This is a genomic window from Halalkalibacter oceani, assembly GCF_040544555.1.
GTDB classification, from domain to species: domain Bacteria; phylum Bacillota; class Bacilli; order Bacillales; family Bacillaceae_D; genus Halalkalibacter; species Halalkalibacter oceani.
On record NZ_JBEPKD010000016.1, the window covers coordinates 1 to 57,671 of the forward strand.

55 protein-coding genes, 2 tRNA genes and 3 other annotated features (1 of these 60 running past the window's edge) are annotated in these 57,671 nt (G+C 48.3%); of the genes, 49 read left to right on the forward strand and 8 right to left on the reverse strand.

Annotation, left to right across the window (positions count from 1 at the left end; translation table 11 throughout):
* Positions 1-64 precede the first annotated feature (64 nt).
* Both ABMB67_RS15830 and ABMB67_RS15835 read left to right on the forward strand, forming a co-directional pair.
* Positions 65-135: transfer RNA gene (locus ABMB67_RS15830), tRNA-Gly, on the forward strand.
* 4 nt (positions 136-139) lie between these two features.
* Positions 140-216, forward strand: a tRNA-Arg gene (locus ABMB67_RS15835).
* A gap of 187 nt (positions 217-403) precedes the next feature.
* Here the strand turns inward: ABMB67_RS15835 and ABMB67_RS15840 are convergent.
* On the reverse strand, positions 404-808 hold the full coding sequence (locus ABMB67_RS15840) for a hypothetical protein (protein WP_354572666.1): 405 nt from the start codon (positions 806-808) through the stop codon (positions 404-406).
* A gap of 382 nt (positions 809-1,190) precedes the next feature.
* On the opposite strand from ABMB67_RS15840, the gene ilvE reads away from it, so the two are divergent.
* From ilvE to yihA, 14 genes are all read left to right on the forward strand, one after another.
* Positions 1,191-2,087 (forward strand): branched-chain-amino-acid transaminase, encoded by an 897-nt coding sequence (ilvE, locus tag ABMB67_RS15845; protein ID WP_251223940.1) that lies wholly within the window; start codon positions 1,191-1,193, stop codon positions 2,085-2,087.
* A gap of 39 nt (positions 2,088-2,126) precedes the next feature.
* On the forward strand, positions 2,127-3,794 hold the full coding sequence (gene ilvD / locus ABMB67_RS15850; protein WP_251223829.1) for a dihydroxy-acid dehydratase: 1,668 nt from the start codon (positions 2,127-2,129) through the stop codon (positions 3,792-3,794).
* A gap of 4 nt (positions 3,795-3,798) precedes the next feature.
* Positions 3,799-4,056, forward strand: a binding site (T-box leader).
* Positions 4,057-4,145: 89 nt separating this feature from the next.
* Complete coding sequence (ilvB, locus tag ABMB67_RS15855; protein ID WP_354572667.1) at positions 4,146-5,870, forward strand: acetolactate synthase large subunit; 1,725 nt, start codon at positions 4,146-4,148, stop codon at positions 5,868-5,870.
* The gene (gene ilvN, locus ABMB67_RS15860) at positions 5,867-6,388 is read left to right on the forward strand and encodes an acetolactate synthase small subunit (protein WP_251192447.1); all 522 of its coding nucleotides are present in this window, start codon (positions 5,867-5,869) and stop codon (positions 6,386-6,388) included. The genes ilvB and ilvN overlap by 4 nt, the downstream gene beginning before the upstream one ends.
* A 57-nt stretch (positions 6,389-6,445) precedes the next feature.
* The gene (ilvC, locus tag ABMB67_RS15865) at positions 6,446-7,462 is read left to right on the forward strand and encodes a ketol-acid reductoisomerase (RefSeq protein ID WP_251223831.1); all 1,017 of its coding nucleotides are present in this window, start codon (positions 6,446-6,448) and stop codon (positions 7,460-7,462) included.
* 379 nt (positions 7,463-7,841) lie between these two features.
* Complete coding sequence (gene leuB / locus ABMB67_RS15870; protein WP_354572668.1) at positions 7,842-8,930, forward strand: 3-isopropylmalate dehydrogenase; 1,089 nt, start codon at positions 7,842-7,844, stop codon at positions 8,928-8,930.
* A 78-nt stretch (positions 8,931-9,008) separates the two neighbouring features.
* A complete protein-coding gene (gene leuC, locus ABMB67_RS15875; RefSeq protein ID WP_354572702.1) occupies positions 9,009-10,427 on the forward strand; it encodes a 3-isopropylmalate dehydratase large subunit in 1,419 nt (472 codons plus the stop codon).
* An 18-nt stretch (positions 10,428-10,445) separates the two neighbouring features.
* Entirely contained in the window at positions 10,446-11,027 is a 582-nt protein-coding gene (leuD, locus tag ABMB67_RS15880) for a 3-isopropylmalate dehydratase small subunit (protein WP_251223834.1), read from the forward strand.
* Positions 11,028-11,256: 229 nt separating this feature from the next.
* The gene (locus ABMB67_RS15885; protein WP_354572669.1) at positions 11,257-12,309 is read left to right on the forward strand and encodes a tetratricopeptide repeat protein; all 1,053 of its coding nucleotides are present in this window, start codon (positions 11,257-11,259) and stop codon (positions 12,307-12,309) included.
* Positions 12,310-12,429: 120 nt separating this feature from the next.
* A complete protein-coding gene (gene tig / locus ABMB67_RS15890; RefSeq protein WP_354572670.1) occupies positions 12,430-13,722 on the forward strand; it encodes a trigger factor in 1,293 nt (430 codons plus the stop codon).
* Between the two features lie 540 nt (positions 13,723-14,262).
* Complete coding sequence (gene clpX / locus ABMB67_RS15895) at positions 14,263-15,537, forward strand: ATP-dependent protease ATP-binding subunit ClpX (protein ID WP_251223837.1); 1,275 nt, start codon at positions 14,263-14,265, stop codon at positions 15,535-15,537.
* Positions 15,538-16,032: 495 nt separating this feature from the next.
* The gene (gene lonB / locus ABMB67_RS15900; protein WP_251223838.1) at positions 16,033-17,703 is read left to right on the forward strand and encodes an ATP-dependent protease LonB; all 1,671 of its coding nucleotides are present in this window, start codon (positions 16,033-16,035) and stop codon (positions 17,701-17,703) included.
* A 141-nt stretch (positions 17,704-17,844) separates the two neighbouring features.
* Positions 17,845-20,172: an endopeptidase La gene (gene lon / locus ABMB67_RS15905; RefSeq protein ID WP_354572671.1), complete on the forward strand. Its 2,328-nt coding sequence runs from the start codon at positions 17,845-17,847 to the stop codon at positions 20,170-20,172.
* Positions 20,169-20,756: a ribosome biogenesis GTP-binding protein YihA/YsxC gene (gene yihA, locus ABMB67_RS15910; protein ID WP_251223840.1), complete on the forward strand. Its 588-nt coding sequence runs from the start codon at positions 20,169-20,171 to the stop codon at positions 20,754-20,756. Before lon ends, yihA begins: the two co-directional genes overlap by 4 nt.
* 128 nt (positions 20,757-20,884) lie before the next feature.
* On the opposite strand, the gene ABMB67_RS15915 is transcribed toward yihA, so the two are convergent.
* Positions 20,885-21,358, reverse strand: a complete 474-nt coding sequence (locus ABMB67_RS15915) for a LiaI-LiaF-like domain-containing protein (protein WP_354572672.1) — start codon at positions 21,356-21,358, stop codon at positions 20,885-20,887.
* 305 nt (positions 21,359-21,663) lie between these two features.
* On the opposite strand from ABMB67_RS15915, the gene hemA reads away from it, so the two are divergent.
* The 9 genes from hemA (at position 21,664) to ysxE (ending at position 31,483) form a co-directional block, all read left to right on the forward strand.
* On the forward strand, positions 21,664-23,040 hold the full coding sequence (hemA, locus tag ABMB67_RS15920) for a glutamyl-tRNA reductase (RefSeq protein WP_251223842.1): 1,377 nt from the start codon (positions 21,664-21,666) through the stop codon (positions 23,038-23,040).
* Between the two features lie 17 nt (positions 23,041-23,057).
* Positions 23,058-23,873: a cytochrome C assembly family protein gene (locus ABMB67_RS15925; protein ID WP_251223843.1), complete on the forward strand. Its 816-nt coding sequence runs from the start codon at positions 23,058-23,060 to the stop codon at positions 23,871-23,873.
* Between the two features lie 189 nt (positions 23,874-24,062).
* On the forward strand, positions 24,063-24,998 hold the full coding sequence (gene hemC, locus ABMB67_RS15930; protein ID WP_354572673.1) for a hydroxymethylbilane synthase: 936 nt from the start codon (positions 24,063-24,065) through the stop codon (positions 24,996-24,998).
* Positions 24,995-25,789, forward strand: coding sequence for a uroporphyrinogen-III synthase (locus ABMB67_RS15935; RefSeq protein ID WP_354572674.1), 795 nt, complete (start codon positions 24,995-24,997; stop codon positions 25,787-25,789). Before hemC ends, ABMB67_RS15935 begins: the two co-directional genes overlap by 4 nt.
* Entirely contained in the window at positions 25,782-26,762 is a 981-nt protein-coding gene (gene hemB, locus ABMB67_RS15940; RefSeq protein ID WP_251223846.1) for a porphobilinogen synthase, read from the forward strand. The genes ABMB67_RS15935 and hemB overlap by 8 nt, the downstream gene beginning before the upstream one ends.
* Positions 26,763-26,777: 15 nt before the next feature.
* Positions 26,778-28,064 carry a glutamate-1-semialdehyde 2,1-aminomutase gene (gene hemL / locus ABMB67_RS15945; RefSeq protein WP_354572675.1) on the forward strand — a complete coding sequence of 429 codons (1,287 nt, stop codon included), beginning with the start codon at positions 26,778-26,780 and terminating at the stop codon, positions 28,062-28,064.
* A 231-nt stretch (positions 28,065-28,295) separates the two neighbouring features.
* Positions 28,296-29,552: a stage VI sporulation protein D gene (gene spoVID, locus ABMB67_RS15950; RefSeq protein ID WP_354572676.1), complete on the forward strand. Its 1,257-nt coding sequence runs from the start codon at positions 28,296-28,298 to the stop codon at positions 29,550-29,552.
* A gap of 15 nt (positions 29,553-29,567) precedes the next feature.
* Complete coding sequence (locus ABMB67_RS15955; RefSeq protein WP_354572677.1) at positions 29,568-30,473, forward strand: hypothetical protein; 906 nt, start codon at positions 29,568-29,570, stop codon at positions 30,471-30,473.
* A complete protein-coding gene (gene ysxE, locus ABMB67_RS15960; protein ID WP_354572678.1) occupies positions 30,470-31,483 on the forward strand; it encodes a spore coat protein YsxE in 1,014 nt (337 codons plus the stop codon). Before ABMB67_RS15955 ends, ysxE begins: the two co-directional genes overlap by 4 nt.
* A gap of 107 nt (positions 31,484-31,590) precedes the next feature.
* Here the strand turns inward: ysxE and ABMB67_RS15965 are convergent, their stop codons facing one another.
* Positions 31,591-31,791 carry a YszA family small membrane protein gene (locus ABMB67_RS15965; RefSeq protein WP_251223851.1) on the reverse strand — a complete coding sequence of 67 codons (201 nt, stop codon included), beginning with the start codon at positions 31,789-31,791 and terminating at the stop codon, positions 31,591-31,593.
* 133 nt (positions 31,792-31,924) lie between these two features.
* On the opposite strand from ABMB67_RS15965, the gene ABMB67_RS15970 reads away from it, so the two are divergent.
* The 13 genes from ABMB67_RS15970 (at position 31,925) to minD (ending at position 46,506) form a co-directional block, all read left to right on the forward strand.
* The gene (locus tag ABMB67_RS15970) at positions 31,925-33,025 is read left to right on the forward strand and encodes a molybdopterin-dependent oxidoreductase (protein ID WP_354572679.1); all 1,101 of its coding nucleotides are present in this window, start codon (positions 31,925-31,927) and stop codon (positions 33,023-33,025) included.
* Positions 33,012-33,728, forward strand: coding sequence for a hypothetical protein (locus tag ABMB67_RS15975; protein ID WP_251223853.1), 717 nt, complete (start codon positions 33,012-33,014; stop codon positions 33,726-33,728). Before ABMB67_RS15970 ends, ABMB67_RS15975 begins: the two co-directional genes overlap by 14 nt.
* A 157-nt stretch (positions 33,729-33,885) precedes the next feature.
* Positions 33,886-34,125, forward strand: a binding site (T-box leader).
* Between the two features lie 60 nt (positions 34,126-34,185).
* Entirely contained in the window at positions 34,186-36,828 is a 2,643-nt protein-coding gene (locus ABMB67_RS15980) for a valine--tRNA ligase (RefSeq protein WP_354572680.1), read from the forward strand.
* A gap of 143 nt (positions 36,829-36,971) precedes the next feature.
* Positions 36,972-38,294, forward strand: a complete 1,323-nt coding sequence (locus tag ABMB67_RS15985; RefSeq protein ID WP_354572681.1) for a bifunctional folylpolyglutamate synthase/dihydrofolate synthase — start codon at positions 36,972-36,974, stop codon at positions 38,292-38,294.
* A 315-nt stretch (positions 38,295-38,609) separates the two neighbouring features.
* Positions 38,610-39,377, forward strand: coding sequence for a prepilin peptidase (locus tag ABMB67_RS15990; RefSeq protein WP_251223856.1), 768 nt, complete (start codon positions 38,610-38,612; stop codon positions 39,375-39,377).
* A 187-nt stretch (positions 39,378-39,564) separates the two neighbouring features.
* Positions 39,565-40,578 (forward strand): hypothetical protein, encoded by a 1,014-nt coding sequence (locus ABMB67_RS15995; protein WP_251223857.1) that lies wholly within the window; start codon positions 39,565-39,567, stop codon positions 40,576-40,578.
* Between the two features lie 229 nt (positions 40,579-40,807).
* Positions 40,808-41,386: a Maf family protein gene (locus ABMB67_RS16000; RefSeq protein WP_251223858.1), complete on the forward strand. Its 579-nt coding sequence runs from the start codon at positions 40,808-40,810 to the stop codon at positions 41,384-41,386.
* A gap of 133 nt (positions 41,387-41,519) precedes the next feature.
* Positions 41,520-42,212, forward strand: a complete 693-nt coding sequence (gene radC, locus ABMB67_RS16005; protein WP_251223859.1) for a RadC family protein — start codon at positions 41,520-41,522, stop codon at positions 42,210-42,212.
* Positions 42,213-42,400: 188 nt separating this feature from the next.
* Positions 42,401-43,438: a rod shape-determining protein gene (locus tag ABMB67_RS16010; RefSeq protein WP_251223860.1), complete on the forward strand. Its 1,038-nt coding sequence runs from the start codon at positions 42,401-42,403 to the stop codon at positions 43,436-43,438.
* A gap of 12 nt (positions 43,439-43,450) precedes the next feature.
* Positions 43,451-44,326 carry a rod shape-determining protein MreC gene (gene mreC, locus ABMB67_RS16015; protein ID WP_251223861.1) on the forward strand — a complete coding sequence of 292 codons (876 nt, stop codon included), beginning with the start codon at positions 43,451-43,453 and terminating at the stop codon, positions 44,324-44,326.
* Positions 44,323-44,841: a rod shape-determining protein MreD gene (gene mreD, locus ABMB67_RS16020; protein ID WP_354572682.1), complete on the forward strand. Its 519-nt coding sequence runs from the start codon at positions 44,323-44,325 to the stop codon at positions 44,839-44,841. The genes mreC and mreD overlap by 4 nt, the downstream gene beginning before the upstream one ends.
* 154 nt (positions 44,842-44,995) lie before the next feature.
* Positions 44,996-45,685, forward strand: coding sequence for a septum site-determining protein MinC (gene minC / locus ABMB67_RS16025; RefSeq protein WP_251223863.1), 690 nt, complete (start codon positions 44,996-44,998; stop codon positions 45,683-45,685).
* A gap of 26 nt (positions 45,686-45,711) precedes the next feature.
* Entirely contained in the window at positions 45,712-46,506 is a 795-nt protein-coding gene (gene minD / locus ABMB67_RS16030) for a septum site-determining protein MinD (RefSeq protein WP_251192483.1), read from the forward strand.
* Positions 46,507-46,588: 82 nt separating this feature from the next.
* Here the strand turns inward: minD and ABMB67_RS16035 are convergent, their stop codons facing one another.
* Positions 46,589-46,954 (reverse strand): DNA-binding transcriptional response regulator, encoded by a 366-nt coding sequence (locus ABMB67_RS16035; RefSeq protein ID WP_251223864.1) that lies wholly within the window; start codon positions 46,952-46,954, stop codon positions 46,589-46,591.
* 230 nt (positions 46,955-47,184) lie between these two features.
* On the opposite strand from ABMB67_RS16035, the gene ABMB67_RS16040 reads away from it, so the two are divergent.
* Positions 47,185-47,703 (forward strand): MogA/MoaB family molybdenum cofactor biosynthesis protein, encoded by a 519-nt coding sequence (locus ABMB67_RS16040; RefSeq protein WP_251223865.1) that lies wholly within the window; start codon positions 47,185-47,187, stop codon positions 47,701-47,703.
* A 97-nt stretch (positions 47,704-47,800) separates the two neighbouring features.
* On the opposite strand, the gene ABMB67_RS16045 is transcribed toward ABMB67_RS16040, so the two are convergent.
* Positions 47,801-48,724 (reverse strand): aldo/keto reductase, encoded by a 924-nt coding sequence (locus tag ABMB67_RS16045; protein ID WP_354572683.1) that lies wholly within the window; start codon positions 48,722-48,724, stop codon positions 47,801-47,803.
* Between the two features lie 206 nt (positions 48,725-48,930).
* On the opposite strand from ABMB67_RS16045, the gene ABMB67_RS16050 reads away from it, so the two are divergent.
* The 10 genes from ABMB67_RS16050 to ABMB67_RS16095 all read left to right on the forward strand — a co-directional run bounded on the left by ABMB67_RS16050 (position 48,931) and on the right by ABMB67_RS16095 (position 55,848).
* Positions 48,931-49,719: a M23 family metallopeptidase gene (locus tag ABMB67_RS16050; protein ID WP_251223867.1), complete on the forward strand. Its 789-nt coding sequence runs from the start codon at positions 48,931-48,933 to the stop codon at positions 49,717-49,719.
* Entirely contained in the window at positions 49,688-50,587 is a 900-nt protein-coding gene (locus tag ABMB67_RS16055; RefSeq protein WP_354572684.1) for a M50 family metallopeptidase, read from the forward strand. Before ABMB67_RS16050 ends, ABMB67_RS16055 begins: the two co-directional genes overlap by 32 nt.
* A gap of 82 nt (positions 50,588-50,669) precedes the next feature.
* Complete coding sequence (locus ABMB67_RS16060; RefSeq protein WP_251223869.1) at positions 50,670-52,175, forward strand: Rne/Rng family ribonuclease; 1,506 nt, start codon at positions 50,670-50,672, stop codon at positions 52,173-52,175.
* Between the two features lie 66 nt (positions 52,176-52,241).
* Positions 52,242-52,314 (forward strand) — a sequence feature (ribosomal protein L21 leader region).
* A gap of 12 nt (positions 52,315-52,326) precedes the next feature.
* Positions 52,327-52,635 carry a 50S ribosomal protein L21 gene (gene rplU, locus ABMB67_RS16065; RefSeq protein ID WP_251192490.1) on the forward strand — a complete coding sequence of 103 codons (309 nt, stop codon included), beginning with the start codon at positions 52,327-52,329 and terminating at the stop codon, positions 52,633-52,635.
* Positions 52,636-52,642: 7 nt separating this feature from the next.
* A complete protein-coding gene (locus ABMB67_RS16070) occupies positions 52,643-52,984 on the forward strand; it encodes a ribosomal-processing cysteine protease Prp (protein WP_251223870.1) in 342 nt (113 codons plus the stop codon).
* Positions 52,985-52,989: 5 nt separating this feature from the next.
* Positions 52,990-53,268, forward strand: a complete 279-nt coding sequence (gene rpmA, locus ABMB67_RS16075; protein ID WP_251192492.1) for a 50S ribosomal protein L27 — start codon at positions 52,990-52,992, stop codon at positions 53,266-53,268.
* Positions 53,269-53,397: 129 nt separating this feature from the next.
* Complete coding sequence (locus ABMB67_RS16080) at positions 53,398-54,195, forward strand: AraC family transcriptional regulator (RefSeq protein ID WP_354572685.1); 798 nt, start codon at positions 53,398-53,400, stop codon at positions 54,193-54,195.
* A 62-nt stretch (positions 54,196-54,257) separates the two neighbouring features.
* Entirely contained in the window at positions 54,258-54,617 is a 360-nt protein-coding gene (locus ABMB67_RS16085) for a nuclear transport factor 2 family protein (RefSeq protein ID WP_354572686.1), read from the forward strand.
* A gap of 2 nt (positions 54,618-54,619) precedes the next feature.
* Positions 54,620-55,252, forward strand: a complete 633-nt coding sequence (locus ABMB67_RS16090; protein ID WP_354572687.1) for a dihydrofolate reductase family protein — start codon at positions 54,620-54,622, stop codon at positions 55,250-55,252.
* Positions 55,249-55,848, forward strand: coding sequence for a dihydrofolate reductase family protein (locus ABMB67_RS16095; RefSeq protein WP_251223874.1), 600 nt, complete (start codon positions 55,249-55,251; stop codon positions 55,846-55,848). The genes ABMB67_RS16090 and ABMB67_RS16095 overlap by 4 nt, the downstream gene beginning before the upstream one ends.
* 75 nt (positions 55,849-55,923) lie before the next feature.
* On the opposite strand, the gene ABMB67_RS16100 is transcribed toward ABMB67_RS16095, so the two are convergent.
* The 3 genes from ABMB67_RS16100 to ABMB67_RS16110 form a co-directional block, all read right to left on the reverse strand.
* Positions 55,924-56,724: an SDR family NAD(P)-dependent oxidoreductase gene (locus ABMB67_RS16100; RefSeq protein WP_354572688.1), complete on the reverse strand. Its 801-nt coding sequence runs from the start codon at positions 56,722-56,724 to the stop codon at positions 55,924-55,926.
* A gap of 239 nt (positions 56,725-56,963) precedes the next feature.
* Positions 56,964-57,350 (reverse strand): hypothetical protein, encoded by a 387-nt coding sequence (locus ABMB67_RS16105; RefSeq protein WP_251223876.1) that lies wholly within the window; start codon positions 57,348-57,350, stop codon positions 56,964-56,966.
* Between the two features lie 29 nt (positions 57,351-57,379).
* Positions 57,380-57,671, reverse strand: the 3' portion of a protein-coding gene (locus tag ABMB67_RS16110) for a PsbP-related protein (protein ID WP_354572689.1). 347 nt of this gene lie beyond the right edge of the window; 292 of the gene's 639 nt are visible here — the last part of the coding sequence; its start codon lies beyond the right edge, outside the window; it ends in the stop codon at positions 57,380-57,382.

Genomic DNA, 57,671 nt, shown 5'->3' on the forward strand with positions numbered 1-57,671 from the left:
AAGCGAGAAGAGGAAGAGGCATGCCAGTTGCGTGCTGAAAATAAGAGGATAATATTAAAAACGTGCGGGTGTAGTTTAGTGGTAAAACCTCAGCCTTCCAAGCTGATGTCGTGGGTTCGATTCCCATCACCCGCTTTTGGTCCCAGTAGCTCAGCTGGATAGAGCAACGGCCTTCTAAGCCGTCGGTCGGGAGTTCGAATCTCTCCTGGGACGCCATTTGACTATTACATAAGTGAAAATAGAGCAGCCTTCTTTCTAGCGAATAGAACAGAAGGCTTTTTGCTATTGACAGAAACGATAAAGAAAGATGAAGAGCCGCTATGCGCTACTTATGAGTTACAAGGGAGAGTGGCTTTTAAGATCGCGTTTCCTTAGCCAAAAAACGCCTCTTCCCGAAGTAAGATCAGGAAGAGACGTTTTTAATTGGTTCCGGGGCGGCTTGTAAAAGTTTGTTCACATAACGGTTCTCATCGTGAAGCAAGCTTTCTGCATCGAAATAGACGACCTGCCAGCCTTTTTTTCTAAGCTGACGGCTGATGCGTGACTGATTAATACCCGGATGCGATTCGATGAAAGCGAGCTTGAATGGAACTAAGGCCAGGGAAATCAAGACGCCTTGAACATAATAGTTCGGAGTCGGATAATAGAGCCTTGCCCGTAATTGCTGATAAAGCTTTTGTTCCGCTTCGGTTTTACAGCGGCTGGAAAGGTCTTTGACAATGACAAGTGATGCTTTTGAGCGCTGGCGGATGTGAATATAAGGAAATTTAGTGGATCGTCTTAACGTCCGTTTCAGGAATTTAATCATTGCTTATCACCCCTCTATAGGATGTCCCAGCTTTTGTCATTCTATGCTAAAAAATAGCAGGTGCGAATTAATTCAAGTGAAGGAGAAACAACGGCAGCAAACGAAAAGATAGAGGCCCGAAACTTTTTTTATGTCGAAAAATCTAACGTCGGAACAGGCAATAACAGTGATGTAAGCGCATACAAGAGGGCTGACAAATCAAAATAGTCAAATTATTTTCTGAAAAAGTGGTTGACCATGCCCCTGATTCAGCGTATTATAAACCTCAAACAACAACTAATATTATAAACAAATGTCCGCTCAAGAGAGATATTTCATATGCCGAACATCTCGCGTTTTACACATACTAGAAGTGGCATGAATGATGAGGAGAGTGAGCGTCATAGCTGAACAGTGGATCTATTTAAATGGAGAGTTCGTTGAGAAGGAAGATGCAAAGATTTCGGTTTATGACCACGGTTTTTTATATGGGGATGGCGTATTCGAAGGAATTCGCGTTTATGAGGGGAATGTATTCAGATTAAAGGAGCATCTTGATCGGCTTTATGATTCTGCTAAATCGATCATGCTTATGATTCCACAGTCGAAAGAAGAAATGACTGACATTTTAATTAAGACGCTGCAAAAGAACAAATTGCAGAATGCTTATATCCGCCTCGTCGTTTCGCGGGGAGTTGGAAATCTAGGGCTGGATCCATCATCCTGTTCGAATCCGCAAGTGATTGTAATCGCGGAAGAGCTTGCCCTGTTTCCAAAGGAACTGTATGAAAGTGGGTTGGAAATTATCACGGTCGCGACAAGACGGAACCGGCCGGATGTTCTTAGTCCTAAAGTTAAATCTCTGAATTATTTGAATAACATTCTTGTGAAGATCGAGGCCAGTCTTGCCGGAGTCAGTGAAGCGCTGATGCTCAATGATCAAGGCTATGTCGCCGAAGGCTCGGCGGACAACGTCTTTATCGTAAAAGGGAACACGCTCTCCACGCCTCCAGGCTACGTCGGTGCCCTCGAAGGTATTACGCGGAACGCGATTATCGAAATCGCTCTCGAGCTTGGCTATACGGTTAAGCAGGAACCATTCACGAGACATGATGTGTATACAGCTGACGAAGTCTTTTTAACAGGAACAGCAGCTGAGGTGATCGCCGTCGTGAAAGTCGATGGCCGGCAAATCGGGGATGGCCATCCTGGAAAAGAAACGAACCGGCTTCTTGAAGCTTTCAGAGCGAAAGTAATTGAAGATGGTGAAAAAGTATATCCGGAAGTAGAAATCAGTTAATAGAAACAGCGAGAAGCGTTGAAGTTGGGAGAGAGTTGTATGAGAAGTAACATGATAAAAAAAGGAATCGATCGGGCACCTCATCGAAGTCTTCTACGCGCTGCAGGTGTAAAAGAAGACGAAATGGATAAGCCGTTTATCGGTGTCTGTAATTCATACATCGATATTATTCCAGGCCATATGCATTTAAATAAGTTTGCGGAAGTGGCAAAGGAAGCGATTCGAGAAGCCGGCGGTATTCCATTTGAATTTAATACAATCGGAGTTGATGACGGGATTGCGATGGGGCATATCGGCATGCGCTATTCCCTTCCGAGTCGCGAAATTATCTGTGACGCAGCAGAAACCGTTATTAATGCTCACTGGTTTGACGGAGTATTTTACATTCCGAACTGTGATAAAATCACGCCGGGAATGCTAATGGCGGCAGTGCGGACCAATGTCCCTTCCGTGTTCGTATCAGGAGGACCGATGGAAGCGGGACGGACGAAAGATGGTCAAAGCCTTTCGCTCGTATCTGTCTTTGAAGGAGTGGGCGCTGTTTCGTCAGGAAAAATGACAAGGGAAGAGCTGCTTGAAATTGAACAGTCAGCCTGTCCAACCTGTGGGTCCTGTTCGGGGATGTTTACCGCCAATTCGATGAACTCGTTGATGGAAATGCTCGGTTTGGCATTGCCGGGCAACGGAACGATCGTCGCGACTTCAGAAGACCGGCATCAGCTCATTAAGGATGCGGCGAAGCATTTGATGAACCTGATTAAAAATGACATTAAACCACGCGATATCGTCACGGAAGAAACAATTGACGATGCTTTCGCTCTTGATATGGCGATGGGTGGTTCTACAAACACTGTCCTTCATACATTGGCGATTGCCAACGAAGCAGAGATTGACTATGATTTACAGCGGATTAACCAAGTAGCTGAACGCGTACCGTATTTATGTAAGATCAGTCCGGCATCGGATTATTCGATGGATGATGTTCACAAAGCGGGTGGCGTAAGCGCCATTATTAAAGAGCTCTGTGAAATCGAAGGTGCGATTCACCGCGATCGCATTACCATTACCGGAAAAAGCTTGTATGAAAACGTCAAAGATGCAGAAATTACTAATGATGATGTCATTCGTCGAAAAGATAATCCATACAGCCCGGTCGGCGGCCTGTCAATCCTTTATGGAAACATTGCCCCGGACGGTGCGGTCATCAAGGTTGGAGCTGTAGATCCTTCGATTAAAGTTTTTGAAGGGGAAGCGATTGTCTTTAACTCACAGGATGAGGCGCAGCAAGGAATCAATGATGGCACTGTCCGTGCCGGCCACGTTGTCGTCATTCGTTATGAAGGGCCGAAGGGTGGCCCGGGAATGCCGGAAATGCTTGCTCCTACGTCAGCGATCACCGGTCGTGGCTTAGGAACAAAGGTCGCACTGATTACAGATGGCCGTTTCTCAGGAGCTTCCAGAGGGATCTCCATTGGCCACATCTCTCCTGAGGCAGCTGAAGGCGGACCGATCGCTTTTGTGGAAAATGGCGATAAGATTCGCATTGACCTGACAAACCGGACAATTGAGTGGCTAGTATCAGAGGAAGAACATGCGAAGCGTAAAGAAGGATGGGTAGAGCCTGAACCAAAAGTTAAAAAAGGCTACTTAGCCCGTTATTCAAAATTAGTCACATCTGCCAACACAGGCGGAATTATGAAAATCTAATAGCTTGAAAACGAAGATGAGGAAAAGTAATCTTTACGATGACTTCAACAGAGAGCCGCGGTTGCTGAGATGCGGTGAAGTCAGTAATGATGAAGCTCGCCTCTGAGTACTGGCCTGAACGGATTCTATTAGGGTTAGTCGAGTGTTCACAGCACTCGTTATCAAAATGTGATAAGTCCCTGAACTTATCCGTAAGATTGAATGATGGTTAATTCAATGAATAAGGGTGGTACCGTGGAAAGGAAACCTTTTCGCCCCTTAAGCCAGAGATGGCTTTCTATGGGGTGGAAAGGTTTTTTGTTTTGGACAGTGTGGAGAGAAAGTTATGATTATGTAAGGAGGCACGAGGAGATGAGTATGAAAGTAAAGAAAAAAGAACAGCAGGCAAATGAATCAATTAAAGAATTGTCAGGTTCAGGCATGTTAATTGAAGCACTTGCAAGAGAAAACGTCGATGTCATTTTTGGTTACCCCGGTGGCGCGATTCTTCCAACCTATGATGAAATCTATAAAACGGGAATCCGTCATATTCTCGCAAGACATGAGCAAGGCGCAATTCATGCCGCAGAAGGCTATGCCAGAGTATCTGGAAAGCCGGGGGTTTGTATTGTGACGTCTGGTCCGGGGGCAACGAATGTTGTGACCGGAATCGCAGATGCAATGATTGACTCTCTCCCTCTAGTTGTCATAACGGGCCAAGTAGCAACTTCTGTGATTGGAACCGATGCGTTCCAGGAAGCGGATATGATTGGAATTACAATGCCGATTACAAAGCATAACTATCAGGTCCGCTCGATTGAAGAGCTGCCGCGCATTATTAAAGAGGCTTTCCATATCGCGACAACAGGCCGTCCGGGTCCGGTTTTGATTGATTTGCCAAAGGATGTCTCTCTGGCGAGTGGATTGTTTGACTATGACCAGGAGGTCGTCCTTCCTGGCTACCAGCCGACAATCGTTCCGAACCGTTTGCAAATTCGCAAGGTGATGGAAGCGGTAGCCGAGTCGAAAAAGCCGGTAATCCTCGCCGGAGCCGGCGTGCTTCACGGCAAAGCGGCTAATGAACTGCAAAGCTTTGCGGAAGCGTATCAGATTCCGGTCGTTCATACATTGCTTGGCTTAGGCGGATTTCCTGGCAGCCATGAACTGTTCTTCGGAATGGCAGGGATGCATGGTACTTACACCGCCAATATGGCGATTCATGAAGCTGATTTGCTTATCAGCATCGGAGCGCGCTTTGATGACCGTTTAACCGGGAACCTCGACCATTTTGCTCCTGAAGCGCGTGTCGTCCATATTGATATTGATCCAGCGGAGATCGGGAAGAACATCGAAACCGAAATTCCGGTCGTCGGCGATGCGAAGCAGGCATTGCAAATGCTGCTTGAAGAGAAGACCGAGCCGGCTGACACAAGCGAATGGCGCCGTCATCTTCAAAAAATGGCACAGGAATATCCGCTCTGGTATAAAGAGGATGGCGAAACGATCAAGCCGCAGCAGCTTCTGGAAATGCTGCATGACGCGACAAAAGGCGAGGCGATTATTACGACTGATGTTGGTCAGCATCAAATGTGGTCAGCGCAGTTTTATCAGTTTAATAAGCCGAACCGCTGGGTGACGTCCGGCGGGCTGGGAACGATGGGCTTTGGTTTCCCTGCTGCGATCGGCGCCCAGTTTGCCGAGCCGGAATCAACAGTCATTGCCGTAACTGGCGATGCCGGCTTCCAAATGACAGCTCAGGAGCTTTCGATTCTTCAGGAGTTGAATTTGCCGGTCAAAGTGGTCATCGTCAATAATGCCTCACTCGGTATGGTTAGACAATGGCAGCAGCTTTTCCACGGCGAGCGCTATTCAAATTCGCTCTTCCCGATTCAGCCTGATTTTGTCAAGCTGGCAAGCGCTTATGACATTAAAGGAATCAGAGTTGATGCGAAATCCGACTTACCGGCAGCGTTGAATGAAATGCTTGCCCATCCGGGCCCGGTGCTGATGGATATTCGCGTCGCCAAGGATGAGAACGTCTATCCGATGATTCCTCCAGGAAAAGGTCATCATCAAATGGAGGGGGTTAAGCCATGAAACGGACGATAACAGCACTTGTTAACAACACGTCAGGTGTCCTTAACCGCATCACCGGGTTGTTTGCGAGACGGCATTTTAACATCGAAAGCATTACCGTCGGAATGACAGAAAACCCGGCGATTTCGAGAATGACATTTGTCGTCCTTGTCGACAGCATGCAAAACATCGAGCAAGTCATCAAGCAATTGAATAAGCAGGTCGATGTGTTGAAGGTGAAGGACATTACCGATGAATCTATTGTTGCGAGAGAACTGGCCCTAGTTAAGGTCGTTGTCACTCCGCAGCAACGTGGTGAGGTAGCTGCCCTTGTTAATCCATTCCGGGCCAGTGTCATTGATATTGGCAGGGAAAGCATGACTGTTCAAATTACGGGTGATCACCAAAAGGTGGAAGCATTTATCGATTTGCTCCGTCCTTATGGCATCAAAGAACTCGCCCGTACAGGTATTACGGCCTTCAATCGTAGCACGAAAAAACCTGTCACCGATCCATATCGGCTGACCCTTATCAACTAGTTTGGAATTCATTTCCTAATAAAAAAACAAAATTCAAAATTCGAGGAGAGATTTATTATGGCAAAAGTTTATTACAATGGTGACGTAAACGAGGCAGTATTACAAGGAAAGAAGGTAGCTGTTATCGGTTACGGTTCTCAAGGCCATGCTCATGCACAAAATATGCGTGAAAGCGGTGTTGATGTAATCATCGGACTTCGCCAAGGGAAATCATGGGAGCAGGCTGAAAACGATGGTTTTACTGTATATTCCGTTCGTGAAGCGTCTGCGCAGGCAGATTTAATCATGATCCTTCTTCCAGATGAAATTCAACCGGCTGTGTACAAAAACGAAATCGAGCCGGAATTAACAGAAGGAAAAACACTTGCTTTCGCTCACGGCTTTAATATTCACTTTAACCAAATCGTTCCACCTAAAAATATCGACGTCTTCTTGGCTGCACCAAAAGGTCCTGGTCACTTAGTACGCCGTACATTTGAAGATGGAGCAGGGGTACCGGGATTAATCGCTGTATTCCAGGATGCAACAGGTCAGGCGAAAGAAATCGCTCTTGCTTATGCAAAGCAAATTGGTTCAGCTCGTGCTGGTGTGCTTGAAACTACATTCAAGGAAGAAACAGAAACAGATCTATTCGGTGAGCAGGCTGTTCTATGCGGTGGAACGGCGGCGCTTGTCAAAGCCGGATTTGAAACATTGGTTGAAGCTGGTTATCAGCCGGAAGTTGCTTACTTCGAGTGCTTGCATGAATTAAAGCTAATCGTTGACTTAATGTACGAAGGTGGACTTGAGTACATGCGTTATTCCATTTCCGATACGGCTCAATGGGGTGACTTCCAGGCTGGACCTCGTATCGTAACAGATGAAACGAAGAAGGCAATGAAAGAAATCTTATCAGACGTTCAAACTGGTAAATTCGCAAAAGGCTGGATTCTCGAAAATCAGGCAAACCGTCCTGAATTCACAACAATCAACGAAGCAGAAAAGAACCACCCAATCGAAGTTGTCGGTCGTGAGCTTCGTGAAATGATGCCTTTCGTTAAAGCACAAAAAGGTGCAGTTGGCGCTAACAACTAATTTCAATTGACAAAATGTGGAACGGAAATTCCGTACAAAGTAATCATGCAGCGGATGTAATTGGTGTAGACTCCAGCGGGAGGAGAAGCGAACCCACTGAAAAAACTTGCTGCTGAAAAAGTGAAAATCGTGCTTCTTCAGCAGCTTTAGAAAAAGCAACGGTGAGACCTCAAGTGCGAGCAAAAAGAGGCTCACCAGCTTCCCGCGAAAAGTGAAGCCTATTGCCGATGCGATGCAGAGACATTCACTGACGTTTATTCAGATAGTTATAACGTTATATGTCAGAAAATATGCCGAATTAAAATAAAGCCATTCTATCGGGATGGCTGTTTCCGGCTCAATAGAGCATAACAAAGCAGGAAGAAAGGGGGGCAACTGCATGCAAAAACGTATTGTCATTCTTCCGGGTGACGGGATTGGACCAGAAGTGACAGCAGCAGCTGAACGGGTCTTGACCGAAATCGGGACAGCATATGGACATGAATTTGAAGTGAAGCACGCTTATCTGGGGGGAGCGGCAATCGATGAATACGGTACGCCGTTACCGCAAGAAACGATTGATGCCTGTCAGCAAAGTGATGCCGTATTATTAGGAGCCGTCGGCGGACCGAAATGGGATTCCCTGCCTGGTGATATCCGTCCGGAAAAAGGGCTGCTCGGTTTGCGCAAATCACTTGGTTTATTTGCTAATCTGCGTCCGGTGACGATTTTTGACAGCTTGGCCGATGCTTCTCCCCTGAAGGATGAAGTCGTCCAGGGAGTTGATCTGCTTATTGTAAGAGAGCTTACTGGCGGATTGTATTTCGGGGAACCTCGTGAGCGCAGAGAGGTGAACGGAGAGGAAACTGCCGTTGACACATTAATTTATTCGAGAAGCGAAATTGAAAGAATCGTCAGACGAGGATTTGAGCTGGCTCGTGAGCGGCGCGGTATTTTAACGTCGGTGGATAAAGCGAATGTGCTTGAATCAAGTCGGCTATGGCGCGAAGTAGTGGAAGAGGTTGCCGGGGATTATCCGGAAGTGACGTATAGTCACATGCTCGTTGATAATGCGGCAATGCAGCTCATCCGTAATCCGAAGCAATTTGATGTCATCGTCACGGAAAATATGTTTGGTGATATTTTAAGTGATGAGGCTTCAATGATTACAGGGTCACTCGGGATGCTGCCATCTGCCAGTTTAAGTGAGTCGGGCCCGGGGTTATTTGAGCCGATTCATGGTTCAGCGCCGGATATTGCCGGAAAAGGAATTGCCAATCCGTTGGCGACATTATCTTCAGTCGTGTTAATGCTCGCGTATACGCTGGAAATGCCGGAGGAAGCGAAAGCGTTGCAGAAGGCGATTGATGATGTATTAAAGAAAGGTTATCGTACGGCTGACTTAACAGACCAGGCGAATGTTTTGTCAACGGACGAGATGACGGAAAAAGTCGTAGAAGCATTAAAACAGACAACGGCAACATCTTAGAAGTACACGGGGCAATGGAGCATATCCATTGCTCTCATTTCTACCCGAGTATGGTTACTAGAAAAGGAGGAGCGAATGATGGCTGCAAAAACGATTATCGAAAAAATTTGGGAAGCGCATGAGGTTGTCGCACAAGAGGGGAAGCCGTCTTTACTTTACATCGATCTTCATATGGTCCATGAAGTAACTTCTCCACAGGCATTTGAAGGATTGCGGCTCGCAGGACGTAAGGTGCGGCGCCCTGATTTAACCTTTGCAACGATGGATCATAACGTACCGACGGTTGACCGTTATAACATTACCGATCAGATTGCCCGCAAGCAGATGGAAACATTGGAAGAGAATTGCCGTGAATTTGGCATTGATCTTGTCGATCTTGAACATCCTGAAAACGGAATTGTCCATGTTATTGGACCGGAGCTTGGGTTAACCCAGCCAGGAAAAACAATTGTATGTGGAGATAGTCATACGTCTACGCATGGTGCTTTTGGAGCGCTTGCTTTCGGGATTGGTACGAGTGAAGTCGAGCATGTGCTTGCGACGCAAACACTATGGCAAGCCCGCCCGAAAACGCTTGAAGTACGGGTAACAGGTACGTTATCGCCGGGAACGGCAGCAAAGGACATCATTTTAGCGATTATTGCTAAATTTGGCGTTGACGTTGGAACGGGCTCCGTTATTGAATTTACCGGAGATGCGATTCGCGGTTTGACGATGGAAGAGCGGATGACGATTTGTAATATGTCGATTGAAGCAGGAGCTAAAGCAGGACTGATTAGCCCTGACCAGGTAACTTTTGATTATTTAAAAGGGCGCGAAAACGTTCCTTCAGGAGAAGCCTTTGATCAACTTGTTGAAAAGTGGCGGGCTTTGGCTACTGATGAAGGCGCGGCTTATGACCGCGTGGTGACGATTGATGCGAGTGAGATCGAGCCGATGGTAACGTGGGGAACGAACCCGTCACAAGGAGCAGGAATTTCAAAAGTGGTGCCTTCTCCTGAAGATGGTAAAAATGAAACGGAGCAACGTGCGATTGCTCAGGCGCTAGCTTATATGGATCTTCGTCCAGGCACGCCGATTTCAGAAATTGAAATTCAGCATGTGTTCATTGGTTCCTGTACGAATTCACGCATCAGCGACATTCGTGCCGCGGCGGAAGTCGTTAAAGGACACAAGGTCGCTCCGAATGTCCGGGCACTTGTCGTACCAGGCTCAGAACGCGTGAAAAAGCTTGCGGAAGAAGAAGGGCTTGATCGCATTTTTGAGGAAGCGGGCTTTGAATGGCGCAGCTCCGGTTGCAGCATGTGCTTAAGTATGAATCCTGACGTTGTGCCGGAAGGAGAGCGTTGCGCATCAACCTCTAACCGGAATTTTGAGGGCCGTCAAGGGAAAGGCGCGCGCACTCATCTCGTCAGTCCGGAAATGGCCGCCGCCGCAGCGATCAATGGCCGTTTTGTTGATGTGAGAAAGTGGAAGAAGGAGCAAGTCGCTCATTAAACAGAGGGAGGGAGTACATTGGAACCAATTGTTAAGCATACAGGAACGATAGCAACGATGGACCGGGTTAATGTCGACACGGATCAAATCATTCCAAAGCAGTTTTTGAAGCGGGTGGAACGCAGCGGCTTTGGACAATTTCTATTTTTTGATTGGCGCTTCCTGAAAGATGGTTCGCCGAACCCGGATTTTGAACTGAATCAGCCTCACACAAAAGGAGCGACGATTTTAGTCGCTGCTCATAACTTCGGCTGCGGTTCATCGCGCGAGCATGCCCCGTGGGCTTTGCAGGATTACGGCTTCAAAATTATTATCGCTCCAAGCTTTGCTGATATTTTCTATAATAACTGTGTCAAAAATGGCATGCTGCCAATCCGTCTTGATGAAAAGAAAGTGAATCAGCTACTCGCAAGCGGTGCGAATCAGGCTGTTGAGATTACAGTTGACTTAGAGGCACAAAAAATCACGGGCGAAGGCTTTGAAGCATCCTTCGAGATTGATCCTTATTGGAAAGAGATGCTGCTTAATGGCTGGGATGAAATCGGTCGTACTCTTACCTATGAGGATAAGATTAAAGAATATGAACAGAAGATTGGATAACGGCTAACGTTAGATGAGGGTCTGACCTTATTAGTCGGCAGACGATTTCGGGTGTATGGGACGACCCGGGCTGCCGCTGACTATAGGGACAGACCTCTTTCTCTATTTTAGAAAGGAGAATTCAACAGGCTTTGCCAAAAAAGAGGGTTGTTTGTCACATGAATTGGGAATTGTTAAACTATAAGGAATATCATTAGTCAAACTCATGAAAGAGTGGAGCGATTCCATAATGGATAAACGAATACATAAAACGGATAAGAAAGTGATTTTATATCCTGGGCTTGTGAAACGTTTGATTGAAAAAGGGATGGATGCGTTAAAGGCAAAGGATGGTGCAGCTGCGCTGGAGTTTTTTCTTTCGGCCGAGGAGCATGAGCCAGATCACCCTCAAGTCCTGTTTGGCAAGATGCTGAGCCTTGTTGAGCTCGGGCGGCTCGATGAGGCGGTTGAGCATACGAGTGAACTGCTAAAGGAAGGGATCGGCGATTATTATGATAATCTCCAGGTTCATATCTCCTTGCTCGTGCAGCTCGGTCAGTATCAAGAGGTCGTTGACATTCTTGATGCGGTCCTTTCTGAAAACAAAGTACCCGCGCAATATGCGGAATCCTTTTATCAGCTTCTTCACTTCAGCAGACAGATGGCGGGTGACCAGGAATGGCTGGCTCAGCAGGAGACCGAGCCTGAGGGAGTACCCGAAGACATTTTACATATGCTTGATTCACGCTCCCCGGAATTGCAAATGCAGGCGATTTTACAATTGAAGAAGCTTCCGGATGTCGAAGCGACGAAAGCGCTCGCTGATTTTTTACAAAAGCCGGAGCAGGATTTAGCTCTGAGCAGCATGGCGCTGCTCGCCCTTCAGGAAAAAGGGTATGATCAACCAATACATATTTCAAAAGTAGAAAGAGAAGCCGTAGTTGTACCGGCTCAATTGGTCGAGCCGTTTGAATCATCGTTTGGGAAAGCGTTATTGAAACAGCTTGATGAGGAGCTTGGACAGGAAAGCCCGCAGCTGCTGGAATTTGCCCGTCAGCTAAGCTCCGCCCATCTCTTTGCGCTTTTCCCGTTTTTGCCGGAGCCTGAGGATGCGGAGCTTTGGACGGCCGTCTTTCATTATTGTGCGTGCGAACGGATCGGTGGCGAGGAAGAGCTGAAGCATATTGAAGGCCGCTATGCTGTTTCCGGCAGCACCCTGGCTGAAAAAGTGGCTGAAGTCAATCAGCTGGAACGTCTTGTCTATCAGGCCGATCCGTTTTATACAAGAAATGAAAATCGTTAAACGGAGACGCTAAGTAATATTTGAAAAGACCGGGCATTATGTTATACTAGAATGGTTGTCAATGATGATGAGAAATCTATCGTTCGGAAACGAAGATGTGTATAGTTGGAGGGAAAGTAAATGACTACAAAATGGGAAAAGTTAGAAGGTAATGAGGGTGTCCTTACTGTAGATGTAGCTGCGGAAAAAGTGGACGAGGCTCTTGATCAAGCATTCAAAAAGGTCGTCAAAAAAGTAAACGTACCAGGTTTTCGTAAAGGGAAGGTTCCTCGTGCCCTGTTCGAAAAGCAGTTTGGTGTAGAAGCACTTTATCAGGATGCACTTGATATTCTTCTTCCAGAAGCGTATGCCGGTGCGGTTGACGAAACAGGTATTCAGCCTGTTGACCGTCCTGAAATTGACATTGAAAAAATGGAAAAAGGTGCGAACCTTGTTTTCACAGCAAAAGTAACGGTCAAGCCGGAAGTGACTCTTGGCGAGTACAAAGGGCTTGAAGTTGAAGAAAAGGATACAACTGTAACCGATGAAGACATCGATGCAGAATTAAAATCACTACAGGAACGTCAGGCAGAGCTTGTCGTTGTTGAAGATGGCGCAATCGAAAACGGCGATACTGCAGTGATGGATTTTGAAGGGTTCGTTGACGGGGAAGAGTTTGAAGGCGGAAAGGCTGAAAACTATTCGCTTGAAATCGGTTCTGGTCAATTTATTCCCGGCTTTGAAGAGCAGCTTGTCGGCTTAAAAGCAGGGGAAGAAAAAGATGTGGAAGTGACATTCCCTGAGGAATATCATGCGGAGAATCTTGCTGGGAAGCCAGCGACGTTCAAGGTGAAGATCCACGATATTAAGCGCAAGCAATTGCCTGAGCTTGATGATGAATTTGCGAAAGATGCGAATGAAGAAGTGGAAACACTTGATGAATTGAAAAAGGAACTGAAAGATAAGCTGCAAAAAGATAAAGAGCATGAAGCTCACCATGAAATCCGTGACACATTGGTCGAAAAAGCGGCAGAAAATGCTACGATCGACATTCCGGAAGCAATGATCACGACTGAAGTGGATCGGATGATGCAGGAGTTCGAACAACGTCTGCAAATGCAAGGAATGAACCTTGAGATGTATTACCAGTTTTCCGGTCAAGACGAGTCGGCAATGCGCGAACAGTTCAAGGTTGACGGCGAAAAACGCGTCCGTATCAATTTGACGCTGGAAGCAATTGCTGATGCGGAAAACTTGGAAGTAACGGAAGAAGATGTTGACAAGGAACTTGAAAAAATGGCTGAAATGTACCAGCGGTCGGTTGAGGAAATCAAGACGATTTTCGCCGCGCAGGGCGGACTGGAAGGAATCAAAGGTGACCTGAAAGTTCAAAAGGCTGTTGAATTTCTTGTTGACAACAGCAAAAAGAAATAAAGTCATTCATTAATTTTGTACAAAGTTTAAAGATGGCTGTAACGGTGTGAGGCACATTACTCACGCCGGCTCGGTCCATTGCTTCGGAGGTGTTTTAAAAGGTAAAATCGGCCTTTTCAGACACCTCTTTTTCCACATCATGATTCTTCACTTTCTCGCTCTTTCGTGTATGACATGCCTGTTTTTAGAACAAGCTTAGAAAAACAGGTTTGAAGTAGGTGAGAAAAGTGTATCAATTTAGAAAAGAAAAAGGATTTTTCTCTCTAAATCTTGAATGTATAAGCAATCCTTACATAAAATGAAGTAATCCACATAGCACTATGAAGGTCTGTACATATTAAGCTTTGAGCTGAAAGACGGGTAAAAAGAGTTTTTTTTAGTGGTTTTTGCGTTTGTATGATACAATGACGAAACATACGATCAGAAGCTTGATTTACAGGTATCGTCCCTATGGTCGTCGTGAAGTCAGCAAGTTGGGAACGCTTTATCCTAGATAGAGAAGCATCGAGGATGATACAATTATTCTTTAGGGGTGATAATATGTTTAAGTTTAACGAGGAAAAAGGACAATTAAAATGTTCTTTTTGTGGAAAAACACAAGACCAAGTCCGCAAGCTTGTAGCTGGACCTGGTGTGTATATATGCGATGAGTGCATTGAGCTTTGTACGGAGATTGTGGAAGAGGAGCTTGGAACGGAAGAAGAAGTGGAATATCAGGAAGTTCCAAAGCCGCACGAAATCAGACAAATTCTTGATGATTATGTCATTGGACAAGATCGCGCCAAAAAGTCGCTTTCGGTCGCCGTCTATAATCATTACAAGCGAATCAACTCTTTAAACCGCTCTGATGAAGTCGAGCTGGCGAAAAGTAATATCTGTATGATCGGACCTACTGGAAGCGGGAAAACGTTATTAGCTCAAACGTTGGCGCGGATTTTAAACGTGCCGTTTGCGATCGCCGACGCGACTTCTTTAACTGAAGCCGGTTATGTCGGGGAAGACGTCGAGAATATTCTTTTGAAGCTGATTCAGGCCGCTGATTATGATGTCGAGAAAGCAGAAAAAGGAATTATTTACATCGATGAGATCGATAAAGTCGCCCGCAAATCGGAAAATCCATCCATTACACGTGATGTATCCGGTGAAGGCGTGCAGCAGGCGCTGCTTAAAATTTTGGAAGGAACAACAGCGAGCGTGCCGCCGCAGGGGGGACGCAAGCATCCGCATCAGGAGTTCATTCAAATTGATACGACAAATGTTCTCTTCATTTGCGGTGGAGCATTTGACGGAATTGAGCAGATCATTAAACGCCGCCTCGGGAAAAAAGTCATCGGATTTGGTTCAGAAGTGAAACAGGAGGAACTGAAGCCAGGTGAATATTTAGGCAAAGTCTTACCGGAAGATTTACTTCGGTTCGGTTTAATTCCTGAATTTATCGGCCGTCTGCCGGTGATTTCCAGCCTTGAGCCACTTGATATTGACGCATTGGTTGAAATCCTGACGGCGCCAAAAAATGCGTTAGTAAAGCAATATCAAAAGCTGCTTGAGCTTGACGATGTTGAGCTTGAATTTACAGAGGAAGCTTTGCGCGAAATTGCCAACAAAGCGATTGAGCGGAAAACAGGGGCCCGCGGCCTCCGTTCCATCATCGAGACATTAATGCTTGATGTGATGTTTGACCTCCCATCACGCGATGATGTCGTGAAATGTATCATTCATGATAAGTGTGTCACAGACAATGAGCCACCAACGCTGCTCACAAAAGACGGCACAGAAATTACACTCTCCCAAACCGAACCAAAAGAAAGCGCGTAAGAGGAGATGTCGCAGACATCTCCAAAACAGCGCGTGGAGTCCGGGCCACGGTTTTAAAGCCAGAAGGAAAGTGGTTTTCTTTCCTTCTGGCTGCGCCCGGAACGTAACCGCTGGCTTCCCACATGGGAACACTCTTTTTACGTAATGAGCGGAGCCGCTGCAAGCTCTTTTAAGTCAGCCAGGGTGAACTTCCCCTGGCTGACACGCAGCGCGCAGAGCCATTATGCGCAGACATCTCCAAAACAGCGCGTGGAGTCCGGGCCATGGTTTTAAAGCCAGAAGGAAAATGGTTTTCTTTCCTTCTGGCTGCGCCCGAAACGTAACTGCTACTGTTTTAAGCCTTGGATGAAAGGTTGGTTTTGACCTTTTATCCAAGGCTTTTTATCGTTGAGATGAGGATAGTCGTAACCAATCTTTCTCAGAAGTTTCTTTGATTAGGGAAGTGGTTCCCGGTCATACTAAAAGAAACAAACGACAACTTCTGGAGGGGTATGTATGAATTGGACTGGAATTGCATTGGTTGTGCAACTTTTTTTTGGCGTTGTCATCGGCATTTACTTTTGGAATTTATTACGGAATCAACGGAGTCAGCGCGTCTCGATTGACCGGGAATCAAGAAAAGAGATGGAACAATTAAGAAGGATGCGCTCCATTTCATTAAGCGAGCCGCTTTCCGAGAAGGTTCGGCCCGCAAGCTTTGCTGATATTGTTGGGCAGGAGGAAGGGATTCGCTCACTGCGTGCCGCATTATGCGGACCGAACCCGCAGCATGTGATTATTTATGGACCGCCCGGGGTCGGCAAAACAGCGGCGGCTCGCCTCGTGTTAGAAGAAGCGAAGCGCAACGCGAAATCTCCATTTTCCCAGGATGCTGTTTTTGTTGAATTGGATGGTACGACAGCCCGCTTTGATGAACGGGGGATTGCCGATCCGCTCATTGGTTCCGTCCATGATCCGATTTATCAGGGAGCCGGAGCGATGGGACAAGCCGGCATTCCCCAACCGAAGCACGGCGCGGTGACGAAAGCGCACGGCGGTGTGTTGTTCATCGATGAAATTGGCGAGCTTCATTCGATCCAATTAAATAAACTGCTTAAAGTGCTGGAGGACCGCAAAGTCTTTTTAGAGTCTGCTTACTATAGTGAGGAAAACAGTCAAATTCCCCGCCATATCCACGATATTTTTCAAAAGGGATTGCCGGCGGATTTTCGTTTAATTGGGGCGACGACAAGAACGCCGCAGGAGCTTCCTCCGGCGATTCGGTCACGCTGCCTGGAGGTTTATTTCCGCGCGCTCAAGCCGAAAGAAATTATTCAAATAGCTGAAAAAGCAGCGGCGAAAATCTCGTTCACAGCCGAAGAGGGAGCGATTGAATGCATTGCCAAATACGCCACCAATGGCCGTGAAGCGGTAAATATTGTGCAAATCGCCGCCGGTGTTGCCACGTCGGAGGGCAGAACAACATTGAGCTGCGCCGATGTCGAATGGGTGCTTCATGCGAGTCAGTTGGCCCCGCGTCCGGAGCGGAAGATTCACCATCAGCCGGCGGTAGGGCTCGTCAACGGTCTCGCAGTGTATGGGCCTAATCTCGGAGCATTGCTGGAAATTGAAGTTAATGTTATTAAAAATGAGGGAAAAGGGAATGTAAACATAACCGGTATTGCTGAGGAGGAAAGCACAGGCAACCAAATGCGTTCGATTCGCCGGAAAAGCATGGCGAAAGGGTCAGTGGAAAACGTCGTGACTGTCTTGCGAAGAATGGGGATTCCGACTCAGGATTATGATATTCATGTCAATTTCCCGGGGGGAGGACCCGTTGATGGTCCATCTGCGGGAATTGCGATCGCAACAGGAATTTATTCGGCGATTCGCGGAGAAAAAATTAAAAATACGGTGGCGATGACCGGCGAGCTTGGCATCCATGGAAAAGTGAAGCCGGTCGGCGGCGTTGTCGCGAAGGTGGAAGCAGCAAAGCTTGCAGGCGCGCAAACCGTGATGATACCTAAGGAAAATGAGCAGGCTCTCCTGCAGGAAGTCACCGGGATTGAGGTGATTGCGGTTGAGCATCTTGATGAGGTTCTTGAGCTGGCAATGGAAGGAGCCGAAGCAGATCAGGAAGTGGTCCCTGCCGGAATTGAAATGAATACATCCATAGCACCAGTATAAGATTAGACAAAGGTTGGGGGATAAGATAAAATTGAAAAAGATTAGAATCTTCCCCAAAAGATCTCAAGGAACAGTGGGAAGAAAGTACGCTGTTCTTTGTGAATGCTAGATTGGAAATAGGATGTATGGAGGTGTATGCGGATGGTCGATACAGCGACAAAACGACAAATTCCGCTTCTACCGTTACGCGGATTGCTTGTCTTTCCGGCAATGGTGCTGCATTTAGATGTCGGTCGGGCAAAGTCCGTTCAAGCGTTAGAGCAGGTCATGGAACATGATCATCAGATTTTACTTGCTACTCAAAAGGAAATTTCTATAGATGAACCTACGAAAGAAGATATTTATACAGTAGGAACTATAGCGAAAGTAAAGAGTTTGTTGAAACTCCCGAATGGGACAGTCCGCATCCATGTAGAAGGACTGAAACGGGCCCGGATTGAACAATTCGTTGATGAAGGGGACTTTCTTCAGGTAGAAGCGCTTCTGCTTGAGGACGAGGATAGTCAGATGACTCCGCAGCTGGAAGCAACGATGCGCAATCTTCTTAAGATGTTTGAACAATATACGAAAGTTTCCAAAAAAATATCAGCCGATACATTGACAATCGTCAAAGATATGACTGATCCAAGCCAGTTCGCCGACGTGATCGGCGCGAATCTTCCGTTGAAACTGGCTCAGAAACAGGAGCTGCTTGATACGACGTCTGTTGAAAAGCGGATGATGACGTTGATCGATATTCTGAACAATGAGCAGGAAGTGCTCGGATTAGAAAAGAAAATTGGCCAGCGCGTCAAGAAGTCGATGGAAAAAACGCAAAAGGAATATTATTTGCGCGAACAGATGAAGGCGATCCAGAAGGAGCTTGGCGATAAGGAAGGACGCACGGGAGAAGTAGCGAGTCTTCGCGAGCGGATTGAAAAAGCCGAAATGCCGCCGTCTGTCGAAGAAAAAGCGTTAAAAGAGCTTGACCGTTACGAGAAGATGCCGCCGAATTCTGCGGAAAGCTCCGTTCTGAGAAATTATTTGGACTGGCTTGTTCAATTGCCGTGGACGACGGAAACGGAAGATCAGCTTGATGTCATTCGCGCTGAAGAAATTTTGAACGAGGATCATTACGGGCTGGAAAAGGTCAAGGAGCGCGTGCTGGAATATTTGGCTGTTCAGCAATTAACACGGGAACTAAAAGGGCCGATCCTCTGCCTGGCGGGACCGCCTGGAGTCGGGAAAACATCGCTGGCCCGCTCGATTGCCCGTTCACTGAACCGTCATTTTGTCCGAATTTCTTTAGGCGGCGTTCGCGATGAAGCCGAAATTAGAGGTCATCGCCGCACGTATGTCGGAGCGATGCCCGGCCGAATTATACAAGGGATGAAAAAAGCAGGTTCGATTAATCCGGTATTTCTGCTTGATGAGATCGATAAAATGGCCAATGATTTTCGCGGTGATCCATCTGCCGCCCTGCTGGAGGTACTCGACCCGGAACAGAACAACAGCTTTAGCGATCATTATATTGAAGAACCTTATGATTTATCGAAGGTGATGTTTGTCACAACGGCTAATAATATTAACACGATCCCGGGACCGCTGCTCGACCGGATGGAGATTATTCCAATTGCCGGCTACACAGAAGTGGAAAAGATCCAAATTGCGAAGAATTATTTATTGCCGAAGCAGAAAAAGGATCATGGTCTCTCAAAAGGGATGCTGCAAGTAAAGGATACAGCATTGCAGAAAATTGTCCGCTACTATACGCGCGAAGCAGGCGTGCGCAGCTTGGAAAGACAATTGGCTTCGGCCTGTCGGAAGGCTGCCAAGATCATTGTGTCGGGTGAGAAGAAGCGGGTTGTCTTGACGGAAAGAGCTGTAGAGGACATGCTTGGGAAGCCGCGCTTCCGCTATGGTCTTGCTGAAGTGGAGGACCAGGTTGGAGCGGCGACTGGACTGGCCTATACGACTGCCGGCGGCGATACGCTCTCGATTGAAGTTTCGATTTCTCCGGGAAAAGGAAAACTGACACTCACCGGAAAGCTCGGCGATGTGATGAAGGAGTCGGCTCAGGCGGCGTTCAGCTATATTCGTTCTCGTTCTGAAGAGCTTGAAATTGACCCGGGCTTCAATGAAAACAGTGATATTCATATCCATGTGCCGGAAGGAGGGACGCCGAAGGACGGGCCGTCAGCCGGTATTACAATGGCAACGGCACTGATCTCCGCTTTGACGGGCCGCCCTGTGAAAAAGGAAGTTGGCATGACTGGAGAAATGACGCTCCGTGGTCGTGTCTTGCCGATCGGCGGTTTGAAAGAGAAGTCGATGAGCGCTCACCGCGCCGGTCTGAAAACAATCATCATTCCGAAGGACAATGAAAAAGATTTAGAAGAGGTGCCGGAAAGTGTACGGGCTGACTTGGAGTACATCCTCGTCTCACACTTGGATGAAGTGCTTCCTCATGCGTTAGGAGAAAAGCAATGAAAGTAACAAAAGCAGAGTTGGCAAAGGTCGCTGTCAAGCCGGACCAATACCCCGATACGCAACTTCCTGAAATCGCGTTATCCGGCCGTTCCAATGTCGGAAAATCGTCTTTTATTAATAAGATGATCAATCGGAAGGGACTTGCCCGTACGTCCCAGAAACCGGGAAAAACGCAGACGTTAAATTTTTATGAGGTGAATGAGCAGCTTTATTTTGTCGATGTACCTGGCTACGGCTTTGCCAAGGTGCCGAAAACCGAGCGCGAGGCCTGGGGACGAATGATCGAAACGTATTTACAAAACCGCCCGCAGTTAAAAGCGGTCATTCAAATTGTCGATCTGCGACATCCGCCGTCAGCAGATGATAAAATGATGTACAACTGGCTGAAGCACTTTGATATGCAGGTGATCGTTGTCGCGACAAAGGCCGATAAAATCCCAAAAGGAAAATGGCAAAAGCATCTTAGCATCATCTCTAAGGATTTGCAAAAGGATGAGAGCGATCCGATTATGCTTTTCTCGGCAGAAACGGCCCATGGAAAAGAAGAATTATGGAAAAAAATTCTCTACTATGCGTCAATGTAATGAGCGGAACCGCCACGCTCTTTTAAAGCCCGTTGTGAGTGGGTTTCTCACAACGGGCTTGTGGCGTGTGAAGCCATTGCCAGTAGGTCCAAAGCTAGTTTTGTCTCAAGCTCTTTCTGCGTTCCTGTTCATCTTTTAATTAAAAGAATGATACCGAGCGCAATGAGAATAAGCGGCCAAATGCCGCCGAGAAACGCAAAGGTATGCAGCAGCCAGGCGAACGGGTTGAGTGAAGTGAAGCTGATAATGGCAATAATCAGCAGGATGATCGCAGGAATCAGCCCATCACGCTTCGTCTTTTGAAAGGAAAGAAAAAAGGCAAGACTGATAATGAACGGATACATTCCCCAATGATCCGGCCATGCCGCAATGAACTGCAAGCCGTGAAAGTGAACACCGAGTCCGGTAAGGAGGCTTCCGGGAAAGACCATTGAACTTTCCCTGCCCCAATACCCCTGGGCCAAAAAAGCGATTCCGATTACAATGAGAATCGAAGGCCAGGACAAAAGCTGCGCGGCAAATGGGAAAGAAAGCTGCTGCAGCAAAAAATAACATCCAATACCAATTAGTAAAAAGCCCGGGAAAATCCGCCCCTGTTTCATAAAATCCTCCCTTTGATGAAAGCATAAGACATACTTATTGCATTACGCGGTTATGATAGTTATAGTAGAGATTGTGTAATAATGCTGAATGTAGCTTGCAATATGATCATGATAGCATAGCCTTCATGATCTGTTCACAATTTTTTTGGAAGTGCTACATTAGACATGTTATAATGTAGACAGTTAAAAGTGAATCGGATTCGCCCTTTAGGATAAAGGGTAGAAAAGATAGAGAACGGATGAAGGATAAGAAAGACGCTTCTGGCGTTTTCTTAGGGATTTTTATTATGGGGGTGAACGTCAGGATGCATATACTGGTTGTGGGGTTTAACTATAAAACGGCTCCTGTCGAAATGAGAGAAAAGTTTGCGTTTCAGGAAGCAGAGCTCCCTCAAGCGTTAACAAAGCTGCGTCATATGAAAAGTATTCTTGAGTGCACGATTATATCGACCTGTAATCGGACCGAGGTGTATGTTGTCGCGGATCAGCTGCACACCGGTCGTCATTACACGAAAACCTTTCTGGCTGAATGGTTTGACATGGAAAAGGAAGAATTTCTGCCGTATGTAACGATCCGCGAAGATCAGCAAGCGATTGAACATTTATTCCGGGTTACGTGCGGCCTGGATTCGATGATCCTTGGTGAAACCCAAATCCTCGGGCAGGTGCGTGAAAGTTTTCTAATCGCTCAGGAGCAGCAGGCAACGGGCACGATCTTTAATCAGATGTTCAAGCAGGCGATCACGCTTGCGAAGCGAGCTCATTCCAATACGGAAATCGGTCAGCATGCGGTGTCTGTCAGCTATGCAGCGGTCGAGCTTGGTAAGAATATTTTCAGCAACTTCGCCGGTAAACATGTCGTGATTCTTGGCGCAGGGAAGATGAGTGAGCTGACAGCGAAGCATCTTCACGCCAATGGCGCTACGAAAATTACCGTTATTAACCGGACAGAAGCGAAGGCAGCTGAGCTGGCGATGAAGTTCCTCGGACAAGCGCGTCCTTTTGAAGAGCTTCAATTGACGCTGGCGGAAGCCGATGTCGTCATCAGTTCAACGGGGGCAAGAGACTTTGTCGTCACAAAAGAGATGATGGGAAAAGCGATGAAAAAGCGGAAAGGCCGTCCGCTTTTCATGGTCGATATTGCTGTGCCGCGCGATCTTGATCCGGCGCTGGCTGATTTTGACGACGTCTATCTTTATGATATTGACGATCTGCAAAACATTGTCGAAGCAAATCTCGCTGAACGGAAGCGGGAAGCGGAGAAAATTGAGCTGATGGTGGAAGAGGAAATCGTTGAATTTACGCAGTGGGTAAATACGTTAGGAGTTGTTCCGATCATTACCGCTCTCCGGACGAAAGCATTGGCGGTACAGGCTGAAACAATGGAAAGCATTGAGCGTAAGCTGCCTGACTTAACGGAGCGGGAAAAGAAAATCTTGCGAAAACATACAAAGAGCATTGTGAACCAGCTTTTGCGTGATCCAGTTACGAAAGTAAAAGAACTTGCTGCGCAGCCGGATGCTGATGAAGCGCTCGATCTATTTACCCAAATTTTTGGTCTTGAAGAAGAATTGACTGCTCAACAGGAAAGTGCTCGAATTGAAGAAGTAGAGAAAAAGTGGGAGGCGCACAAGCAAGAATATGTAACGGCATCGCATAAAGCTGCTGTTGTCCGCTCTTAAGAGAGAAGGGACTCATCATGAACTGGATTTATCCTGTTACGATTGTCTTATATAGCTTCAGCGTACTTGGCTATTTTATCGATTTTTTACAACACAACCGGAAAGTCAATCGATTGGCTTTCTGGTTGCTTTCTATTGTCTGGGTTTTACAGACCTCTTTTTTTATCATTAGAGCCTTGGAGTTAAATCGTGTCCCGCTTATGACGCCATTTGAAGGGCTGTTTTTTTACGCTTGGCTTGTCGTGACCTTGTCACTGGTGATCAATTGGTTTTTCCGGGTTGATTTCCTTGTGTTTTTTGCCAATGTGATCGGCTTTAGCATGATGGCTTTCAGCTTGTTTACCCCTGATGGCGATATTCCGCAATCGTTGACGGTTCTGCTCGCTTCAGAGCTGCTCGTCATTCATATTTCGATTATTTTATTATCCTATGCTGCCTTTACTCTTTCCTTTGCGTGCCAGATTATGTACGTGCTTCAGCACCAGATGCTGAAACGAAAGGCATGGGGCCAGAGGCTGTTTCGCTTCGGCGGCTTAACAACGCTTGATACGCTTTCTTACCGCGCGGTTATCATTGGTTGGCCGCTTTTGTTTATTGGTCTGATTCTCGGCTTCGTCTGGGCATCGACGCAAGCGACATATATCCCCCTGCTTGATTCAAAGGTGATTAGCTCCGTGCTCGTCCTCGGGATTTATGGAGTCTATCTGTATATGAGGGTCGTCAAATTTACGAGAGGCTATAATATGGCGCTGTTAGGCATTGCCGGCTTTCTCGTCCTGTTGATTAATTACTTCCTGTCAGGGCAGTATTCGAATTTTCATTTATGGTATTAAGCGCGGGACGGGATTTTTCCTTGAAAGAGCATAAAGGGTATAAATTTTTAGGGCGATTAACGGAAGAGCGTCGGCTCCACGCACCGCTTCTAAGAAAAGCCGTTTTACGATTTTCTTATTTCCTGTTGAATCGGGCCGGATCAGGTTAGAATAGAGAGAACAGAAGATTGAAAGGAAGGAAGAACGCATATGCGAAAAATTGTGATTGGGTCAAGACGCAGCAATCTTGCTCTTACCCAAACCGATTGGGTCATCGCTCAATTAAACAAACTTGAGCTGCCCTATGAATTTGAAGTAAAAGAGATTGTAACAAAAGGTGATAAGATACTTGATGTGACGTTGTCGAAGGTCGGCGGCAAAGGGCTGTTTGTCAAGGAGATTGAGCAGGCTTTAGCTAATAAAGAGATTGATCTTGCCGTACATAGTATGAAGGACGTCCCGTCTGTTTTGCAGGATCAATTTACATTGGCAGCGATTACAGAGCGCGAAGACCCGCGTGATGTCTTAATTTCCAATGATCATGTTCTGCTTAACGATTTAAAGCCGGGAGCCGTCATCGGGACAAGCAGTTTGCGGCGTTCCGCTCAGCTTCTTGCTGCGCGACCGGATCTGGAAGTGAAGTGGATCCGCGGAAATGTAGAAACGCGGCTGCGCAAGCTTCGTGAGGAAGGCTTTGATGCGATTATTTTAGCCGCTGCCGGATTGAAAAGACTGCAGTTTTCCGAGGAGCTGATTACGCAATATTTAGAGCCTGAGCTATGCGTGCCAGCAGTCGGGCAGGGGGCACTCGGACTTGAATGCCGCGCCGATGATGATGATTTGATCGGACTTCTCGCCCATATTAATGACGACACAACGGCAAGAACGGTGACTGCGGAGCGGACGTTCCTGCACCGGATGGAGGGCGGCTGCCAGGTTCCGATTGCCGGTTACGCCGTTATTGAAGCAGATCAAAGCTTGTCACTGACTGCCCTTGTCGGTTCTCCGGAAGGCGATGTTCTCTTGAAGGAGACGGTCAACGGAGACGATCCGCGGACGATCGGTGAGGAAGCAGCGAAGCGCTTATTGGCGCAAGGAGCGAAGGAAATTCTCGATAAAGTGAAAAAAGAGCTGGATCAGCAATGACGGAGCTTCCCCTGGCTGGAAAAAGAATTCTCGTTACGCGAGCAAAGGAACAAGCTGAGGCTCTTTCCGCGCTTATTAGACGGCATGGGGGGACAGCGATTGAAGTGCCGTTGATCGCCTTTCAAGCTCCGGCAGACGGCGCACGAAGCGAAGCGGTGCTCAAGCAGCTGGACAGCTACAAATGGCTCGTTTTTACGAGTGCCAACGGCGTGCGCTTTTTTTTCGAGCGGCTGCGCGAGCTTCGGCTGACGGGTCAATCCTTGCCTGTCAACATAGCAGCGGTCGGCTCAAAAACGGAGGCGGCGCTTAGCCGGTACGGGCTGCGGGCTGATCTGATTCCGGAAAGCTTTGTCGCCGAGGGGCTGCTCGAAGCGTTGAGTCCGAAGGTGGAAAGAGGAGATCGTCTTCTGCTCGCACGCGGGAATCTTGGAAGAAGCCTGTTGCCAAATGAGCTGACGAAGTTAGGTGTTCAAGTGGAGGAGCTGATCGTTTATGAGACGGTTTGCCCGCCGTCAGCAAAGGCGGAGCTACGTGCTGCGCTTGAGCATACGACCCTTGATTATGTTACTTTTACAAGCTCGTCGACAGTCTCTCATTATGCGGAGCTGTTAAAAGAGCTGGAAGCTGAAGGGGTGACAGCATCGGCGAAAATAGCCTGCATCGGGCCAATCGCCGCCAGGACGGCACGTCATTACCGCTTATCGGTTGATCTTATGCCTGCTAAATATACGATAGAAGCTTTAGTGGAACAACTTGTGTTACATACGAAGGGAGAGAAGGAAAATGACTGATTTACAATTTAGACGTCATCGCCGTTTACGGAAAACGAACTCGATTCGAAAGATGGTTCAGGAGACGCAGATTCATGCGAGTGACTTAATCTATCCGCTTTTTGTCACGGAAGGAACGAATGAAAAGAATGAAGTCGCTTCCATGCCAGGTGTGTTCCAATTGTCGCTTGATCTTGTTGATGCTGAAATCGATGAAGTCGTATCACTTGGAATCCCGGCCATAATGTTGTTCGGCGTGCCGAATCATAAGGATGATGTTGGAACGTCCGCTTATCATGATCACGGAATCGTGCAAAAAGCGATTCGCCAAATTAAACAACATTATCCGGACGTAACGATTATTGCCGACACATGTCTTTGCCAGTATACCGATCACGGGCACTGCGGCGTTATCGAAAACGGTCAGGTGTTAAATGATCCTTCGTTGAGCCTATTAGCGAAAACCGCCGTTTCTCAGGCCGAAGCCGGTGCCGATATTATCGCGCCTTCAAATATGATGGACGGTTTCGTTGCTGCGATTCGCCACGGTCTTGATGAAGCCGGTTTTGAAGATATTCCGATTATGTCCTATGCGGTCAAGTATTCATCGGCTTTTTACGGTCCGTTCCGTGATGCCGCCCACAGCTCGCCGAAGTTCGGCGATCGCAAAACGTATCAAATGGACCCGGCCAATCGGCTCGAGGCATTACGCGAGGCGGAGTCTGATATTGAAGAAGGAGCTGACATGCTGATTGTCAAGCCGGCCCTTTCATACTTGGATATTATTCGGGAAGTCAAGGATTTTTCCGGTATGCCGATTGTTGCCTACAATGTTAGCGGGGAATATTCGATGGTGAAGGCAGCCAGTCAAAATGGCTGGATCGACGAGAAGGCAATCGTGTTGGAGAAAATGATCAGTATGAAGCGCGCAGGTGCTGATCTCATTTTGACTTATCATGCGAAAGATGTTGCACGCTGGATTTCCAATTCATAAAGGAGGCTGATGCAAGTGCGCTCATTTGAAAAATCAAAGCAAGCATTCGAACAGGCGAAGCCATTAATGCCAGGTGGAGTGAACAGTCCGGTACGAGCTTTTAAATCAGTGAAAATGGAGCCTGTTTTTATGGAAAGAGGAGCCGGCTCCAAAATCTATGATATTGACGGAAATGAATATATTGACTATGTCCTTTCCTGGGGACCGCTTATTTTAGGCCATGCGGATGAACGAGTGATTGCCGCTTTAAAAGAGACGGCTGAAAAAGGAACGAGCTTCGGCGCGCCGAGCGAGCTGGAAACAAAGCTCGCTCGTCTCGTGATCGAACGGGTCCCGTCGATTGAAGTGGTACGGATGGTCAATTCCGGCACGGAAGCGACGATGAGTGCGTTGCGGCTGGCGAGAGGGTTTACCGGCCGGAACAAAATTTTAAAATTCATCGGCTGTTACCACGGCCATGGCGACTCGCTGCTGATCAAAGCCGGCTCCGGTGTCGCGACGCTCGGGCTGCCGGATAGTCCTGGTGTACCGGCTTCCATTGCGGAAAATACACTGACTGTGCCATATAACGATTTAGAGAGCGTTCGCTATGCTTTCGAGAAATTCGGCTCGGATATTGCCGGCGTGATCGTTGAACCGGTTGCCGGAAACATGGGCGTCGTACCGCCGGAGCCAGGTTTCCTCGAAGAGCTTCGCGCCATTACGGAAGAGCACGGCAGCTTACTCATTTTTGATGAAGTGATGACCGGCTTCCGCGTCGGCTATCAATGCGCGCAAGGTGCATTTGGCGTAACGCCTGATTTGACGTGCTTAGGGAAAGTGATCGGCGGCGGTCTGCCGGTCGGGGCCTATGGCGGCAGACGTGACATTATGGAGCAGATTGCCCCGAGCGGGCCGATTTATCAGGCGGGTACGCTATCAGGCAATCCGCTGGCGATGTGTGCGGGCTATGAGACGCTTGCTCAGCTGACTGAAGCGGATTACACGCGCTTTGACGAGTTGGCGAAGCGCCTGGAGCAAGGCTTAGCTGCGGCGGCCGAAAAGTACGAGATTCCACATCATATTAATCGGGCGGGTTCAATGGTCGGCTTTTTCTTCACAAATGAAGCGGTGACGAACTTCGAAAAAGCGCAGACGTCTAACCTAGAGATGTTCGCCCGTTATTTCCAAGGGATGCTTGAGCAAGGTATTTCTCTTCCACCATCACAATTTGAAGGGATGTTCCTGTCGACAAAGCATACAGAAGCAGACATTGATCAAACGATCGCGGCTGCGGAACGCGTATTTTCAACTCTTAAATAGCAGTGAGAGGGACCTGAGAGCTTCGGCTTTCAGGTCCTTCTTTCATATCGTGGAGTTTCCGCTATGTCCGTTTCGTTTTTCCCTTCCTTTTAAATGAATTGCTGCCGATAATGGAGTGATTTTCAGAATTGAAGAATATCGCGATAGAACTTGTCATAGAGTGTTATTGTACTGACTAGAATACGGCAGAGACGAACGTTATTTCGTGAGAAGGAGAAGGAGGAATGAAGGATGACACAGGAGCATTCATCTAAGCTTTCATTTTCGATTGAGGAATCAGTTTGGTTAAATAAAGGGCAAGAAATTGAAGAAATCCTCGGAATGTCACTTGAGCCGGAAATCGTGATTGAGGAACGGGCCGATCACGTTTATATTCGCGGTGGTCTGCGATTAGTCGGTGAATATGAGCCGGCGGTAAAGGAGGAAGAGATCAATGTGGAACGTTCTTTAGAACGGCAGGTGTCTTTCCGTTCGGCGGGGGAAGTTGTGACGAACGACAATGGCAAAGCTTCGATTAAACATTTCTTTCCGATTGATGTGACAATTCCGGTCAGCCGAATTCATGATCTGGATGATGTCTACGTCCAGGTAGAGTCCTTCGACTATGATCTGCCTGAGAAGAGCTGCATTCAACTAACGGCTGATATTAGCATCAGCGGAATGACGAATTTGCAGGATACACAGCCCCAGGCAGAAGAGCCGAAGCCGAAAGTGGCCGAGAGAGCGATCCCGACGGCTTTCGCCTTTGATGCGAAAAGACAGCCGGCGACGCCTGGTTCAACCGTACCAGAGCAAAGAAGGGAGCAGCAGACTCAGCCACCAGCGCAAAAGGTTCGTCCGGTAAGACCGTCCGTTCAGGAAAACACACTCGTAACGCCGAGCGTCCCGCAGCCGCCACAGCCTGTGCCGAGTGCGGCCGCCCCACCGAAGCAGGCAGTCGAAGAGCAGCAGGAGGAGGCGGCAGCACAACTGAGCCGTCAAGAGTCTGAGAAGCCAGAAGCAGAAGAGCCGGTCGCGCTTGAGGTGGCGGCAGAGAGCCGGGAGGAGGAGCCGGCGCTGATGCGCAATGAGCCGGAACAAGCAGAGCTGGCAGTTGTCGAGACAGGGGAAGAAAGAGAGGAAGAGGAAGCGGCGCCGACCCGCACCGAGCCGGAAACGAAAATCACATTGGCGGCGCAAAAAAGGGTAGAGGAAGAACCGTTGGCCGAGGAAGAACTGTCTGTAGAGGAGGAAGAGGAGGCACCTGCAGAAAGTGAACCGCCGACCCCACGAGAGGAAAACGCGCTCTATTTAACGAAAATGATGGCGAAGAAGGAAGAACGGTTCATTAAGCTGAAAATGTGCATTATTCAGGAGAACGAGTCACTTGAAACGATTGCTGACCGCTACGATGTCTCCACCAATCAGCTCGTCCGCATCAACCGGTTACAAAATGAACAGGTCGAGGAAGGTCAAATACTTTATATTCCGGTTTCCTCAGAATCGTAAAAAAGGAGTACCTACATGGAATTGCTGGATTGGCTTAAAGAGCGATTTGCCTGGCAGGATGTCCGGTTGGTCAATGAAGCGCTTGTAGAGACGGAACAGGGACGGAAAAGACTGCGGTATTGGTCCGATAAAGAGCTGCTTGACTGGCATATTGAATGGCGTGATCATTGTCGTGTCACGCCATTCATTTTAGCAGATCGGATGATTCGGGCGACGAACAAGGAGCCCGCTTTGGAGTGGAAGGATGGCTGGCTGACGGTGCATGATGAAGTAACCGGAACCGTCCCGAGCAAGGAAGTAGCTGAAAAGATTGGCTTAATGATTGGAACAATGATCGCCTTTGGACTGGAAACAGAAGCCGCCGTTGAACCGGTCGTGAAGCGGGAGCCATTGTATGCGGAGCTGCGGGAATCGCTTCCTATTCTTCCTCAGGAGCAGCACGCCTTCGTCTCGTCATTAGTAAGGGAAGCAGCTGTGCGGAGGAAGAAGGCTGCGGCGCTTGAAAGCAAGCTGGCTGATGAGCGGCTCCCTTTGCTTGATCAGCTCCACTTCAGCAAAGAGACGAGGCATGTGTATCAGGTGATGATCTGGCAGGGGACGATGGAGCGTCCGGAGAGAGGGTACTTCACCGTGCGGTCATTTTTGGAAAGCTGGCTTGAGCATTATGGAAAGGATGGTTGCCTTGAGCTGTGGAAAGGGATGCAGACATATGTCTCGAATGAGCAGGCGATGTTATTGCTGGCAGAGCTGTTGAAGCCTTATGAGCTCGATTCTCTCGTCACGCTGCTTGAGACAAATCCGACGGATGCGGCGATTTCCGGTGAAATCAATCAGCTCGTTGCAAAATGGGAGCGCAGCAAGGAACTGGTGGCCCTGCTCAGTTCCTCGATTGACAGCAGAAGGAGGGTGATGACGTCATGAGGTATGAACCTGCGCTGTACGCATCTGTTCTCTTTTATTATGATCTGTATCCACAGCAGGTTGAAGATCTCGGGAAAATAAAGCGGATTTCCACGAACCGCGGTGAATTTGCTTTAAAGGAAACGACAATGTCGACCCATCAGGCAGATGAGTTTATTCATGCTCTGCGCAAGCTGACAAAGCTTGGTTATAAGCAGGCGGTGCCGATTTTGCCGACGAAGTACGGGGAGTATACGGTAGCGACAGGCTCTCACACGTATTATTTAATGCCGTGGTTTGAAACGATTGAATATACAGCAAGAGAATCGCGTGAGGAAAAACTGGCCGATCAGCTTGGTGTGATCCATCGGCTGACCGTTAAAACGGAGGCTTTTCAAAAGGAACAGGTCGAGCAATCCGTGCAGCAGCTTGTCCAAAGATGGGAAATGAGACGGCTGGAATTGCAGCGCTTTGCTGATCAGGCTGAGAATAAAACGTATATGTCTCCTTTTGAGCTGACTTTTTTAACCCATGCGTTTATGCTCGACCAAATGGCGGAGGCGGCGACGGAGCATTTGCAGAAATGGTATGAGCTTTGTCTTGAAAAGGAAAAATACCGGACTGTGCTTTGCCACGGGCGGCTGCAGCGTTCTCATGCTCTTTTTTCTCCGGATAACGAAGCATTGCTGCTCAATTTTGAACGAGCGAGTATTGATACCCCGGCTCGTGACTTGGCGAGCTTTTGCCGCTACAGCTTTCCAAATGCTTATTGGTCGGAGGAAGAAGTACAGCGCTGGTTTATTCGCTATGAGCACCATCTTCCGCTTCTTGATGAAGAGAAGCACTTAACATGTGCCTACTTAAACTTTCCTGAGCCGGTCGCTTACTCGGTGGAAGCTTATGTTTCAAACCGGAGCAGCATGAGTGAATTTGAGCATGTCAGACGGTTAGAGAAGCGGTTAACTGCGATGCGCAAGGTACAGCGGTTGACGCAGAAGCTGATTGTGATTGAACAGGAGGCTTCCCAATAGCAGGGAAAAGCGAGGAGGAGGGCATTCTTTCCTGCTCGCTGTCTGCAGGATAAAAGCTGCTTCACAAAAGAGGAGTTGTCGTAAAGCGTAGCTTTGGACAACTCCTCTTAAAATAATTCGAGGCGCAGCGATAAATAAAATACGATCATAAGCGTCAGGAGAATAATATCAAATGTCGTCGGCAAGAAAAATGTCCGAATCAACTGAAAGCCAATAAGCGGTACGAAGATCTGCAAGCATATCGCTCTGATTTTCCACCAGAAACGAGGACGGGGTGGCGGCGGGAAATGACGAAAGCGGCGTTTCATAAAGAGGCCTCCCTCCTAAAACCGTTTGTCTCTACAGATTATGCGGCGGCAGCATATTCGTTCCCAGTTCCCCTGAAATCGTGTATACTAAAAAAAATTGAAGCGCTTTTCTGAAAAATGGGGTGTGGCAGAGATGAGATGGCTTACTAGAGTCCATCTGATTCATGGTGTTTTACTCGTTCTTCTTCTTGTAACGGGACTTTGTCTTTATATGACAACGACCCGGACATGGTTTAATCAGCTTGGCGTGCCACTCGTATCCGTTCATGTGACGATTGCTGTGCTCTATATTGGGGTTGTCTGCTATTCCATTCTGCGCGTTGGACGCTATCTTCTTAAAAAGCCGCGGGCCAGTAAGTTCAACTTCTGGCTGCATACGATTTTCTTTTTTTTATGGGCAGTTTCGGGTGCGATGATGTACTGGCAGGCTTATTTTCCCGTCACGCTGCGCAATGGAGCGGTCGTCATCCATGATTGGACAACCTTTCTGTATATTCCGTGGCTGCTCGTCCATTCGCTCGGACATCTGTTCTCCTGGAAAGCTCCATGGCCGGACTGGTGGACAAAGCATGTCGCTCTTCCTCCGGCGATTGCCGAGAACAAGTTCGAGCGTCGTGACTTTTTGAAGCTGAGCGGCTTAACCGTGCTGTTTTTGATGATTGGAAGCTGGCTGAAATGGCTGACCCCGGTTTTATCTGCCGTTGACAGTGAAAATAGACGGCGTGGCTATTTCCGGATTTATAATGTCACAAATGATTACCCGCGCTATCAACCTGGAGAGTGGTCGTTGACGATCGATGGACTGACGAATAAAAGCGAGACGATCACGTATTATGATTTGCCGCGTTTTCCGGCGACGACGATCGTCGATGATTTCCACTGTGTGACCGGCTGGAGCGTGCGCCATGTCGAGATGAAAGGGGTTAAAGTAAAAGACTTAATGACGCAGCTCGGGATCGAAGCGCAAAGTGATTATGTGACAGCTTATTCCGGCGACGGGATGTATTTTGACTCGTTTTTAACGACGCAGCTGCTTGACGAAGAGGCGCTTCTCGTCTATGAGCTTGACGGAGAACCGCTGAAGCAGGCGATGGGTTTTCCGTGCCGTCTCTATCATCCTGACATGTATGGCTACAAATCGGTCAAATGGGTCAATCGCCTTGAATTTACCGAGAAGCGGGAAATTGGTTATTGGCAGCAAAGTGGAGGCTATGACTTAAATGGCTATTTATAGACCGATGAAAAAGATACTCATTCCAATCATTGCCCTCCTGATCGGGGCCGCGGCTGCCTATTTCCTCGTGCCGACGAAAATGGATGCGATATGGAGGGATTGGAACGCTCAGTCAGAAGAGTGGGAGCAGGCAGTTTATCAAGTCGCTTCCTCTTATGAAAAGGACGGAACAGTAGCGACAGAGGAACAAGGAATCTGGTCGAACGAGAAGAGCTTTTTCCAAGTGTCCGCCGCTGTTTCAAATGATTCATTTTTCACCTTTGATGCTCATTTTGAAGGGGATCGCCTGTTTGTACAAAGCGGGGATAAGTGGGTTCAAGGGACGACCTCTGACCGCTTTGTCGCTGAATTTGCCCCGCTCGACAATCCTTTTCAATGGATGAGGGATATGCTGCTCGAAGCGGAGGAAGTACGGAAGGAAAGTGAGGAGGACCGGACGGTTTATCAGGCGGTATTTACTGAATTCGATGAGACGGACTTTCGCGGCTATTCGTTAGAACGCCAGGAAGAGACGACGCTCACTCTCACGGTGACGGAAGACGAGCTGCTGATGGAATTTGCGGCGCAGCCGATCAGGCCGGACTATTTAGGCCCGTTCAGCGGCTATCCGCAGCAGATCGGTTTTGAGCTTCTTTTGGAAAAAACAGATGAGCAAGTTCCCCTTGTTCCGGAAGAAGCCTATGACAGTGAACAGCTGGAATAAAAAGTGGTTTTTTCGTCGATGCTTGGTAGAAGAGCGACAAAATCGTTTAAAAGAATGTCATCCTTCTTGTTCAGAAAAGGAAAAAATCAACCTAAGGGGACAAGTCCTCTTATTGACGGATGACTGGCATTCAAGCTAAAATAAAAACACAATTATAACGCTGGCGTTGAATAGGAAGAGTAGGTTCGGATGCTTTTCAGAGAGAGAAATCATTTGCTGGGAGATTTCTTAAGAGGTACGAATCGAAGGTCGCCTAGGAGCTGCTTGGTGAAAGACATTTTCTTGAAAATGATCGAAGTAAGCAAGCCGGATACTGACCGTTATCAGGATAAGGTGTGCAGAGGATTTATTCTGCAAACAAAGGTGGTACCGCGAGTCAACTCTCTTCGTCCTTTGGATGGAGGGGGTTTTTGTATTGGGCGGCCACAATGCTATTACAGGGAGGCAACATATAAAAATGAGTAACCAGGACATGACAATGCCAACGAAGTACAATCCGCAGGAAACAGAAGCAAAATGGTATTCCTATTGGCTGGAAGGGAAATTTTTTGAAGCGACGGGAGACGAAACGAAGAAACCATATTCGATTGTCATCCCGCCGCCAAATGTGACAGGAAAGCTTCATCTCGGCCACGCTTGGGATACGACATTGCAGGATATTCTCGCTCGAGTGAAGCGGATGCAAGGATATGACACATTATGGCTGCCTGGAATGGACCATGCCGGAATTGCGACGCAGGCGAAAGTAGAAGGAAAGCTCAAAGAAGAAGGGCTGAACCGCTACGATCTTGGGCGTGAGCGCTTTATCGAAAAATCGTGGGAATGGAAGGAAGAATATGCGTCCTTCATCCGCAATCAATGGTCGAAGCTCGGGCTTTCCCTTGATTATTCCCGTGAACGTTTCACGCTGGATGAAGGGTTGTCCAAGGCGGTGCGCGAAGTTTTCGTCTCCCTTTATAACAAAGGACTGATTTACCGCGGGGAGTATATTATTAACTGGGATCCGCAGACGAAGACAGCTCTTTCCGATATTGAAGTTATTTATAAAGATGTTCAGGGTGCCTTCTATCATATGAAATATCCACTGACGGACGGCAGCGGGGAAATCGAGATCGCGACAACACGTCCTGAAACGATGCTCGGTGATACGGCGGTAGCCGTCCACCCCGAGGATGAGCGTTATAAGCATTTGATCGGCAAAACGGTGACGCTGCCGATCACCGGGCGCGAGATTCCGATTGTCGCCGATGACTATGTTGATATGGAATTCGGTTCAGGAGCGGTGAAAATTACCCCGGCCCACGATCCGAATGACTTTGAAATCGGCAACCGCCATCAGCTGGAACGGATTCTTGTGATGAATGAAGACGGGACGATGAATGAGAAAGCAGGAAAGTACAAAGGGATGGACCGCTTTGAGTGCCGAAAGCAAATCGTCAAGGATTTGCAGGAGGATGGCGTCCTGTTCAAAATTGAGGATCATCTGCATTCCGTCGGTCATTCTGAGCGCAGCGGAGCGGTCGTAGAGCCGTATTTATCGACGCAATGGTTCGTGCGGATGGAGCCGCTCGCCAAGGCGGCCGTTGAACTGCAGGCGTCTGCCGACAAGGTTAACTTTGTACCGGAACGTTTTGAAAAGACCTATTTGCACTGGATGGAAAATATCCGCGACTGGTGTATTTCACGCCAGCTATGGTGGGGGCACCGCATTCCAGCCTGGTACCATAAGGAAACGGGCGAGGTGCATGTCGGACATGAGGCACCGGCTGATCCGGAGAACTGGAAGCAGGACGACGACGTGCTTGATACGTGGTTCAGCTCTGCTCTGTGGCCGTTTTCGACAATGGGCTGGCCCGAAGAGAAGGCGCCGGACTTTGAGCGTTTTTACTCGACGAATGTCCTCGTAACCGGCTACGATATTATCTTCTTCTGGGTCTCAAGAATGATTTTCCAAGGCTTGGAGTTTACCGGAAAGCGGCCATTTAACGATGTGCTGATTCATGGTCTTGTCCGTGATTCTGAAGGGCGGAAAATGAGTAAATCATTAGGCAATGGCGTCGATCCGATGGATGTCATCGACAAATATGGGGCCGATTCCTTACGGTTCTTCCTTTCAACCGGAAGTTCCCCGGGAAATGACTTGCGTTTTTACTGGGAAAAAGTCGAAGCGACATGGAACTTCGGGAATAAAATTTGGAATGCGTCACGCTTTGCCCTAATGAACATGGAAGGCTTGACCTATGAAGAGATTGATTTGAGCGGCGAGAAGTCGATTGCCGATAAATGGATTTTGACTCGCCTGCAGCAAACAATTGAAGACGTTACCCGCTTAATTGACAGCTATGAATTTGGAGAAGTGGGCCGACTGCTCTATAACTTCATTTGGGATGATCTTTGTGACTGGTATATTGAGATGGCCAAGCTGCCGCTGTATGGAGAAGATGAGGCGGCTAAGAAAACGACTCGTTCCGTTTTGGCCTATGTTCTTGACCAGACAATGCGACTTTTGCACCCGATGATGCCATTTATTACCGAGGAAATATGGCAGCACTTGCCGCATCAGGGCGAATCGATCACAGTGGCATCGTGGCCGGTGAAGCAGGATACATTCGTTTTTGAAGATGCGCAGGCTGATATGGAGCTGTTAACATCAATCATTCGTTCCGTCCGCAATACGCGCGCTGAGCTGAATGTACCGATGAGCAAGCAAATTGAGCTGCTGATTCATGCCAAGGACGAACAAGTTCTTGCCCGGCTGGAGCGCGGTCGCAGCTATTTGGAGAAGTTCTGTAATCCAAATGAACTTGTGATCGGAACAGATGTGACAGCGCCGGAGAAATCAATGTCGCAGGTGCTTAGCGGCGTCGAGCTGTTCCTGCCTCTTGCCGGCTTGCTCGACCTTGACGCTGAAATCGAACGGTTGAAAAAAGAACTGGCAAAGCTCGACAAGGAAGTAGAGCGTGTCGACAAAAAGCTCGCCAATCAAGGATTTATTGCGAAGGCCCCAGCTCATGTTATCGAGGAAGAGAAAGCGAAGCAGGCTGATTATCAGGCGAAGCGCGATACGGTTAAGAAGCGGATAGCGGAATTAGAAGGATAATGGACGAAGCAGCGAAACATGTCCGGGCACCTGTTTGAAAGCTAGCCCTGCTAGTTATGCCCGGCATAAATCCGCTGCTTTTTTCGATCAGCTGGACACCGGCTTGCGTTTTGAAAAACAGAAAGTCATCAGGAGGGATAGGAATGCAAACGGCGGATGAAGTGATCGAATGGATTCACAGCCTGCTCCCCTTCGGCATTAAGCCGGGACTGAAGCGGATGGAGTGGCTGCTTCAGCGGCTTGATCACCCGGAACGGGAATTGGCCGTTGTCCATATTGGCGGAACGAACGGAAAAGGTTCAACCGTCAGTTTTATGCGTCATGTATTAGAAAAAGCACAATACAAAGTAGGGACCTTTACGTCCCCTTATCTCGAATGCTTTGAAGAACGGGTATCTGTGAATGGTCAGCCGATTGCGGGCGGCGATCTCGTCACCTGCGCGAACAAGCTTCGTCCACTTGTGGACGAGCTGGCAGAAACGGAGCTCGGCAGCCCGACTGAATTTGAAGTGATTACCGCTCTGGCGTTTGATTACTTTGCCCGGATCGCCAAGCCTGATCTTGTTTTGCTTGAGGTAGGTCTTGGCGGCAGGCTTGATTCGACCAATGTTGTGACGCCGCTGCTCTCAATCATCACGTCAATAGGCTATGACCATATGCACATTCTTGGTGATTCCTTAGCGGACATTACATATGAAAAAGCGGGAATCATTAAAAACGGCCGTCCTGTTATTTCCGGAGTAAGTCAGCCGGAGGCCCAAGCGATTATCAAAAGAACGGCGGAGGAACGGCAAAGTGAATATGAGCAGCTCGGTTCGACGTTTACACAAGATTTGCTGTCCGTCAAAGAAGAAGAGCAAAGCTTTCTGTTTCAACGGAAAAACGGCAAGAGTCTACAAGTGACGATTCAGATGGCCGGTGCTCATCAGCGGAGCAATGCCGCCGTGGCCCTAGCCGCTTTACAGAAATTACATGAGCAGTTTGATTACTCAATCAGCGAACAGGCTTTGAAGGAGGGGCTGGCACAGGCGAAGTGGAATGGCCGCTTTGAACGGCTCTCGGATCATCCGCTTGTCATCGTAGACGGCGCACATAATAAAGAAGGGTTTGAATCATTGGCCGAGACGTTGAAGCAGCATTATCCGCAAAAGCGCTATAAGCTGCTGCTCGCTGCGACGAAGGAAAAGGATATGAAAAGCCTGCTTACCCCATTTGCCGGACTGGATGCAGCCTTTACCTTTACGAGCTTCGACTTCTTTCGGGCCGCGGCAGCGAAATCATTATATGAGCAGGCCGAGGTAACGGCAAAGCGCTATGATGAGAAGTGGCAGCGGGCTGTCGCTGATGAAGTAAGGCAGCTGGAGGCGGATGAACTGCTGCTGATTTGCGGTTCTCTTTATTTTGTTTCAGCAGTCAGAGCAGCCTGGAAGGAGACTGGCTTTCCGGCTGGAGAGGGGAGCCTTTAAACGTTTGCACAAATCGCTTTACTCGCCGCATGTCCGGTGTGAGAAACCGATTCACAACGAAGCCGCTGAAAAAGTACGATTTTCACTTTTTCAGTGGTCTCTTCCCAACGGGGCTGGGCAAATGGGAAAAAACCTTTCGCCCAAGCTCATTTGCATTGACTTTTCCTACTATTCATTCAATTGTGATAATAAAGTTTTTCTCTTCGCAACCCCTTTCTAGTTTTTCGTAATGGCACCTCTTATTTTCTCCGTGCCCATCAATTTTTTTCCTTTCTTTCAATCACTTTTAGAAAAAAACAGAAAAGGAGGAAGATCATGACCGAGGTAGAGCGCCTGGTGATGCTCTATTTGTTTTTAGTAGGCTGCATAGTAGGTTCTTTTTATAATGTTGTTGGTTTACGCCTACCCGTAGGAGAATCGATTGTTAAGCCGCGTTCGCAGTGTCCCGTCTGCGGGCATCGTCTCTCCGCGTGGGAGCTGGTTCCTCTCTTATCCTATATGTGTTTGCGGGGCCGCTGCCGGGTTTGCAGGGCGGTGATTTCCCCATTGTATCCGGCGGTAGAGCTTGGAACCGGCCTATTATTTGCCCTCTCTTTTTATGTTTACCGGTGGACGGGAGATACGCTTTTATTACTTGTGCTCGTGTCCTTGCTGGCGATTATTTTTGTCAGTGATGTCCGCTATATGCTGATTCCTGATCGTGTGCTGCTGTTTTTCACGGCGCTGATTTTGCTGCTTCGGCTTTGCTTTCTGCCGTCAGAGCCGTGGTGGGATGCCTTTCTTGGCGCCATTGCTGGCTTTGCTTTGCTCTATATCATCGCCATTGTTAGCCGTGGAGGCATGGGTGGAGGCGATGTAAAGCTTTTTGGTGTGCTTGGCCTGATCCTCGGCTGGCAACATACGCTGCTGGCGTTCTTTCTCTCCTGTTTGTCCGGGGCGTTACTGGGAGGGGCTGCTCTAGTAATTGGTAAGGTAGAACGACGGAAGCCGGTTCCGTTTGGCCCATTTATCGTGTTAGGGGCTATAACCGCTTATTTTTTTGGAGAGTCTTTAGTAGAATGGTATATGAGAAGAATCGGCTGAACAAATTGCCTGGCGGATGGCTGGGAATGAAGGACAAGCCGCACCGTCCGTAGCATTCAAGTGGGAAAATTGACGGAAACAGCTTTGTTCCGGAACAGATTTCAAATCTTGGTAAACTTCTAGTTCTATTAGCTAGCGATTTTTAATAGAATAAAGTAAAGACTAACGAGTGAGAGAGGTGCTAGATATGGAGCGGGAGAAGCATTCGATTTCAGTTCGTTTAAATGGGAAAGAGCAGAAGGTGAAAGAAGTCGCTTACGAACAGCAGAATGATGACAGCAGCTTAATCCCCCGGCCTAATAATGTGCTTGATTTTAAGAAAAGACAGGCCGAGCGTAAACGGAACGAGCAGCCTTATTGGGACGATGGCAACCGCGAGAAAAGCCCGGGACTTCCATTTAAGCGGAAGAAAAAAGCTCTTTACAAAGGCGCCAAACCGCATTTGTCGATGACACTGTTAGCTGCGATCTGCTCGGCCCTTGTCATCGGAATCGGCATGGGGCTGGTCGTGCTAACTCTCTTTACCGGTGAGCCTGCTGAAGGGACGGAAGCAAACAGCGCCAACGCCGATGTACCGGTCTTCTCCGGGACGGATGCCGGGCTGCCGGTGCTGGCAGTCGAGGTTGTTCAAGGAGGGGCGTTCGCGGCGGCGGAAAAGGGAATGGAAAGTGTGCAAATTCTCCAGGATAGAGGACTGGCGGCCTTGTTAACTGAACATACTGATCCATTTTATATGTTCATCGGTCTCGGCGGAGATCGTGCTCAGGCTGGACAGATCAGCAACCTTTATCAGGAATATGGACAAGAGACGTATGTGAAGTCATACCGCATTGAAGGACAAGCGGTAACAGGGCAGCCAGAGGACGTAACGAGCTGGTTTGATCGGGCGGTAGGACAATATAAGGAACTATTGCATCTCTCTGTCGATGGCTTGACCGGAGGAACATTGCCGACAGCTGAAAAAGCAGCCGAGCTTGAGCAAAATCTCGATACGCTGCAAGTAGAACGGGATCAAGTGTTTTCCAAGCTTCCTGATGCGGCTCAGCCTTCCGCGCTCGCGCTTGGTGACGCTTTAGTAAAAGGAAAGGATCAACTGAAACATTACGTTGAGACGGAAGATGCTGCTGCCTTATGGGGCACCCAGCAGGCCCTGTTGGAAGCCTTACTGGCCTATGAACAGCTGGTGGCTACGCTGGGATAAAGAATAACGCCAGTTTTCTGAAATGTCCAAATAAGGAAAGTCGACGGCTTTGTCCTTGCTCGCTTTGTGCAGGATAGGGCCGTTTTTTTTTCGGAGAAGATGGCACTTCCTTTGTCGAGGAAAGTGGTTTTTCTGCGTCAAAGTCTATTGAGTGAAGTGTGAAAATTTGGTATTCTTAAAGAAAGCCTGTACAATAAAAAGAAACATAATTGTAGAGGTGAATCCCTTCATGCATTCGTTAATCTTAGCCTCAGGCTCCCCAAGACGAAAAGAATTACTTCAGCAGGTCCATCTTTCTTTCAACGTTGTTCCAAGTATGATTTCCGAACAAATTGAACCAACTTTATCACCCGAGGAGGCCGTTAAACAGCTTGCCTATCAAAAAGCTGAGGATGTCTGGAAGCAGCACCGGGATGCGGTAGTCCTTGGTTCTGACACCGTTGTCGCGTTTCAAGACACGATTCTCGGCAAGCCGAAAGACGAACGGGAAGCGCGGCAAATGCTTACGCTGTTGTCAGGACGAACTCACTCTGTCTATACCGGGGTAACGCTTTGTTCCCAGGCTGGCACGACAACATTTTTCGAAAAAACGGAGGTGGAATTTTATTCGCTGACTGAAGAAGAAATTGCGATGTACGTCGAGAGCGGAGAGCCGCTCGATAAAGCCGGAGCGTATGGAATTCAAGGCTTCGGTGCCTTTTTAGTGAAGCAGATTAAAGGCGACTATTACACTGTGGTCGGCTTGCCGCTGGCGCGTACGCTTAGAGAATTAAAGAAATTGGGAATTGTTCCTTCTCCGCACATATAATGATTAGTGCCGGCAAGGGCGATGGTGTAGTGAGCGCGCAGTCACCCGTATTGTTTTTTTGAAGTCGTCCATTTTTTCATTTCTGCACATGAAAGTCCCCGTATTCGTACAGATTAGAAAGGAGCGTCTGTCATTGCCTCAACAATCACTCCTCATCCGTGATGTCCCCGTCCGTGAACGTCCGCGTGAACGACTTTTGACAGAAGGGGCGCGGGCTTTATCCAATCAGGAAATTCTTGCGATCCTGCTTCGGACGGGAACGAAGCAGGAATCGGTTCTTCAATTGGCCCAGCGTCTTCTTACGGCTTTTGATGGTATATCGATGTTAAAGGAAGCCGCGATTGAAGAGCTTTGCCTCGTAAAAGGAATCGGCCAGGCGAAAGCTGTGGAATTAGCAGCAGCAGTCGAGCTGGGCCGGCGGCTGCACAGCCTTCAACCGGATGAACGCTATGTGATTCGTTCTCCGGAGGATGTCGCTAATTATGTCATGGAAGATATGCGCTTCCTGCTTCAAGAGCATTTTGATTGCCTGTATTTAAATACGAAGAACCAGGTTCTGCACCGCAAGACGATTTTTATCGGCAGCCTAAATGCCAGCATTGTCCATCCGCGCGAGGTTTTTAAAGAAGCGCTGCGCCGTTCGGCCGCCTCGGTTGTCTGCCTCCATAATCATCCATCGGGAGATCCGACACCAAGCCGTGAGGATATCGATGTCACAAAACGGCTACATGAAGCAGGAAAAGTATTAGGAATTGAAGTGCTCGATCATGTTATTATTGGTGATAGAAGGTATATCAGCCTGAAGGAGAAAGGGCATCTGAATTAATCGGTCAATGGTCCTCGGGCGAAGTGCGGATGGCTCAGTTCCCGGCAAAAGTGGTACGCTTACTAAGGCGGGAAACGGGAGTCGTGACGGGAAGGTTAGGAGAACTGAAAAGTTAGGCTATGTTTTTCTAACATTCTTCGATATAATAAAGGTTATGATTTCGGTTAAGCATGAAGGGAGATACATAGATGTTTGGTGGGTTCTCAAAAGATATTGGTATTGATCTAGGGACGGCGAATACACTCGTATATGTGAAAGGAAAAGGCATCGTTGTGCGTGAACCATCAGTGGTTGCCTTACGGACGGATACTGGTTCAATTGAAGCGGTTGGAAATGACGCGAAAAATATGATCGGACGTACACCGGGGAATATCGTCGCGGTTCGGCCAATGAAAGACGGGGTTATTGCTGATTTTGATACGACGGCAACGATGCTGAAATATTTCATTCGTCAGGCTCAGAAAAACCGCTCGATCTTTACAAAGCCGTCGGTGATGGTTTGCGTGCCATCGGGCATTACGGCGGTGGAAAAGCGTGCTGTCGAGGATGCGACAAAACAGGCGGGGGCGAAGGAAGCCTATACGCTTGAAGAGCCGTTTGCGGCAGCGATTGGCGCTGATCTCCCTGTATGGGAGCCAACGGGCAGCATGGTTGTCGACATCGGCGGTGGTACGACAGAGGTGGCGATTATCTCGCTTGGCGGGATCGTGACGAGTCAGTCGATTAGGGTTGCCGGCGATGAAATGGATGATGCGATCATTTCCTATGTGAAAAAGACGTATAATCTGATGATTGGTGAACGGACGGCAGAAGCGTTAAAGCTAGAAATCGGTTCGGCCGGAGCGCCGGATGGCGTCGATGATATGGATATTCGCGGGCGCGACCTTGTGACAGGGCTGCCGAAGACGATTACGGTGACAGCGGAAGAAATTGCCGGCTCGCTGGAAGATACGGTGACGACGATTATTGAAGCGGTGAAAAACACGCTGGAGCAGTCTCCGCCTGAACTGGCGGCAGACATTATGGATCGCGGTATCGTTCTTACCGGGGGAGGCGCGTTGCTTCGCAATTTGGATCGCGTGTTAAGCGATGAGACGAATATGCCGGTTTTAGTCGCAGAGAACCCGCTTGATTGCGTCGCGATTGGAACAGGTCGTGCGCTTGAAAATCTTCATTTATTCCGGTCTAAAGCGGGGATCACGTCCCGTTCGGACAGAAAATTGTAAGTAGGTGTCAGCATGCCATCCTTCTTTTCAAACAAAAAGTTAATTATTCTGCTCGTCAGCATTATTATTTTAGTGGCGCTCATTGGCTACTCCCTCACAGACCGTGAACGGGTGACAGGTCCAGAGCAAGTTGTACGCGATGCTGTTGGATGGGTGCAAACGATTTTTATGAAACCCGCATATGCTGTTGCGGGTTTCTTTGAAAATGTTCGGGATATTCATCATGTGTATGAGGAAAACAAGCTGCTAAAATCACGGTTTGAGGAATACGCGCAAATCTCTGTTGAACGGAATTTACTGCGGAATGAAAATGAAAATCTGAAAGAAATGCTGGAGCTTGAAGAAAGCTTGCATGATTATATGATTCGCACCGCGGTCGTCATTCACCGCAACCCGGATCGCTGGTCGGAATATATTGGGATTAACAAAGGATCGGAGCACGGAGTCGAGCCGAATATGGGGATCGTCGATTCCCGGGGCGGGCTTGTCGGCAAGGTTAGGCAGGTTAGCGAATTTTCGTCCGTCGTGCAGCTTCTTTCAGACAATGATCGGACAAACCGTGTTTCGGCAATGGTTTCGATGGACGAGCCTGAATATGGCTTTATTGAAGGCTACGATGAGGAGACAGGCCTGCTTATTTTAAGAAAGCTCGATATTGAAGCTGAAATTGAACCCGGGCAAATGGTGACGACTTCGGGAAAAGGCGGGGTTTACCCAAGCGGCTTGCTGATTGGTGAGATTGTCGCGGTGGAGCCGGATGAATACGGACTTACGTTAAACGCCTATATCGAACCGACGGCCGACTTTTATGGGTTGGACTATGTCTATGTGATCGAGCGGACGAGCACGACGCTTGATTCCTCGTTGCTTGAGGAGGAGGAATCGTGAGCCGGTTTTACATTCCAGGCCTTGTCTTTGTGCTGTTGATTGTCGAGGGGACCTTATTTCAGCTTATGACTCCGACTCATACCGATTCCGTTCTCGTTCCCCGATTTCTGATCGTGATGGTTGTCTTAATCGGGCTGCACTTTGGACGGCAGAGCAGTCTGTTCTACGGTCTCGCCTTTGGCTTTTGTTATGACATTGTCTACACACAGCTGCTTGGCGTATACGCGTTCGGACTTGCTTTTATCGGGTATTTTTTCATTTTTTTTTCGAAGCGGATTCAAGATTCACTTTTGATCCAGCTGATGCTCGTTTTGAGTGCTATTTTGTTCTTTGAGTATTATCAGTATGGTCTCTATTTGCTAATCGGTCTAACCGACCTGCCAGCTTCGACTTTTGCCATCGAGCGTCTGCTCCCGAGTCTGATTTTAAACAGCGCGTTTGCCATCTTAATTTATTATCCGGCGCGCAAACTGTTTGAACATGTGAAAAAGCAAGCCAATCTTCGCGCGCGGTAATCAGAGATACGAGTACATTGCCGGGAAAAAGAGGGTTTGTTTGCCGGACTGTTGAATTAATTGTATAAGCTCTAGTTGCCAGCGGTGCTGCCACTTGGCAAAGACGTTCATTTTATTGGAGTATCAAAGTGAGTCAGGCTGAGGTGAAACACGAATGACGCAAAAAAAGCAACATGTAACAATAAAGGGAACAAAGGAAGGACTTATCTTCCAGTTGGATGACCATTGCTCTTACGAATCTCTGTTAACGGAATTACGTGAGAAGCTTTCGTCTAAGCATTACCAGGATAGCGAAGGGCGAGATACTCTTGTAAAAGTGAATGCAGGCTACCGCTATCTCAATTCCGCTGAGAAAGAAGAACTGTCACAGCTGATTACAGAAGGCCGTAATTTGATTGTCGAGGAATTTGAATCAGAGGTGCTTTCAACGGAAGAGGCCGAGCTTCTTCGCCAGCAGGCACAGGTGGTGACGCTGACGCGGATTATCCGCTCAGGTCAAGTCTTGAAAATCCGGGGTGACGTCCTGCTGATCGGTGATGTTAATCCCGGTGGCACGATCATGGCGACGGGAAGCATTTATATCGTCGGAGCATTGCGCGGCATTGCCCATGCCGGCTTTCAAGGTGATGAATCAGCGGTGATCGCGGCTTCTGTCATGGCTCCGTCGCAGCTCCGTATTGCCGGAGGGATTCGCCAATTCGAAGCAGACGGTGATGAGAAGGAAGAAGAAATTATGACAAGTGCTTTTTTGGACGAGCATGCGAGAGTCCAGCTCGGACGAGTGCAGCAGCTTCTACATACGCATCCTGTCGATATTCAAAACGAAAAGCAAGTGATAGATTAAGAAAGTGATAGAAAGGGGTCTTCAATGTGGGTGAGGCAATCGTCATTACAAGTGGAAAAGGTGGCGTAGGAAAAACAACGACATCAGCTAATATCGGCACCGCTCTTGCGCTGTCGGGGAAGAAAGTTTGCTTAGTGGATACAGACATTGGTCTTCGCAATCTTGATGTTGTAATGGGGCTGGAAAATCGAATCATCTACGACCTCGTCGATGTGACCGAAGGACGCTGTAAGCTGAAGCAGGCTCTGATAAAGGACAAGCGCTTCGATTGCTTATACCTGCTCCCGGCGGCCCAGACGCAGGATAAATCGGCTGTAGAACCGGAGCAGATGAAGAGCATTATTGATGAATTAAAGCAGGAATACGATTATGTGCTCATCGATTGTCCGGCAGGTATTGAACAAGGCTTTAAAAATGCGATTGAAGGGGCCGATAAGGCGATTGTCGTCACAACCCCGGAGGTGCCGGCAGTACGTGATGCGGACCGGATTATCGGCCTACTGGAGCAAAGGGATATCGAGTCTCCCAAGCTGATCGTCAACCGGATTCGCGGCCATATGATGAAAAATGGAGAAATGCTTGATGTTGATGAAATTACTTCGATTTTGGCGATTGATTTGCTTGGCATCGTCGTCGATGATGAAGAAGTGATCAAACAGGCGAATAAAGGCGAGCCTATTGCACTATTAACGACAAGCAAAGCTTCTATCGCCTATCGTAATATTGCCAGACGCATTTTAGGAGAAACGGTGCCGTTAATGTCACTTGAAGAAAACAAAGGCGTCTTTGCGAAGATTAAGCAGTTTTTTAGTGTGAGGTAAGACATGGCAGTGGCTCCGTTCTGCCCACTGCTTCGAGCCTGAGAGAAAAGGGAGTTTTTCCCCTTTTCTCTCAGGCTCTTTTTTATATAATCGTAAGTGTTTGCTTGACAGATGCTTCAACGGTCTGGCGGAATTCATGAATGGAGAAAGGCTTATCGAGGTAAGCAATATTCTTTTCGCTATGAACACGCTTTTGACGTCCGGTCGTCAAAACGAGGATCGGTGTTGTTGTCTGTTGTTCCAAGGCAGTAATAAAAGATAGCATGCTCTCATTTTGCAGCTGATCACTGACAATAATCAGATGGAAGGAGACTCTCGTTTCTATCTCTAAAAAAGAATCTGCCTCTGTGTAATGCAGCACTTCTGCTCCCAGCTGAGTCAGATGATACTCCATTAATGTAGCATGACTTGGCTCGTCCTCAAGTAAGGCGACTAAAAATGACCCCATACGTTGTTCCCCTTTTCTCTTTATCGCTCTTCTCTCTTAATAGTAAAAGTAGTTTGAGAAGTTTGCAAGACCTAAAGATTCTATGAATTCATTGAATATTGGGACTATCGGATGAAAGAGTTGACGAGAAATGAGAATACATGGTTTAACAGAGGCATAGAAAGGTAATGGATAAGATAGGGCTGTTACATAAGCAAGGGTGAAACGATGGTGTAAAGGTGGAGAAGAAGATGAAGCAGGAACATATTGAAGAAGCGAGTAAAAACGTCCGCTGTATGATTTTAACGGTCTCCGGCACGAGAACCTATGAAAATGATGAAAGCGGTGCGCTTATTCGCAAGTTACTGGAAGAAAATGGACATGCGGTAACCGAGTATCAAATTGTCAAGGATGAATATAGCCAAATTCAGCACTGGTTAAAAATTGCTGCAAGCCGCGCGGATATCGATGCGATTTTAATGACAGGCGGCACGGGAATTGCCTTGCGCGATACGACTCATGAAGCAGTGCGGGACAGCTTGGACAAAGAAATGCCGGGCTTTGGTGAAATCTTCCGCCACTTAAGCTTTACAGAGGACGTCGGAACGGCGGCGATTTTAAGCAGGGCCATCGCCGGTGTGCGTGACGGCAAGGCGATTTTTTCAATGCCGGGTGCGACGGGAGCGGTGAAGCTGGCGATGGAGCGGATCATTATTCCTGAGCTCTGTCACGTCATTCAGGAAATTCTTCAGGACCAGATGAGGATGTAGGTGCTTCGAGCTTGAGACAAAAGGGTTGCTTTTCCCTTTTGTCTTTTTCTTAAGCTCGAAAGCAGGCGCAGAACGGAGCCGCTGCGATGTTTTTTTCTTATATTTGATGCTGGGTATAGCGGCCGGCTTTTGTAAGCTGCTGCAAGATGTTGATTTCATCTTCGGTCAGCTCTGCCTGTTGCATAGCTGCACTGCTTGCGATAATTTGCTCAGGCTTGCTGGCACCGGCTACGACGGAGGCGACGGCTGGCGACGCTAAGCAATAACCAAACGCAAGCACATGAATGTCTTTCTCGCCGACGATGGTTTCTGACAGCTTTTGCTTGAATGCGGTCAATTCGTCATAGGAATAATCGAGATAGCCATTTTCCTTGATCGCGGAGGAAGCTTGCGCCAGCGAACGGTTCGTGAGCAGCCCCTTTGCCAGCGGTCCTCTCGCCAGCACGCTGATGTGATGCTCCTCTAATAAAGGAAATAGCGGCTCAGGACGTCTGTCGAGCAGGCTGTATTGCATCATTACGCTGACGATGGAAGAGCGTTTGACATACTCGCGAATCACATTCGGTCGAATGGAAGAAATGCCGTAGTAACGAATCACGCCTTCCTGTTTTAACTCCTCAAAGGCTTCTATCGTCTCATCAATATGATCCTCAATTGTCCCGCCATGCAGCTGAAATAAATCAATATAGTCAGTTTGAAGCCGGGTAAGACTTTGCTTTAAAGCGGATTTGATATGCTTTTTCGAAGGATCCCAGCTCCAGCCTTCTTTTCCCGGTTCAAAACGGTTTCCAGCTTTCGTCGCGAGGATGATGTCGCCCCGCTTTTGCTTGATCACTTCCCCGATGATCGTCTCATTCATCCCTTGATCGTATAAGTCAGCAGTATCGAGATAGTTGATCCCCTCTGCAAGCGCGGCGTCAATAACCGCTGCTGCTTCCTTCTTGTTTGTGCCGATGCTCATACACCCTAAGCCAAGCTCACTAACGATAAGCTCTGAATTGCCAATGCGGCGTTTTTTCATCGCAATCATCCTCTCTGTTTTCGTTTATTTCAGACTAATAGGTCCTCCACCATCTATTATGGCATATCAAAAACGGACAAGTCATATAGTTTACTAAAGAGCAAAAGGAGGCCACTGAAAAACAACTTCCTTTTTCGTAACTAAAAACTGCTGTAAAAGTGAAAATCGTACTTTTTTAGCAGCTTGGCAAAAAGAGGGGGGAGGACATGTCCGATCGGTTAAACAAGGTACGCAGAGAATTGGAAAAAAAGAGACGGCAGATTGACAGCAGTCGAAAAGGACGGGAGCGAGCGATTCCCCTGCTGATGAACCGTCATGAGGAGTCGAGAGAAGATTTTGACGTGTATGTTCACCAGGAGAAGGAGGAGCGGGAGCATCGCGGAAAGCCAGGTGACTTTCTTGTCTTTCGGATTATGACAGCGGTTTGTTTGGCGCTCGTAATCGCGATTCTGTTTAAGTCTAATTCTCCACAGCTTGATGGAATGAAGGCATTTATTACGGATGCCTATGAACAGGAGCTGCAATTTGCGGCAATTGCCAACTGGTATGAAAACCAGTTTGGAAGGCCGCTTGCTCTCGTGCCGGTCAACCAGGAGGTCGCTCAGGGTGATCCAGAGGAGCAGGTCGAAATGGTCTATGCTTTGCCAGCGGCCGGGACGATCCGTGAAGATTTCCAGCAAAACGGCAGCGGTATTTTGATTGAAACCGGGCTTGAGGCTGAGGTTGAAGCCGTGAAAGGCGGATATGTGATTTCAGTCGGGGAACGGGAGGAAGAGAACCTTGGAAAAACGGTAGTCGTTCAGCATTATGACGGAACAGAGTCACTTTACGGGATGCTTGATGACATCGGTGTGAAGATGTATGACCATATCCAGGCAGGGGCGAAGATCGGCACCGTCTCCATTAATGAAGAGGCGCAAAAAGGAATTTTTTATTTCGCATTAAAAAAGGACGAACATTATATTGATCCAACAGATGTCCTTTCCTTTGAATAAGATGCGCGATTTGCTGATCAAAGTCAAAATCAACCCTTTGTTTTGGCTAGTGCTCGGGATCGGGGTTGCTACTGGATACTTCCGTGAAGTGCTGATGGTTTTTCTGATTGTGTTTATTCATGAGCTGGGGCATGCTTTCGCTGCGATTGCTTTTAAATGGCGGATTTACAAAATAGAGCTGCTCCCATTTGGCGGCGTGGCAGAAGTGGATCATGGCGGGAATCGTCCCATTTACGAAGAAGCGATCGTCGTTATCGCCGGGCCTTTGCAGCATCTTTGGATGATGCTCGCCTCATTTGCCTGCATCGGGCTGCCTTTTTGGAGCGCAGCTGATCATCAGCTGTTTGTCTGGCATAATCTGATGATCCTCGGCTTTAATCTCATTCCTATACTTCCGCTTGACGGAGGACGGCTGCTCCATCTCTGGCTCACAGCTGTGTTGCCTTATCAGAAAGCGTTGCTGCGGGCGCGTCAGCTTTCAATCGGGGCGCTCGTGTTACTCGTCTTGCTCAGCGCGGTCTATTTTCCGTTTCATTTGAATTTATGGGTCGTGATTTCCTTTTTGCTGCTGGCCAATTATTTTGAGTGGAAACAGCGCCATTATCATTTCATGCGCTTTCTTATGACTCGCTCAAATGAAAGCGCAGCTCGGCGCCATTCTGTCATCCGCCTTAAGGATTCACTCGCCGTGCGGGACGCGGTCAAGCAATTACGAAGAGGCTACCGGCACGACTTTCGCATTTACCGGCGGTGGCAGGCATCTGTCGCTCACGTAACGGAAGCAGAGCTCGTGCAAGCTTTTTTTCAAATGAAAAACCCTCACGCCCCTCTTTCCTCATTCCCTTTTGCTCAGGACGACAGAAGATAAGGCAGGATAATTGTCGAGCAGCGGGGACAAGAATAAGGTACAATAGAGAGAAGAATGTTCATGAATAAAAGGGGTTACGAGAGTGAAAAAGATCTACTTCAATATGGCGACGAGAGAACGGCGGGCGGCGATTGTGGAGAACGGCGAAGTGGTCGAGCTGATGATAGAGCGTCCGGTACATAACCGTGTGGTCAGCAATGTTTACCGTGGGAAGGTGGTCAATGTGCTGCCGGGGATGCAGGCGGCATTCATCGATATTGGACGAGACAAAAACGGCTTTCTGTACCGTGATGACTTGCTTTCTTTTCATTTATCAACGGAGGATGAGGCCGAGAAAAAGCGCAGAAGTATTTCCGAATTTGTGAAGGAAGGCGAAGAGATCCTTGTCCAGGTGACAAAAGAAGGCTTCGGGACAAAAGGGCCGCGCTTGACGGGAGTCGTCTCATTTCCGGGAAAATTTATCGTTTATATGCCACAGGGAGGCTATGTCGGGGTGTCGCGCCGCTTTTCCTCCGAGGAAGAGCGGGAGCGCTTGCGGCAGGTGGGAGAATCCTTGCTGGAAGGAGATGAAGGGCTGATTATTCGGACGTCCTGTGAAGGTCAGTCAGCGGAAGTGATCGCAAGCGAGCTGCAATTCATGCGCGAGCGCTGGCACAAGCTGTGGGAGCAGGAAAAGCATCGTAAGGCTCCTGCGCTCATTCATCAGGATACCGGCTTAATTGAGCGGATTATGCGCGATTTTTCTTTTGCTACGGTCAGCGAAATCGTTGTTGACCACCTTGAAGAATACCGCCAGCTAAAGGGACTGCTTGCTCCTTATGGTCAGGGGGAAACGACACTCCGCCTCTATCATGAAAAGGAGAACATCTTTACTGCGTTCGGGATTGAAAAGGAACTGGAACGGGCGATGAAACGGCAGGTCTGGCTGAAAAACGGCGCTTATCTGATGATCGATCAAACGGAGGCGCTGACGGTGATCGATGTCAATACCGGTAAATTCACCGGTAAGACAAATCTCCATGACACGATTCGCAAAACGAATGCCGAAGCGGCAAAGGAAATTGCCAAACAGCTGCGCCTCCGTGATATTTCCGGCATCATTATCATTGACTTCATCGATATGAAGCGTGAAGACGATCAGAAATATGTCCTGGAGACCTTTGAACAGGCGCTCAAGGGTGACCGGACGAAAACGAGCATTCACGGCCTTACCGGGCTTGGCCTCGTGGAGATGACGAGGAAAAAAATCAGGCAGAACTTGCAGGCAAGCTTATCGAAAGCATGCCCGACGTGCGGCGGCAAAGGAGCAGTGCTGTCAGATGAAGCACAGGCGTTTAAGATTGAGCGTCAGCTTTGGGAATATCGCGGAATGGGTGAGGAAGCGCTTCTGCTTGAGCTGCCATCCCATGTCGCGACCGTTTTATTCGGGGCGAAATCGGAGCATTTGAAAAGGCTGGAAGAGGCGCTTGGCTTTCGGATCCTTGTCTTTCCAAACCGGAAAATGGCCGAGGAAAGCTTCGCGATCCGCTTTATCGGCACGCTGACTGAGGCTTCCGCCCAGCTTGAGCGATTGAAGGCGGGAGTATAAAGCAGCCGTTGACAGAGCTGCTTTATTTGTGCTAAAATAGCGCTTGTTAGTTATTTGGTCGCACCCAAACGACTACAACCGCTCAGAGAAGGTCGCAAACGGATTTTTCCTACCTTTGATGGCGAGTCTGAGTATATGAGGAGGTGCAAGTATGTACGCAATTATTGAAACTGGTGGAAAGCAAATCAAAGTTCAAGAAGGCCAGGAAGTTTACATTGAGAAATTGGACGCAGAAGCTGGAGAAACAGTGAGCTTCGACAACGTTCTTTTTGTCGGTGGCGATGAAGTGAAGGTTGGTGCTCCTTTTGTTGAGGGCGCTACTGTAACGGCTAAGGTTGAAAAGCATGGTCGTCAAAAGAAAATCATCGTTTGGAAAATGAAGGCGAAAAAGAATTACCGTCGTAAGCAAGGTCACCGTCAGCCGTACACGAAAGTGGTAATCGAAAAGATTAACGCCTAAGTGTCCGATGATTACGGTAAAAGTAAAACGCAATGATAACGCTGAGATCGTTTCTTTTACGATGAGTGGACATGCAGACTCCGGTCCGTATGGGTACGATCTCGTTTGCGCTGGCGCTTCAGCCGTTTCGATTGGAGCTGTAAATGCGATCATCTCCCTATGTCAGGTCGATCCTGAGATTGAAATGGAGGAGAATGGCGGCTTTCTCCGCTGTACCGTTCCGATGGATGTAGAACGTGCGACATTTGAGAAAGTCCAGCTTTTGCTCGAGGCGATGCTCGTGTCGCTGCAGTCGATCGCTGAAGAATACAGTAAGCATATTGAAATTGACGATAAATATGGGAGGTGAATTCCATGTTGAAAATGAATCTACAATTTTTCGCATCGAAAAAAGGGGTAGGTAGTACGAAGAACGGTCGTGACTCACGTTCAAAGCGCCTTGGTGCTAAGCGTGCTGACGGTCAAGCGGTAACAGGCGGTTCGATTCTTGTTCGCCAACGCGGTACTCGTGTTTACCCTGGTGTGAATGTCGGTAAAGGTGGAGACGATACACTTTTTGCGAAGGTTGACGGTGTTGTGAAATATGAGCGCGTCGGTCGTGATCGCAAGCAGGTGAGCGTGTATCCTGCATAATAAGGAAGAGGGTGTCCTGAAGCGAAGGCTTTTGGGCACCCTCTTTACACATCAGTCATGAGGAAGCTTGCTCGGTGTTTATTTTCTGAATATTTAGAACTATACTATTTTCAAGAAAGGGGGGAGGAGATGAAGGACTGGACAAAAGAAAAGGCGGTTGATCAGGTGCTCGATTATATTCACAACCACCTTGATGCACCGCTTTCTTTAGAACAGCTTGCAAGCGAAGCGGCGTATAGCCCGTATCATTTTTCGCGTCTTTTCAAGGAAAGAACGGGTCTTTCCCCGCATTATTACATCGCATCCCTCCGTCTCCAGCACGCAAAGGAATTGCTGCTGACGACAAACTTGACGATCCGTGATATCGGGATGGAAATCGGCCAGCAAAGCCTCGGAACATTTACAACGCGATTTACGGAACGGGTCGGGATGACGCCTGCTTTTTTTCGGCGCTCCGAGGAGCTTACCGAGCAGCTAATTGGCCGCTTGCAGGATGCCGGGGAGTGGAAGGCGCTCCTCCCTGTTCAACCAGGTGGCAGTGTGGTAGAAGGCAGCATCCAGTCAGCCCATCCAATTTCGGGTGTGATTCTTGTCGGCTTGTTTACGAAGCCGATTCCGGAAGGCTTGCCCGCTTATGGAACATTGCTCGCCTCCCCAGGAGAGTTTTCATTTTCCGGCGTCGAACCGGGTACATACTTTTTATTGGCTACATCGGTAGAGTGGGGGACGGCTGCGCAAAGCATTTTAGTTCCGCACGAGACATTGCGCTGCCGCTCCCCGTATCCGATTATCATCTCCGGTCGGAACCGGGTGCCCTATCAAGCATTATCATTGCATCCACCGCGCATCGGCGAACCGCCAATTTTAATTTCCTTGCCTATTTTAATGAAGAAATTTCTTAGCGAGCAGCTTCTTCGCAAAATATAAGAAATGTTGACCCGCAACTCTGTCTATAATGAAAGACAAATGGCTGATAAGGAGTGGCGGACATGACAAATGATGAAACATTTATTCGGGAGTTTGACCAGGCTTTTACTTCCGGCAACCTTACGTGGATTGCCGAGCATGTAGTGGAGGATATTGAATGGACTGTAATTGGCGAGCCTGCATTGAAAGGGAAACAGGCCCTGCTTGATGGAATCTCGCAAATGATGGCGCAGCCGCTGGAGGAGCATCAGTTGCTACGGGTTGTCGCCAATCAGCAGTGGGCCGTCGTGGAAGGCACAATGGAGATGGAGATTGAACAAGGGATCAGACATGCTTTCTCTGTTTGTGATCTGTACGATCTGGAGGACGGAAAAGTGAAAGCGCTGACGACTTATGTTGTTGATCGCGGAGAGGTGAAATAGCGATGGCCGCATTTGCTGATTTGTCGATCTCGCTTGACGGATTTATCACCGGACCGAACAGTTCCGAAGAGCATCCTCTTGGAACGGGCGGTCGTATTCTCCATGAATGGGTCTATCAGCTTGGCAGCTGGCGGGAGCGTCACGGTCTGGACGGAGGAATGGAAAGTTACGAGTCGGCTCATTTGCAGTCGTTGATTGATCGGACGGGGGCGGTGATCATCGGGCGGACAATGTTCGACCACGGTGAGCGTTATTGGGGGAGTCGTCCTCCTTTTCACGTTCCTGTTTTCGTCCTGACTCATGAGCCGCGCCCTCCGCAGGAAATGGAAGGCGGCACTACCTTTATCTTCTGTACGGACGGTTTGGCTGCGGCTTATCAAGCGGCCAAAGCGGCAGCGGGTGAAAAGGAGGTTTCGGTTGGCGGGGGAGCGGACGTCGTGCAGCAATGTCTTGCGGCTGGTCTTCTTAATGAGCTTCATTTGCACATCGTCCCGGTACTGCTCGGTGACGGAGTAAGGCTGTTCGAACATCGCGGTAATCATTTACCGAATCTGGAGCTAACAAGCCAATCGACGAGTGGCTCGGTGATCCATGCCAGCTTTCGCGTCAGCCAGAGCGGAGGGGGCGTTCAATGAGCCGAAAGCGCAACAGACAGGTGATTTATTCGATGATGGTCTCACTTGACGGGTATATGGAAGCGCGCGATGGAGCGATTGACTGGTCGGTGCCGGATGAAGAGCTGCATCAGCATTTCAATGACTTTGAGCAGGAAATTGATACTCATCTTTACGGGCGACGCATGTATGAGAATATGGCCGGGTATTGGACGAAAGCCGGAGACAATCCGGAGGCAGCGGCTGTCGAAAAAGAGTATGCCCGTATTTGGAATCAATCGGAAAAAATTGTCTTTTCCACTACGTTGGAACAGGTCGGGGAACATGCGCGGATTATACGTGACAATCTGCCTGAAGCGGTTCGCGCTTTAAAAGCTGAAGAAGGCCGGGATATGGACCTAGGCGGGGCGAGCATCGCCGCTTCGTTTATCGAGCATGACTTAGTCGATGAGTACCGCCTCTACTTTCACCCGATTGTGCTTGGAGGCGGGAAGCGGATGTTTCCTGAACTAACAGAGTACCGGCAGCTGCGCTTGCTGGAAACACGCCAATTTGGCTGCGGGGTCGTGCTTTTGCGTTACGCCAGGAAAGAGGCGGAGGGGGAGGCTGGCGTTTGAGCTTGTCGTCCTTTCATCACGTATATATAAATAAAACGAGGGGGAAAGTGGCTGGCTTTCCTCCCCGTTTTTTTATTAGCGCAGCACGCTGCCACCGGAAATTTTGACTGATTCGCCGATGATGTTATCAGCGGCTGCTGAAGCGAGAAAGGCAATCGTGTTTGCCACATCCTGCGGGCTCGTAAAATGACCTGAAGGGATGCTTTCCTTCGCTTTTGTCATTTGGTGCTCAAAAGACGTTCCACTGTGGGCTGCTTTCCGTCTGATCGCTTCAAGCGCCATGTCGGTTTCGACGTAGCCTGGACAAACGGCATTGACCCGGACGTGATGTTCAATCGCTTCAAGCGCGAAGGAATGGGTAAAGCCGATTAAGGCAAATTTTGAAGCGGCATACGCTGTATTTCCATATGTACCGCGTAAGCCGGATAATGACGCAACGTTAATAATCGCTCCATGCCCTTTCTCTTTCATCTGCCGATACACTTGCTGTGTCAGCAAAACAGTCGACGTATAGTTGATGTGCATGATCCGCTCCATATCGTCCTGAGTCAGCCGCTCAACAACAGACCCGCCGGAGACACCAGCCGAATTGACGAGAATCGAAATCGGTCCCAGCTCATCCTTGGCTGCTGCACAAAGCTCATCCCGCTGTTCGGCATTTGTCAGATCCGCAGCATGCACATAGATCGAAGCGTCCGGCACCTGCTGCTCGATCTCCTGTTTGAGCGCGTTGAGCTTCTGCCGCCGCCGTCCGCTAATCGTGATAGCAGTTCCCATGCCAGCCAGCACTTTTGCCGTTTCCGCTCCTATTCCTCCTGTCGCTCCAGTGACTAAGGCGTGCTGCTCAGCAAGAGCGGAAGTAGAAAAAATCGTCATCGTTTCCATCCTCCTCAAAAATGATTGGTAACTGCTATTCTATACCCTTCACATGGGATCGTAAATCGTGATGAGGAAGAAACGAAAGAGGACCCATCATTTACTGGGAAAGGATAGGGGTGAAAAGAAGCTGCAAAAAAGTAATCCTTCGCCAGGCTAAAAAAGAAGGCATAGATGGAAGAGACGCATCCATCTATGCCTGTACATTGTAGATAAAACCGGTTATGCGCAAGTCGTCGTTAGTTCTCTACTACCTGAAAAGTAAGCGTCTCTTTCAGTTTATCATCAATATAAAGATGCACTTCATAGTCGCCGGGAGGCCAGCCATTATCCGGCCTTGAAACATGGAAGCTGAAATTTGCCGTGACATGCACCGATTCAAGTTCATAAAAATCAATTTCTGTTGGCGGTTCTGTTTCAAGATAAACCCAAACGGCTTTCATGACGGTGCCGTCCGGGGCGTTGTTCAAAATCCCTGTCAAATGAACGATGGGTGAATCTACTGTGAAATGATCTGCACGTATGACCGGCCGGTTAGATGAATCAATCTCAGCTGCAAATTGCAAGTCAGAATAATGGGCAGTAGTAAAGCTGAAACTGCAGGAAACCAAAAACAGCACCAGCATGACCACTAAACAACTGAAATGCTTTTTCATTAGAATGTGAGCGATTCGATGATCTGAGTGTAGGCTTCATAATATTGGTTGAAATTGTTCATCTCAGCCGTGTATGTGAAAACAAATGCCCTGTCATTATTAATGAACAGTAATGCTTCATAAGCCAATTGAAGATCTCCCTGTGTGCCTGTGTATTCAAGATAGTGTACATCTGGCTGCGCTTCATCAGTCGCCTCTACTGTTTCCGAGGAGGTCAGTTCAAAATCCGGTACTTCGTTTTGAACATTGGCAAGCAAGATCTCAGTCAGCTCCTCCAGCGACAGGGACTGA

Excerpts from the sequence above, each read along its gene's own strand:
- ABMB67_RS15840 (WP_354572666.1), bottom strand. The coding sequence starts at position 808 with ATGATTAAATTCCTGAAACGGACGTTAAGACGATCCACTAAATTTCCT.
- ilvD (WP_251223829.1), top strand. The coding sequence starts at position 2,127 with ATGAGAAGTAACATGATAAAAAAAGGAATCGATCGGGCACCTCATCGA.
- ilvB (WP_354572667.1), top strand. The coding sequence starts at position 4,146 with ATGAGTATGAAAGTAAAGAAAAAAGAACAGCAGGCAAATGAATCAATT.
- ilvN (WP_251192447.1), top strand. The coding sequence starts at position 5,867 with ATGAAACGGACGATAACAGCACTTGTTAACAACACGTCAGGTGTCCTT.
- ilvC (WP_251223831.1), top strand. The coding sequence starts at position 6,446 with ATGGCAAAAGTTTATTACAATGGTGACGTAAACGAGGCAGTATTACAA.
- leuB (WP_354572668.1), top strand. The coding sequence starts at position 7,842 with ATGCAAAAACGTATTGTCATTCTTCCGGGTGACGGGATTGGACCAGAA.
- leuC (WP_354572702.1), top strand. The coding sequence starts at position 9,009 with ATGGCTGCAAAAACGATTATCGAAAAAATTTGGGAAGCGCATGAGGTT.
- ABMB67_RS15885 (WP_354572669.1), top strand. The coding sequence starts at position 11,257 with ATGGATAAACGAATACATAAAACGGATAAGAAAGTGATTTTATATCCT.
- tig (WP_354572670.1), top strand. The coding sequence starts at position 12,430 with ATGACTACAAAATGGGAAAAGTTAGAAGGTAATGAGGGTGTCCTTACT.
- clpX (WP_251223837.1), top strand. The coding sequence starts at position 14,263 with ATGTTTAAGTTTAACGAGGAAAAAGGACAATTAAAATGTTCTTTTTGT.
- lonB (WP_251223838.1), top strand. The coding sequence starts at position 16,033 with ATGAATTGGACTGGAATTGCATTGGTTGTGCAACTTTTTTTTGGCGTT.
- lon (WP_354572671.1), top strand. The coding sequence starts at position 17,845 with ATGGTCGATACAGCGACAAAACGACAAATTCCGCTTCTACCGTTACGC.
- yihA (WP_251223840.1), top strand. The coding sequence starts at position 20,169 with ATGAAAGTAACAAAAGCAGAGTTGGCAAAGGTCGCTGTCAAGCCGGAC.
- ABMB67_RS15915 (WP_354572672.1), bottom strand. The coding sequence starts at position 21,358 with ATGAAACAGGGGCGGATTTTCCCGGGCTTTTTACTAATTGGTATTGGA.
- hemA (WP_251223842.1), top strand. The coding sequence starts at position 21,664 with ATGCATATACTGGTTGTGGGGTTTAACTATAAAACGGCTCCTGTCGAA.
- ABMB67_RS15925 (WP_251223843.1), top strand. The coding sequence starts at position 23,058 with ATGAACTGGATTTATCCTGTTACGATTGTCTTATATAGCTTCAGCGTA.
- hemC (WP_354572673.1), top strand. The coding sequence starts at position 24,063 with ATGCGAAAAATTGTGATTGGGTCAAGACGCAGCAATCTTGCTCTTACC.
- ABMB67_RS15935 (WP_354572674.1), top strand. The coding sequence starts at position 24,995 with ATGACGGAGCTTCCCCTGGCTGGAAAAAGAATTCTCGTTACGCGAGCA.
- hemB (WP_251223846.1), top strand. The coding sequence starts at position 25,782 with ATGACTGATTTACAATTTAGACGTCATCGCCGTTTACGGAAAACGAAC.
- spoVID (WP_354572676.1), top strand. The coding sequence starts at position 28,296 with ATGACACAGGAGCATTCATCTAAGCTTTCATTTTCGATTGAGGAATCA.
- ABMB67_RS15955 (WP_354572677.1), top strand. The coding sequence starts at position 29,568 with ATGGAATTGCTGGATTGGCTTAAAGAGCGATTTGCCTGGCAGGATGTC.
- ysxE (WP_354572678.1), top strand. The coding sequence starts at position 30,470 with ATGAGGTATGAACCTGCGCTGTACGCATCTGTTCTCTTTTATTATGAT.
- ABMB67_RS15965 (WP_251223851.1), bottom strand. The coding sequence starts at position 31,791 with ATGAAACGCCGCTTTCGTCATTTCCCGCCGCCACCCCGTCCTCGTTTC.
- ABMB67_RS15970 (WP_354572679.1), top strand. The coding sequence starts at position 31,925 with ATGAGATGGCTTACTAGAGTCCATCTGATTCATGGTGTTTTACTCGTT.
- ABMB67_RS15975 (WP_251223853.1), top strand. The coding sequence starts at position 33,012 with ATGGCTATTTATAGACCGATGAAAAAGATACTCATTCCAATCATTGCC.
- ABMB67_RS15980 (WP_354572680.1), top strand. The coding sequence starts at position 34,186 with ATGAGTAACCAGGACATGACAATGCCAACGAAGTACAATCCGCAGGAA.
- ABMB67_RS15985 (WP_354572681.1), top strand. The coding sequence starts at position 36,972 with ATGCAAACGGCGGATGAAGTGATCGAATGGATTCACAGCCTGCTCCCC.
- ABMB67_RS15990 (WP_251223856.1), top strand. The coding sequence starts at position 38,610 with ATGACCGAGGTAGAGCGCCTGGTGATGCTCTATTTGTTTTTAGTAGGC.
- ABMB67_RS15995 (WP_251223857.1), top strand. The coding sequence starts at position 39,565 with ATGGAGCGGGAGAAGCATTCGATTTCAGTTCGTTTAAATGGGAAAGAG.
- ABMB67_RS16000 (WP_251223858.1), top strand. The coding sequence starts at position 40,808 with ATGCATTCGTTAATCTTAGCCTCAGGCTCCCCAAGACGAAAAGAATTA.
- ABMB67_RS16010 (WP_251223860.1), top strand. The coding sequence starts at position 42,401 with ATGTTTGGTGGGTTCTCAAAAGATATTGGTATTGATCTAGGGACGGCG.
- mreC (WP_251223861.1), top strand. The coding sequence starts at position 43,451 with ATGCCATCCTTCTTTTCAAACAAAAAGTTAATTATTCTGCTCGTCAGC.
- minC (WP_251223863.1), top strand. The coding sequence starts at position 44,996 with ATGACGCAAAAAAAGCAACATGTAACAATAAAGGGAACAAAGGAAGGA.
- ABMB67_RS16035 (WP_251223864.1), bottom strand. The coding sequence starts at position 46,954 with ATGGGGTCATTTTTAGTCGCCTTACTTGAGGACGAGCCAAGTCATGCT.
- ABMB67_RS16040 (WP_251223865.1), top strand. The coding sequence starts at position 47,185 with ATGAAGCAGGAACATATTGAAGAAGCGAGTAAAAACGTCCGCTGTATG.
- ABMB67_RS16045 (WP_354572683.1), bottom strand. The coding sequence starts at position 48,724 with ATGAAAAAACGCCGCATTGGCAATTCAGAGCTTATCGTTAGTGAGCTT.
- ABMB67_RS16050 (WP_251223867.1), top strand. The coding sequence starts at position 48,931 with ATGTCCGATCGGTTAAACAAGGTACGCAGAGAATTGGAAAAAAAGAGA.
- rplU (WP_251192490.1), top strand. The coding sequence starts at position 52,327 with ATGTACGCAATTATTGAAACTGGTGGAAAGCAAATCAAAGTTCAAGAA.
- ABMB67_RS16070 (WP_251223870.1), top strand. The coding sequence starts at position 52,643 with ATGATTACGGTAAAAGTAAAACGCAATGATAACGCTGAGATCGTTTCT.
- rpmA (WP_251192492.1), top strand. The coding sequence starts at position 52,990 with ATGTTGAAAATGAATCTACAATTTTTCGCATCGAAAAAAGGGGTAGGT.
- ABMB67_RS16080 (WP_354572685.1), top strand. The coding sequence starts at position 53,398 with ATGAAGGACTGGACAAAAGAAAAGGCGGTTGATCAGGTGCTCGATTAT.
- ABMB67_RS16085 (WP_354572686.1), top strand. The coding sequence starts at position 54,258 with ATGACAAATGATGAAACATTTATTCGGGAGTTTGACCAGGCTTTTACT.
- ABMB67_RS16090 (WP_354572687.1), top strand. The coding sequence starts at position 54,620 with ATGGCCGCATTTGCTGATTTGTCGATCTCGCTTGACGGATTTATCACC.
- ABMB67_RS16095 (WP_251223874.1), top strand. The coding sequence starts at position 55,249 with ATGAGCCGAAAGCGCAACAGACAGGTGATTTATTCGATGATGGTCTCA.
- ABMB67_RS16100 (WP_354572688.1), bottom strand. The coding sequence starts at position 56,724 with ATGACGATTTTTTCTACTTCCGCTCTTGCTGAGCAGCACGCCTTAGTC.
- ABMB67_RS16105 (WP_251223876.1), bottom strand. The coding sequence starts at position 57,350 with ATGCTGGTGCTGTTTTTGGTTTCCTGCAGTTTCAGCTTTACTACTGCC.